Below are 56,130 nucleotides of genomic sequence, written 5' to 3' on the forward strand. Positions count from 1 at the left end.
TTCGCCCTTGACACCACACCCGTAAACCATTGTCGTGTTTGTCAAGAGCGATGGCGGTAAGATTTCCACCATCAAAAGTGTGGGTATTTTATTTTTATGGGCTTTTCATAGAACTTTTTACACTACCAATTAATACGGACCATCTTCGCCTTTTAATCTTTTAACTTCATTTTCTAGATAATCAAGTCGTTTATGAATTCTATAGAACATTGGAAGATATGCAATCATGATAATAAGAATTGCCCACCACATGGTACTTCCCCCTTTTCTATTTACAATTAGTTAATCCCAAGAATTAAAAACAACGTCCCCAATTCTTCTCGGTTTCCAATATTTTATGTTAGTGAGTTCGGCATCATTTAATTCATTTTCAATTTCTATCGATATTCTTCCGCTTTGTTCTTTTATCACTAACAGATTGTCTAGTTCTTCCGGGAGTAAAATCCGGTAATAAGGATTGAATTCAGCTGCAAGTTTATCATGTGTTACAAACCTAATAGCAGTAACATCCTCAATAGATGATGCAAATGTAAGAAATGGATATGTACCATTTAATAAAATATATAAGTCATCACCATTCATCGTGATTTTGACTTGATAATAATTTCGTGCATATTCTGGTTCGTTAAAAGAAATAATTTCCCCACCATGATTATGAATGACAGAGTAGCAGATTTTTTTAAAGAAAACTCCATCTACGCTAATATCGTTTGGCCTATTAAATCCAGTAACACCGTTACGAAGAATCATTTCAAATTCCTACCTTTAATTATTTGTTTTTAATTAACTTGACTGGTTCTATTATTATCTACAAGCTTTGCAAAACAGCCTTAGTTAAACTTAAACTCTTTTTCATTTCTCAAAAAATAATCCAACGTATCCTGATGTGTTAATACTTCATTCACTTTATCTAGATCTATAAATGCAACCTCACTAATCTCATTATCGTTCGGCTGTAGTAACTCTATATCACCGATAAACTCTACCAGGAACATCGTTGTTTCTTGACTACTATAACCAATTTGTTCCTGGACTGTAGCAGGGAAATTAAAGCAGATTTTATCGTCTAATTGTTTCACTATCCTAAAATCTCCCGAACCGGTTTCTTCCTTTAATTCTCTTAATATAGCATGCTGTACATCCTTATCTTCTTCTTCCACGCCACCTTTTATAAAATCCCATTCGCCATTAATGGGTTGTTTACCTTTTTTTGTATTCATTTTGATTTTATGTACGACTAATAATTTATCCATTTGGAAAACAATCGCACCTACTGCTTTTCTGATCATAAGTTAGAACTCCTTATTTTTGACAGGAAATACCACGAGAAATCAGTTTCTATTAATCAAGCAAATGGTGGCACACAATCTAATTATTATCCAATTCATATGAAACGATTATTTTGGTATGTGGTAAGTATTCAAACGTAATGTTTCTTCCCAGATGCCTTGGTTTTATTTTCGTAGAATAGTATAATCCTCCATCTACTTCTATCTCATTTTTATTATCCTTTCCGACATCTCGGACATGATTAATGGTCCCTTCTTCAAATAAATAATCGCCCTCCAAAACATATGGAAAGTCTTTTATATATGGTACTCCTGCATTTCCTAGAAAAATTGCAATTAAAATAGCAGCTAGCATTGCACCTACAAACTTCATCATGGCTTTATAATCTTCTTTTGTCTTTTTTATCCGAATTACGTTCTTTTTTCTATCACGAATTGTTTCAAGTAATAATGCAATCAGAATCCAAGGGATAACAATAGCAACTAACAACACAACAGCAACACAGAAAATAAGCATAAACCAATACAAACCCATTCATTCTATCTCCAATAACTTAGTTTTCCTATACCTCTACACTAACTTGATCCAAATCAAAACAGTAATACCTTAGATTTCTATCCTTCAGCCAATTTTCTAAAGGAATTACCCATGGTCGAAAAGATAAATAGTCCCGTATCTCATCTATTGCAACAAACCGAGTATCGACAATTTCTTCATCAAGTTCCTGTTTATTCTCCGCTATAATTTCTCCCCAATAATAAACATGTAAATATTGTCCATATTCTCTTGAGGTGTATTCGGAAATGAAAGCGACCTCTTTGACATTAATGTTAAATCCCGTTTCCTCTAACCCTTCCCTTGCTGCTGTTACATGGAAGGTTTCACCTGACTCGGTTCCTCCTTTTGGCAAACTCCAACCGCTATCGTCCTTAACTAATAAGACCTTCCCATCCTGGATGACTACAACTCCACCTGCTAACTTATGTGCCAAAGTACTCCCCATTTCAATTCGTGATCTCTCACAACTATGTTAGCATAATATTCCAAATACTTATACAAGATATTTCCAAGTGTACTAAGGTAAAGTAGTTGTCCTATGAAACCTTTTTGCCCTTTTTTACATACACTTCTTATAGAGGTGATAAAATTGGTGCGAGTAAAATATACAGACAGTGATATTGCGTTAATGGCAAGGATGATGAGGGCTGAAGCTGAAGGCGAAGGAAAACTAGGAATGCTTATGGTTGGCAATGTCATTGTCAATCGAGCAGTAGCAGATTGCCTGGACTTTGTTGATGTCAGGACAATACCGGATGTCATCTACCAAGTTCAGGGTGGTAATTATTCGTTTGAAGCAGTACAAAAAGGTAATGTATTTTATAATCGGGCAAGGAGTGTAGAAAAGAGATTGGCTAAACAAAACTTAGATTATTGGAGAGAGCATCCCTCTAAGTATTCACTTTGGTATTTTAATCCGTACGGTCCATGCCCACCTACATGGTACGATCAACCATTTGCAGGACAGTATAAACAACATTGCTATTATGAACCACAGGCAAACACCTGTGAAAGTGTTTATAGGTGATATTAAAAATCTCCACATATGGTGGGGATTTTTAATATGGTTGTATGAAACAGAAGTCAGAAGTGGTTGTCAGTTATTTTGTGTGGACAACTTATTTACTTGAAGGAATTCACATAGCCTACTATTTATTTCATGAGAAGATTTTCCGAGCCAAATTAAATGGCCCCACGAGTTAAGAATACAAAGTTCTGACGTAGGAATATTTTTATGTGCAAAATTGGGATGCTCTATTGGAACAGAACTATCATGTTTACTATGCATAATAAGTGTTGGACATTTGATTCCCTTTAAATCTTCTATTGTAATATCATTTACTTGTATCAAATCTATCATAAATCCATAACCGGATCGTTGGCGATTATTCATTTTCCGCACAGCTTCCACATCATCTTGTAATATTTTTTCTTTAGCATTAGCGTATGATAGGCTACTAAACGAAGAGAACATTTGCTTAAAGATAAACTTTGGGAAGACATTGTTTATGGAGGAAATTAAACCCCATGTAAAATTTTCTACTCTCGGATGAAATAATATCCTTGCAGCTTTATATTCTTTATCTTTCTTTGTTAGCCATGTTTTTGTTACTGCTGATTGTAATGTAAGTGTACGAACTCTTTCTGGATATTTGGAAGCGAAAAAGATTGCACTGGGACCGCCTGCAGAAATTCCAAGTAAATGGACCTTATTTATTTTCAGATAATCTATTAATCTCACGTAATAATCACAAGCTGTATTGAGACTCTCTCCAATTTCCTTAGATGTCCCACCATAACCAGGTCTTGATGGGGTGATAATGGAATAACCACTTTCTACTAAAGCTTCATATCCAAATTCCTCCAAACAATTGGAGTGACCACCGTGCATTACTAATATGGGTTCTCCTTTTCCTATAATTGAATATTCCATTGACAGGCCTTCGGTAGATAATATCTGGATTTTTCGCTCCATTTTCTGTCCCTCACTTTTATAGTTATAATTAATCTATTCACTTAATCTCTTTTACTAACTTATCAGCCAGTTTAACATTTTCCTTTAGAAAGTCAGGTAATTCACCATGTGCTAAGATTTCCGATGTCGTCATCCATATTACATCATCCACTTCTTCCCTACTTTTAGCAAAAGGTTCTCCTGATTTATGTTGACATAGAAATACTATATCAATAACATTCAAACCAGAATCCGATATAAAGGAAGAACTATTGACATACTTAAGAATGGATACCTCTATTCCTACTTCTTCATCTATTTCCCTATGTAACGTTCTTTCCAATATATCCCTAGAATTACCCTCTAGTTCACATTTCCCGCCAACAAGAGAAAGCCCTCCACCTGCATGTTCCTCTTTTTCACTTCGTTGGATTAATAGCCATTTATCATCACGATAAATTGCACCTTCCACATTCACAATAAACATGTTATAACCTCCTATCTATAAAATCTTTCCACGTTATGTATGCATGATTACGAAGGAAAATATTCCATTGGCTCTGTACTATGGACGTATCCATTTCTCTTATAATAGTCTATCGCTTCATCACTAGGCCACACGATTACAAACTCATATTTACGTTCCTTAATCCAACTATTAATCGAACGTAATAACTTACTCCCAACTCCCTTACTTCTATAATCTGGAACAGTATATACATTCGTCATGTAAGCAAAAGGACGTGTCACTCTACCAGGACGAGGCACCTTCTGAACCAGCTCTATGTATATATGGGATACAATTCTATCGTTCTCTTCTGCAACCCAAATGTACCAATCCGAACCACTAATCGCATTTTCTAAAAAAACTTGGCATTCTTCTCTGAAGTCTTCATAGGATTCATTTGATTTACTTTCATCGTATTCATTTGTAAAATCCCATCTCATTTTAATGAGTTGATCCATGTCCTTTGTTTCAGCTAATCTAAACTTCACTTTTTCTCTCCCCTCCCTTTACGGTCTCTTTTCCCAAGGTTCCAGTGTACCCACAACTATTTTTCTCTTCTTGCTTTGTATTCCTGCAATAACACCCTCTGATATCTCATGATGGTTTAACCATCTAGAAGTCCCTCCATTATAGATAAAACCTAATTGCACTTCTTTTACTGTACAATTAACTGGAATATCCTGCTCAATAGTTGTAATACTATTCAAATGGCTACTACTTCCCTTCACCAGTACCAATGTCCAATGATGGTGCCTTTGAAGCGCTGCTATTTGCCCTTTGATAGTCGGGATAGCATCTGGGGCAGTACTATGAATCCATGCAACTACAAGGTCAATCTCACCATTCTCCTCATATGCATGTATAATCTGTTGCTTTAAAGAATCTGTACTAGAATAATCTAGTTCCTGTACTTTAAGACCATGTTCTCCATATTGATTGCTCAAACGCTCTAATCGTTGTCTATTTCTACCAAAAACAACCGTATGATTGACATGTTCTGCAATCCAACCAGTAGCTTCAAGAAGCATACCTGTCCCACCAAAGACTAATGCATGGTTGCAATTCAACATACTTCCCCCTATCCAATTAGTTCACCGGTTTAACATAATCTATTAATCTTTAATACACGCCTGTGGAGAATCATCACCCTCTATAACAATGTAACCCTCCAAATCATATGGTGTGCACCGTCTCCCCATAAATCCGTTATTACATAATCTGGTTCCCCAAACTTTTTACGCCAGATTGTTTGGGATCGTTTGTAACCGGAGTCTAAACAAAATTCTTGGGCTCCCCGATTCTGGAGAGCAACATATATCTCATTTAATAATTGGTTACCTATTCCCTTACTTTGATAACTTGGATGAACGAACACCGTACCTACTTCATATAGGCTCCGGAATGCATCATTAGTCCATTTTTTAATCAAGTCACTTGCAGGACCAAATTCTATTGTTCCGATAATTTTCTCATCAACTTCTGCAATAAGGAAATATCTATCTGTACCACCAGTTCCTATATCTTGATTTAGATAGGTAATCTTCGTTTGTATCTCTTCTTCTATATCATCGAGTAGCTCCGCTATGCCTTCCTTCTGAAACGTATCTGTTACTACCAATCGGAATAATTCTTGGATTTTTATAATGTCCTTTTTTCTAGGTCTTCTAATTACAGTACTCTTCAATGTCCATCTCACCTTACCTAGTATAAATTTATTCCAAAAAAAAGAATACAACCAGCCCACCAATTCCAGCCAAAGTGCAACATACTCCACCAAAGCGTGTGGAAAAAATATAAAAATCAGAAGGCTCGGTGGCATCATTGGACTTCCAACTTTCGGTTAGTTGCCAAATGAATTCTGGTTTTATCGAAGCAATTAAACCAAAAACCGTTACAAATAAAGAAAGTAATAACAGCATATATTTCCCCCTTAGGTATAATTGTAAATATTTAATTGTTCCTATTGAACCACCGAAAAACCACACTGGAGCCCATTTATGTTCCTCCTGTTTTATCTACTTCTATTTTCTATTTCCACATCTTCTCTCCGCTTGAAATACCACTCTATAATCCCCATGGCAAAGCCTAGTGGAATGTCTTGAATAATCTCAACGTGTATGGGAGTAGAACGATTTATCGTTGACACAGATGCAACATTAAAATGACTTTGCAATCTCGACTGAGAATAACTCATTTCTACTACATTTTTCCTTTTCGTAATAAACATACGACTGGTCAAACCTCCATGCCACCATTGGATCTGATCATCTGTTACAACATACCTTGTATGAATATAATCTAGCACCCTGTTTAGTAAGATGATACATAATAGTATTAGACTCCACACCCACCAAGTAATGTGTAGAAAATCAGGCTTAATAAAAAATAATACAATTGTTGCAATAACAAAGAACCAACTTGGTCGCAATAATCTAAGCCATAAAGCGATACGTGGTAACCGTTCTAATCTACTATTTATCTGATAGATTGGTAATAATTCTTCTATTAACTGATAAGCCTTTTCTACTGGTAAAAATGGATATAATGAGTTTACATTTAAGGAACCATCCTCTATATTCGGCTTGGCTGAACTAATCAGTTTTACTTCTGCTAACCCAAATAAACGTTTTAAAAAAGTCTGTTCCATTTCCAATCCTTGAATCTTATTCTTTTCAATCGCAAAGTAGCTTTCATTTAAAACTCCTCTATCAATGTAAATATGGGTATCATCCGAAGATATTTCATATTTTCCGTAACGGATAAATGTTCTAGCAACTCCAAACGTTACCGCCACGATGACCAGAAATGCAATCAGAATACCAATCAACCATGAACTACTCAGCAACAGTTGAAACATTCCTTCGAACCGATCGATATCCTCTATTAGAGGTTCTGCATAATCTAACAATCCTGCACCAATAGGAATGATGGCTAGAAAGCTTAATGATGTAAAACTTGCCTTCCACAAGTCTTTACGTTCTGGAGTAAAATGAATTGTTCGGTCTGTTTCGGAAATGGAATCCTCTTCTTCAGGCTGGGCTTGTAATTCATTTTCATACTGACTTTCATTTGAAGTATGACTATCTTGCTTTGCTTTAACTAAATCAATTAAATCTTGAGCATGTTTTTTGGTAATCACTTCATAATGTATAGCATCTTCTACCCCATCCATTGCAGTTTCAAATGTTAAGGAGGTTAGACCAAACACTTTGTGAAAGACCGTTGTCTTCCTTGTCACATTCTGAATTCTTGAGAACGGTATGGTGCTAGATTGTTTCACAAAAATCCCTTTATGAATATGAAACACTCGGTCCTTCCATTCATACTTCTCTACAAACCATGCGGTAATAATGTAAATTAAGCGTAGGAGTATATAAAGTAAAAATACATACCTACCATACTTCACAAGCCAGAACTCTGACTCCCTATTAAATACAAATAATAAAATTGCAAAGAAAAAATTACTCTTCACTAATTGATAGATTCGAAAAGCAATAGTCAACGGATGAAATCGCATTATTCATCCACTTCCTTCAGTTTCGCTAGCTCTGCTATCTTTTCTCTTAGTGCGAGTGCGACATTTTCTTCTAGAGCGGGAATCACATGAGAAGATCCAACTGTCTCTACCTTAATGGAACGGACATGGTATCGTCTCATTATTGGACCCTGACTAGTGGTAACAGATTGAATCTTCGTCATTGGTACCGTAACCCACTCTCTATTAAAAATCCCATAGCTTAATTGGAGATATTCATCATCATACTGGTAACTCCAACTTCGATATAAATATGTAGGTTCAAAAATGGACCAAATTATTCCAATAACACTCAATATAACTAAGCCAACCAAAATCCAATAAACCCACATTGGCCATTCAAAGTAATGTTGTAACCAAAAGAATATCCCAATAACGATAAGCCCAATAATATTCCCTATCAACTCTGAAACCCTACGCATTTTAGGAAACATTGGAGATAACGAGTTTTCTAGTTTTATTTCTTTCATCAATAGCTGCCTCCAAAATTAAGTTAATTAATCTATCTCTATTCTATACGAAAAAGCAGCCAAAAAGTTTTCATTTTACCGGATTTTTCCTTTTAAAGTTTGAAGGACAACGTAATTTCCTATAACTTCCATCATAAAGATATCTGGTAGGCTTAAAAAATGATGGAGAGGACATTGATCATAAAGAGAAATGTATTAACTTGTTTAGCGGGTTTTAGTATGCAACTTTATTGGTAGAAGTTCTTTTTCTAGAAGGCTGTTTTCTTACAGTTTGTTGCAGTTGATAGAAACTGCGCGGCTAATAATCTAATTTGGGAGCAACATACCCGCTACGGAAATACACTCCGCTTTTACTGCCAGCACAGGGGCGACATCTGCTCGAAAAGACCCTCGCAGTGTCTACCTTGCCGCGGGCGGCTGGTGAGCCTCCTCAGAGCTAAAGCTCCCCGCGGGTCTCACCGATGCCTTTCCTCCCGCAGGAGTCTCCGTGTATTTCCTTCGCTAGTAATAAGTGATTAAGGGCAATAGAACCACATAAATCCAAAACATGATCAATAATTAACAATAATTAGAATACTAAACCAGCGCAGGCAGAATACGGAGACTCCTGCGGGAATAGCACGTGTCCGAAGACCCCTAGAGAGGTGAACTTTCCTCGAGGAGGCTGAGGCCGGGCCCGCGGAAAGCGGAGTATTCTGCCGGAGCGGTGGCATACCACTATACTCATATATTTTAGGAGTAGTTACCGCGCATTTTCTATTTACTAGTTACTAGTTTAAACTATCCAGAAAAACAACAATCTTTTAGAAAACAGCCTTTTGAGAAAAACTGTAATCTAAGGAATAAATAAATGTAGTATTTTTCTATTATTGCCCACATATGGTTATACCATGGGCACTAATACTTACTTCATAATGGGACAAAAGTTCAGTCCCTAAATAATGAGATTAGGAGGGAAAAGTATTGACTGATTCACAAAATGAAAACAATGAGCACTCAGAAATGAATGGGGAAGAAACGCAAGAAAAGAACAAAACATCATCCGGTTTAGAAGAAAATGTTGCTGGCCTACTTTGCTATGTGGTTGGATTTGTTACCGGAATAATTTTCTTACTTATTGAGAAAGAAAGCCACTTTGTGCGATTCCATGCTTTACAATCCATCATCGTTTTTGCTGCATTATTTGTTCTTAATATCGTACTGGGCTTTATCCCTTTCTTAGGATGGGCACTCACCATGTTATTAGCACCACTTTCATTAGCTTTATGGATTGTATTGATGATACAGGCTTATCAAGGGAAATTATTTAAGTTACCTATCATTGGAGATATTACAGAAGACCAACTGAAGAAGATGAAGAGCTAATGCAAAACGAGAACAATGCCCAGGAGTTAAACCTGGGCATTGTTCTAGCTACAGGGATAATCAATTTACCTTATTGATAGGATTTCCTGTAAGGAATGATTTTACATTATCTACTGCGATATCTAATAAGCGTTGTCTTGCTTCTTCAGTGGCCCATGCAATATGTGGTGTGATGATACAGTTTTCTGCATGTAATAATGGGTTATTTTCCCTTATTGGTTCCGACGATACAACATCCACAGCAGCTCCCCCGACTTTTCCGTTGTTTAGTGCCTCAGCTAAATCAGCTTCTTGAATTAAAGCCCCTCTTGCTGTGTTAATTATCAGAACACCATCTTTCATCTTTTGGATGGAATCCTTATTAATCATCCCTTTATTTTCTTCCGTAAGTGGACAGTGTAAAGATATGACATCTGATTTAGCATATAGTTCATCTAAAGAGGCGAACTTCACTTGGTTTGATTCTTGATCCTTATTTGGAGTTCGTTTCGATGCAATTACATTCATTCCAAACGCTTGAGCTATTTTACTTGTGGCTTGTCCAATCCGACCATAACCAATTATCCCAAGTGTTTTTCCTGTTAGTTCCAATAATGGTTTTCTAAAGAAACACCAATCCTGATTACTGGTCCACTCACCTTGTTTTACAGCTTGATGATGAAGCCCAACATGATTTGTCAGCTCTAGAAGTAAGGAAAAAGTCATTTGAGCTACTGTATTAGTCCCATAAGCCGGAATGTTCGTCACGACTATATTTCGCTCGTTTGCAGCGTGGATATCCACGACATCATATCCTGTTGCCAGTACACCGATGTACTTTAGCTTAGGTAGTTCTTTAATAACTTCTTTGGTTATGGGTGTTTTGTTTGTTAAGATTATTTCTGCTTCCTTTGATCGTTCGATGATTAATTGGATGTCGTTTGTTGAAAAGGATGTCCGTTCGTAGATAGTGAAATTTGCTAGTTCAGTTAATGGTCCCCAGTTAAGATCGCCTGGGTTCAAGGTGTAAGCATCTAGTATAATTGCTTTTTTCATAAAACATTATCTCCCCTAGTCTTCATTTCTATCATCTAACAGATGATGTAGCATTCGGTCTCGATTTTCAAAAAATTGCTTCATAATCTTATAATGACCTGTATCTTCCAATCTCTTTTCTTGTAATCCTTCTTCTGTTAGTTCAATAATTTTGGCATTTGGATAGGCCATAATAATTGGAGAATGAGTTGAAATAATAAATTGTGACCCCGCATTTGCTAGTTCATGAATCCTAGCTAGCATCGACATTTGCCTCAAGGGTGATAATGCAGCTTCCGGTTCATCCAATATGTACAAACCCTCTTCACTAAATCGGTGGATAAATGTTGCAAAAAATGACTCCCCATGAGAAAGCTCGTGAAGAGAGGTCCCACCAAATGAATCAACAATCCTACCACCAAAACCTTCTCGATCTAACTCCTCAATATTGGTTGCCAAATTATAATAAGATTCTGCTCGAAAGAAAAAACTATCCTTTGGACGATATGGTCCTTTTGCTAATCGGATATATTCATGCAGATCCGAATGCGAATCATAACTAGAGAAATTGAAATTCAGCGTACCACCTTCTGGATTGAAACCAAGCCCGATTGCAATTGCTTCTAGTAGCGTAGATTTTCCCATTCCATTCTCCCCAACTATATACGTCACATTAGGATGGAATACAATTTGCTGGAAATTCTTAATTACTGGTAGATTTAGTGGAAAACGATCATAAGAAGAAATATTTTCTTGTTTTAAATCAATCCGTTTCAAGTATTGTAAATCTTCGTTTAGTAGCATGATTAAGTTCCTCCTCCATTCTCACAATTACACTCATACTCTTTGAATTTATATTCTTTATATAGTTCAAGATGAGTGAATTTATTAGAATCTGATTCATACACTTTGACGATAGGTGCAATATCTTGTTTGGCTAATTCCTTCACTTTTTCCATAAGATTATCAGTTGACTTTATTGGGTATTCGTTCATATCTTGGTACAGGTTCTGATGTTCACATACATCGTAAGTTATTGCTAGGTAATATGTTGCCATTAAACCATCTCCTAAATTAGTCTTAGAATGTACAAGCTCAATCCGTGTATGTATATGCTCCTCCAGGAAGTGAGTTTATGTAGAATCCATTGGTACCATGTAACTGCCATCCCTCAAAATAATTACTATCATGAAAAAGCTCAAGCATGATATCCCCATCAAATTCCATAACTAAATCTGCCACATCCTCATATAAGCGGATATTCTTAATAGACCTTCCAATTAGAACTTTCTCAACGGTTCTGTAAGAAAACATATCTTGTGCATACTGATAATCTGAAAGACCCATTACGATTCCAGCAGAATCTCTTAAACGAAATGGGCACTCTATTATTAAATTTGCATTTTCAAAGATTATCCCTGTTGGTTTGCGGTTAATTTCTACAATTTCAGTTACTGTTTGATTGAGAAAAAATGTAAAATCTATTTTACTTAACCCTCTTGGCATAACTTACCTCCATTATCATGTAATCTCCTATAACTAGTTTACCTGTTTTGTACACATTCAGGAAGAATTCTATTCATTACCAATTTCTTTTTTCATCTTGTAACGACCTGCTTATACTTCTAATAAAATATATATCACGAAATCTTATTTATTAGGCATTATCCTAATTTCAAGGAGTGAGCATATGCCCGCCATTACTGGAGAAAAATATTTAGAACGAATTGATAACTTACATTCAAATGTATGGGTAGATGGTAAACCTGTACAAGAAAAAATCAGTGAGCATGCTGCGTTTAAAGGGGTTATGAAGAGCCAAGCCAAATTATTTGATATGCAGTACGATCCATCATTAATCGATATCATGACCTACACATCACCATTGTCGAAAGAGCGGGTAGGAATGTCCTATCTACAACCTAAAACGAAAGAAGATTTGGTGAAAAGAAGAACCATGACTCAACAATGGGCACTTTCGAGTAATGGAATGATGGGGAGAAGTCCCGACTATATGAATACTGTCATTATGGCACTCGCTTCCTCCGCACCATATTTAGAGGATAAAGACAACTGCTTTCCTGAACGATTGGTTGCTTTCTATGAATACGCTAGGGAGAATGACTTGTCCCTTACCCATTCCTTTGTCAATCCACAAGTAAATCGAGCACAATTCTACTTAGAAGATATGGATGAGGAGCCAATCGCTGCCAAAGTTATAAATAAAACTGAAGAAGGAATCATCGTAAGAGGTGCGCGTCTACTAGCAACTCGAGGTGGAATCACGGATGAGATCATTGTATTTTCAGCTGGTGGCATTCAAGATAAAGCAAATGGATTTGCATTTTCCATACCAAGTAACCAAAAGGGTTTAAAATTTATCTGTAGAGAATCGTTTGTTGGTGGCGACTCCACCTTTAACTATCCATTAAGTTCTCGATATGAAGAAATGGATAGCATTGTGATATTTGATGACGTACTTGTACCATGGGAACGTGTTTTTTATTATGATAATTTACTTGTTTCCAATACATTTGCAACTAAAAGCTCTTTCCTGCCCTTTTCCATACACCAAGCAATATCCAGACAAATTGTAAAAACAGAGTTTGTACTAGGGTTAGTTCAAGCTATAATCGATTCCATTAATATCGGTGAGTATCTTCATGTACAGGAGAAGACCTCGGAAATTATCATTGCTTTGGAGACATTAAAAGCGTTGGTCATCAAGGCTGAAGTGGAAGCAAAGTTGGATGAGTGGGGAATTATGCGACCAGACCTGAAGACATTACAGGTAGCGAGTACTATTTTCCCAAAGGTATATGCTAGATTTAGTGAAATCATCCAACAGATAAGTGGTAGTGGAATCATGACAATACCAACCGAAAAAACATTTCAATCGGAGTTGAGAGAAGATCTGGAACATTACTTACAATCAAAAGCAGATGATGGCAATTCACGGGTAAAACTATTTCGGTTAGCATGGGAGTTAACCATGAGTGCTTTTGGAACACGAGAAGTGCAGTATGAGCGATACTTCTTTGGTGACCCGGTAAAGTTGTCGAGTCAGTTGTATCATACGTATAAAAGAGAACCTTATGTTGAGAGGGTAAGAGATTTTTTATCTGAAGAATGAATAGAGGCAATCCCCATGTGAATGAGGATTGTCACCTTATTCCACCAAGTCATGCTTAAAAGCATAAATCACAGCTTGCGTCCGGTCCTGCACTTCAAGCTTTCCTAATATATTACTTACATGCACCTTCACTGTCTTAAGTGCAATAAATAATTCATCGGCAATCTCTTGATTAGTCTTACCTTGAGCAACTAAAAGAAGAATCTCCTTTTCACGTTCCGTCAATTGATCATGAAGATGAACAACAGGCTTTTCACGCATTTTAGTCATAATTTTCCCCGTTACCTCTGGTTCTAGGACAGATTCACCAGCATAGGTAGACCGAATGGCTTTAGCTATCTCCATAGCTTTCGAGGTTTTTAACATATAGCTTGTCGCGCCTGCTTCCAATGCGGGGTACACTTTTTCATCATCAAGGAAACTGGTTACGATAATGATCTTTGCTTCGGGCCATTGTTCTATAATCTGTTTTGTTGCTTCAATGCCGTCCATTTCTTTCATCACTAGATCCATTAGAATAATATCTGGCTTAAGTTCTAAGGCAAGGCTCACAGCTGGGGCACCATCACTCGCCTCAGCTATTACCTCGATATCTGGCTGTGCCGATAAATAAGCTGTTACACCAATCCGTACCATCTCATGATCATCTGCGAACAATACTCTTATCACGCTTCTTCACCTTCCTTTCGTAAAATGGGGACTTTCACTTCTATTTGAGTACCTTGATTTGGTAACGAAACAATCTTCATGGTACCGCCAACTTCCAGTGCACGTTCCTCCATATTCTGTAAACCGTATGATCCGGTTTTTGCTGTATGGATATCAAATCCTATTCCATTATCCTTTACCCTCAAGATAGCGATATCATCACGTTTTATTAGAGTAACATGAAGAGCTGTTGCCTTCGCGTGACGGAGCGTATTGGACACTGATTCTTGCAAGATTCGGAACAATTGATCCTCAACACCTTTATCAACTTTAAGATCTTCAACCTTCCATGAGATTTCCATAGGGACCTTCTGTTTAAGTTCTTCTAGTAATTCTTCCACACCTTCAAAGAGCGACTTTCCTTTCAGTGCTACTGGACGTAAATGGAGTAATAATGCTCGCATTTCAAGTTGGGATTGTTGAATCATATTTTCAACTAGTCCAAGTTGTTTTTTTACGGTTACATCCATCTCTTTTGACGTCTCATTGATAGCAGACATCATCATTGAAGCAGCAAATAATTCCTGACTAACAGAATCATGTAGTTCCCTTGCTAATCGATTCCGCTCCTGAACAACGATATCTTGTAAGCTTTGCTCCCTCTCTTCGGCCCGCTTTGTCGCGAGACTCTGGAAATGCTCGGCTTGTTTATTAATTTTTTCCTGTATCTGTATCATTTTTTGTTCTAGATTATTTAATTCTTTATAGGAAAAATGATCTGTATCGATACTCTGACCTTTTGTTAATCTATCTAATTGTTTATCTAAGTACCCTATCCGTTGTTTCCAATACCAACCGATTGAAATTCCTAAAATCGCACCAGAGATAGTTGCTATAGCTAGAACTGTGATGAGAAAGGAAATATCTCCAACTTTCATTTCCCAAAGCATGGACCAAGTAAATTCCTCATGTAAGAAGAAGGTTAACCCAACAGATAAAATGACTAAAACTAAACTATACATCATTCCAATCATCATATGGCGAAGAACTGTCATCATATCCGCTTCACCTCGATATCACCGGAGAATACAGAGGTTATGATTTTCACTCTTGGATAAGTCGTATCATAATTTTCCGTTTGGTATAATAGTGATTTATTGATTAAATTCATATCTTTTTCATCAAAGATATGTGCTCTGCCAAATACAGAGCTATGATGAATACTAACTTCCACATCATAAGGGACATAAATCTCGATATTTCCTACTAAATGGCGAATAGAAATTATGGCCGTGTCATTTGGTAGTACCGTGTTACTTAAATCTATTATTCGATCCCCAATTGCACCGTGAATATTTACATCTCGCCATTGATAGGCCATATCTTCTGTCTGTGCATCCTCGAACAATTTGTTTTCAAATAGTGGTTTCAATTTAATTAGCTTTTCAGCATTTATTATATTACTAGGCAGAATTGGCTCTAGGTCTTTAGTTTTCTTAGACTCCGAGTAATCCTTTAGCCATAGAACAATGACTACAACGATTAGAAAGCGAACTGCCCAAAGATTTAAGATGGAAAAGATAAAAAATACCAAGAAAATCCAAAACAACACTTTTCCCCATAGTTGTTGGAAATTTTTCCACCCGATATATGCAAATATGGCAGAAAATATTGCTGGAATTATTGCTCCACCAAAATGAAATATAACTTCGAAAATAAGAAGGATTACTCCTACGATCATAATCCAGTTGAGTGTATCTGTTTTTAGTTTATTGAACATAGCAGGAATCCCCCCCATTTATAAGAACTCATTCAGGCCCAATTTCTTGGGCCTGTGTCATGAGTATACCATTTTTAGGTAATATTTCGCATTTCAATTAATTGGCTTTTTCTTTTTCTGCCAATTCCTTTTCTAATTTAGCGATTTTGCTATCAAATGTGCTCTTATAGTATGCACTATTTACCTTATATTCTAAGTTGTCAATATAACGCTCCATCTCAGCAAACTTGGAGAAAGGCTTATCCGATACTTCATCCATCACACGATTAATTTGATGGTTAGCATGAAGGACATTCTCACGTCCCATCAATTCCATCCGACGAAGTCGCATATCTTTAATACGATGTTTCATCTCTTCATACTTCTGTTCTAATTCTTCTAATTGCTCAATTGATTCCTGACGAGAAGCTTTCATTCTTTCAGCACGTGCTTGATACTCATCATGTTCCTTTTGAGCAAAAGCATGCATTTGCTCTTCTCCAGCTTTTTCTGCAATAGCAGCTTGCTTTTGACGCTTCTCAGCCATTTCCGCTGCTCTTAAATATTCTTTAGAAAACTCATCCTTCAACTTGTATTGGCGCTCAATTAATTTGCGAACCTTCTCTACTTCTTGTTCCGCTTGGCGTAAGTATTGATTTAATGCACCAACTGGGTTCTTCTGTTCTTTCTTGTCTAGTAAATCATGTAAATCCGCTTCGATTGAATCTTTAATACGTGTGAATACGTTTGTCATTTGTGTTCTCTCCTTTTTATTGTTTTTGTTTTATTTAGCTTTTTGAGCTTGTGGTGGAGTGGGTGCATGGTTGCTGGGTTTGGGCACATGGTTGCTCGGCTTGGGTACATCTTCGCTACACTTGGGCACATACTCTCGTGGGACGGGTGCATGGTTGCCTGCATCGGGAGCATACTCGCTATACTTGGGCACATTCTCCCTCATACCGGGCACATGGCTGCCTGCACCGGGAGCATACTCGCTACACTTGGGCACATTCTCCCTCATACCGGGCACATGGTTACCAGCACCAGGAGCATACTCGCTACACTTGGGCACATACTCTCTCATACCGGGCATATGGTTGCCAGCACCGGGAGCATACTCGCTACACTTGGGCACATACTCTCGCCAAACGGGCACATGGTTGCCTGCATCGGGAGCATCCTTGCTTCCCTTGGGCACATACTCTCGCCAAACGAGCACATAGTTGCCAGCACCGGGAGCATACTCGCTACACTTGGGCACATACTCTCGCCAAACGGGCACATGGTTGCCAGCACCGGGAGCAGCCCCGCACCACTCAGACCAATATCTCCATTAATACAATGCCTAATTATTCAATTCCGCCCACTGGCGTTCAAAGTTAGTAAATGGATCATTGTCATCAGTAGGAATTACGGTTTCACGCTTTTCCTTTTTCCAGTTTTTCATTATCCAGAACAGTGCAAATGCAGCTGCGATTCCTAGAACTGCATAGATGTTTGATAACGCAATGCCTAATATAAATAATCCTAGAATGACCCAACCAATTTTCCCTGCAGCAGAATCACTCTTTACGAACTTCTTAAAGACGATGTAAAGTAGCCAGATGCTTAGACCTAGTAAAACCATTGGCCCTAGATTTGCAAGTAATACTAGTAGGGCAATTAGTCCTCCTATAAACAACATAAACTTTCTCATGTAATTGCCTCCTTTCTTGATCTTGACTTAATCTTACCGAAGAAATTAACTCTGGATAATGAGCCTAAGCTATATTTTGTGCTAGGTCTTAGGGCTTAGAAGGGGCTAGGGCTAGCCGAATAAGAAGTACTACTACATAAAAAAAGCTGTTGCAAGGGCTAGAATAATACATGCCTTTGCTACAGCTTTTTCTAAATTTTTTATGTTACTTTCCGTTTGTACCAACAACGTTAACCAAACTAATTTGACTCTGATTCCAGAATCTAATTGGTAACACACTAGTCCCCAAGCCACTATCTATATATAGATACCTTTTGCTGCTAATTTCAAATATCCCTTTATCCAATTCAGGGAAAAATCCTTGGTCAGGAGCGATTAGAGCCCCAATTAGTGGTACTCTCACTTGTCCACCATGTGTATGCCCACTCAATATTAAGTTAGCCTGAATATCCTGGTATTCTTCCACAACAGTAGGGGAATGGGAAAGTAGTACTGTATAGAATTCATGGCTCACACCGTCAAATGCTAGATTAATATTCTCATGGTTAGTTGATTGATTATCAATCCCGACTAGATTTATAGTAGTAGTTCCAATCGTGATTTGAGTGTTTTTATTATTTAGGATGGTTACACCTCTTTTTGAAAGACCCTCTAATATCTCTTCTGTATATTTGTTCTCCCACTCATGGTTTCCAGTTACAAAATAAATGTGTCGATTAATTTCTACAAGTTTCTCAACCAATGAGAATACATTGGAATAATTCGAAGTCTTCCTATCTACTAAGTCTCCAGTCAAAACAATAATATCGGCAGTGTTTCGATTAACCGCTTCAATTAATTTTTCATTCTGGTTACCAAATACTTTATTATGTACATCACTAATTTGCATAATAGAAATTTCTGTGCCCAATGGGATTTTATCCGTATCAAGCTGAACTTTATTTATCCGAAATATATTGGTGTCAATATAAGTTTTACTTGCTGTAAATACGATGAATATTATTGCAAGGTATACCATGATTCGTTTTTTGTTTCTCCTAAAGTAAGTATTATTTTGTTTGCTTAACATCTATCCATCCTCCGAATTAGTTCAATTATCACCACTATTTTCCTCATAAGTACTCTCCTTAATGAAACTGCAATTATTATAACAACAATAATCAATTTATAACATAACAAAGGTGCACTTTCACAAGTAGCATTTTAAGGAGTGACAGGTATCACAAATCCTTGTATAATTCTGTTAGGCTTGCTTGGAGGTGATAGAAATGGCGGGATTATTTACATATCAGCCAATAATTGTAGGAGCTCATGCAAAGCCAATTTATTAGAAAGGCGATACTTTGTATGAGGTAAATTATCTACTCGCCTAGTCTCATTTCTGATAATTGGCTTTAATCATTTGCTATAAAAAAATGAGGAGCTGATAGAAATGACAAAGAAAATCAATATCGTTTTGGAAAATATTCCATTCCTTAGACATGATCAATACAACTTTATTAAGTACCAACTGTCCAATATTGTTCATGCTCGTTTAACTTCAAAGGATGAAGAAGTTATAAATACCGTAAAGTTGATTGCAATGGATAAGATATTTTCTATATTGCCTAACTTAAATGAAAATCAACAGATGTTGTTATCCAGAATTGTAAATATAGAAGAGCAAAACCAGGTAGATTCTTTTTTAACGGAATTAAAAACCTATGTTATTCCTTTTAGAAGCACATCAGAAAAAGCGCTTTCTAAACTATTTCCGAAAGTAAAAAAGTTCAAAGGTCCGGATCTTAATACAATTGACTTTAGAGATATATCTTATATAGGTTGGTATGATATTCGCTCGGAAAGGAAGTTTCTAGTAACGGAACACAACGGGAAGTTGATAGGTTTCCAAGGAACTTTTATGAAGAGCATAAAAGGTATATGTTCGATATGCAATCGATATGAAGATGTTGGATTATTTATGGCTAATGTGAAAACGGGAAAAGAAACGTATACAAATCGCGGAAATTACATTTGCGCAGACAGTCATAAATGTAACCAAAACCTAACCACTTTAGATAAATTACACTACCTTATTGAATTATTAAGTAACTAATGGTTTTTTCTGTATCTATCACTCCCCGGTTTGGGGAGTGATAAACACTCTCTAGAATTACCACAATCCACAGGAAATAATTCAGTATCATTATGCATGTAACAGATCAGATGTATTGCCTTTTTTACTTATCCACTTACTAGTAGTATCCAATATTAACTTATTTGCTCTATTATTCTTTGATACTGCTTCTTTTGTCTCTTTTAAGTAATCATTTGTTGAATCTACAGGATACTCTCCACACACATCAAGGCTAATAACTTTTTTTGACTGAATAAGTGCCTTAACTATTTTTAACATTTGTTGTAGCTGTATTGTTCCGTGATCCCATCCTGTAACGGCTTCTTTTTTATCTAGAACATCTTTATCCATGCTTATGTATACTGAATCGGTTGGTATGTTTTTTAATATAGATTTTGTAATGGTAGTTGGATTTGATTGTAGTGAGTTTTTCGTGTAAAGTTCCACTCTGTCATGAATGGATGCAGGTATGTGTTGTATTCCTTCTTCGCTCACACCAATAATAAATACTTTCTTCAGCATGGGAAGTTGTTGGATAGATTCCAATACCCAAGACCCACAAGAAATAAGTTCGTCACTTGGACTTGGAATTGTGTCAGTATGATGGTCAAATAGAACCAGGGTATATGGCTTGTCTATTTGGGTTTGGAGGATATAAGACATATAATGGTAATTTCCACTTCCTAAATAATAGATTCCACTTAGTTCTTTTTCCGTGATTTTTTCTGTGAGGTACTTTAAGTTCTCTTTTTCACAGAAACGACTAATATTCGGGATAGATTCAAAATCAATCCATTTATATTTCTTGTTCAAGTAAAAACTTTGTCTTCTGTATGCCCCATCGAAATTCAATAAGGTTACATTGGTGTACATGTTGATTGCCCCCTATAAATTTTTACTTCTATACTACTAGTATATCATTCTAGTAAAAATATTCAGGAATTTAAGCCCCAACTTAATCTAGCTGTGCTCTTTTCTTCACAAAAAAACCTAGTCCATATTATGAGCTAGGTTTTCATTTCCACCATTTGTAACCATAAGGCAGCTTATAGCAATTCCTTATTCTTTTTATACGACCGCTTTAATGAAATAAAGCTAGTGAGATACCAAAGGAATCCAACGCTTATTAATAAGCCACCAATTTCGACCCATTCAGTTTTATTAGCGGGTACACCAGAAATGAATAAAAATAGTACGATAAATATTAGGACAAAACTAATCGTTTTAGTACGAATGTGTTTTAACTCTTTTTTATAGGAGCTTTCCGTTGCAACATCTGTATACTCAATACCAGATAATGTATACCTTGCCGTTACATAGAAGAGAAAAATTGTAACCAAGATTAATAATGCAGTATTAGTGTTCATAAGAAAGTATTGATTCCAAATCACCATCACAATTAGGGAAAGAAAGAGTAATATTCCCCCTTCTGCTAGTAAGTACAGTATTCTTTTCTCCTTATATTCATCATTTGGAATTAAAAATGTTATCCATGATTTCATTTCTACTATACCTCCCAGAATAAATCATTTAATGTTTTATTTAGAACTTTTGCGATGGATATACAAAGTTGTAAACTCGGGTTGTATTCACCCTTCTCTATAAGTCCGATTGTCTGTCTAGTCACACCAACCCTAACGGCTAACTGTTCCTGAGTCATGGATAGATTTAATCTTGAAGTTCTGACATTGTTTTTCATCGCTTCACCTTCAAAGGTAACATAGTATACTCCTTAATGTAATATATATGTGTCATTATGTAATTTATATATTACATAATACGTATGAAGTTGTCAATTAATTATTGGTGCTTATTGGAATAATTGGCACTATATGCTCTTTGGGTATACTGATTAGTTTTGAGGTATTAAATATCGGAATATAGAAAGCGTGTTTTCTTTATGCTCAAAACACGCTAATAAATTACCTGCAAGGACTTCTTTTATTTAGCAGTCTTCCTTTAATTCGTACACATTTGTTCAAGTGCAAGAAATTATGTCTTGTTGCTGGCATCAAGACTAATCCAGCAATTGTTTTTTTGCTCCAGTATTCAGCAAGCCATTTAGATTGCTGCATAACTGCATTTTCATCGAATAATCGTTTGATTCGACTAGCTTCCACTTTCATTTGAAATTGTCCTGGATTTAATGAAGAAATGATTCTTTGTGTTTGTTTACCAACTGTTGTTCTGTAATCTAATAATTGTTCAAGATTTATTTTTGAGCTCAAAAAAGTAATATCTTCCTCGCTCATGTCATTTCCCGAATGTACATATGGAATATTCAACTTTTCTTGCCAATTGGAACTTTCTAAAACCTGTTGCTCATCAGCCACCAAAATATTCATCGTCATATCCTCTACCCGAGCAATATGCCATAAATGCCATGCAATAGAATTCTTTGTATCCGGGTTTTTAACTGGGTATTGTCTAAAGGTCGCTTCATCTAAATCCCGTATTAAAGCATCTTCCAATGTCACTTGTTTTGTTTGGTTTAGTGGAGATGAGTATAATAACGAGTGCTGTGATAGAAATAATTGGATTGCCTGTTCATGTTTTTCCGTATTTAAGATAATCTCTTTTAGGTTCTTGTGGTTATCATTCCAGATCCTGCGTTGTTTCATGTCCATAGTAAAAGATCCACCTTTACTTAATAAATAACTAGTTAAATAGATGATATCACGAATGTACGTTTTGGTAATGTGTTTTTTAACTATTCGAATAATGAAATGTAAAAAAGCGAACATCCTTTTCTAAGAGGCTGTTCGCTTGAGTAAACAAAGTAATATATTACTGTATTTTCTTTAAAGCATCTTCAACTGGAGTCTCTCCGGACATCAAACCAATTGTTTTCTTATACGTCTTCTCCTCATCTAATGAAGCAACAACTGTTCTCGCTACGTCTTCACGTGGTATAGAGGTTTTTTCAAAGGTTTCTCCAACAGCAATTTTTCCCGTACCGGGTTCATTTAGTAATAGCCCTGGTCCAAAAATTGTATAGTTTAAGTTACTTTCCACTAGCATACGATCTGCATAGTGTTTGGCAATCATATATGGTTTGATTGGACTTTCTTTCCAAGATTCACGGTCGTACGCTTTAAATGCACTAACCATGACAAAACGATTTGCGCCAACCTTCTCAGCTGCTTCCATGGATTTTACCGCTCCATCTAAGTCAACAAGTAATGTTTTGTCTGGACCCGTTTTCCCGCCAGATCCCGCTGAGAAAATGACTGCATCTGACCCTTTCATAGCTTCGGAAATCTTATCCACACTACCCTCTAAATTAGCAACAACCGCATTTACACCGATTTGATTAAGGGATTCTGCCTGTTCCTTACTTCTCACCATTGCTGTTAACTCATACTGTTCACTTTCTTGAAGGAATTTCACAATATGTTTTCCTACCTGACCATTTGCTCCGATTAGAAATACGTTCATCTTGATTACTCCCTTCCTTGTTCGCTATATATATTGTTTCAAACGAGGTAGTTTTTATCAAAGATGTTGCTTATAGATGTTCAGTACTACAAAAATAAGGACCGCAATAACCAGTTTCATGTGTTACAACATAAGTCCAATTAAATTCTTTATCAATCACATAGATATCCATCTCTTCTTTTACATCATCACTGGTTAGCTTTTTTGCATTCATTAGGCTTATTACCTCATCTGAATGTTGGTAAAAAATAATGCAATTATCTTTCGCAATCCTATTAAATGCTTCTTCAGCATCGTTTCCTTCTAGGTACTCCGTTTTGTTATAGCTAAATAGATGCCATAAATAGCCACTAAATCCTTCATGGTCCGTAAGATAGATACTCTTCTGTTCATCCCGACTAAGATGCTTGGCAAATGTCTCTTTCCACTTTCCCCGATAATACGTACCCCACTTAGGTATTTCTTTTATGACCATGTTTTTCTTTTTGAGTATATCTATTAATTGCATATCTATATCCCCCATAATTTGCTTACCTAAATATTACCATAAAGTGGTGCCTGTCACTTCCCGATATTTGTCGACCGTCGACAATATTCGGGAAGTGACAGGCACTCATTAATTAACCTAGAAATGCTTGTAGCATCCAGATGGTTTGGTCTAGGTAATTTTTATAGTTGATTAACATATCTTCTGTTACAGGATCTTCTTCTTGGGTTGCTAGTTCTATCGATTTTACCGTGACATCACGAATGGTGCGGTAATCATTTACTAGATTTTCAACCATTTGTTCTGCTGGAATCTTGTTATAGTATGGTTCTTCATCAATTAACGAATGCTCTAGGTATTCTGCTAAGGTAGAATATGGTTTTTCTCCTTTTGCTATTAAACGCTCTGCGAATTCGTCAAATTTCAGATTTGCTTCATTATATAATTCTTCAAACTTTTCATGAAGGGTAAAGAATTGTGGACCTTGTACATACCAATGATACTGATGAAGTTTTACATGTAAGACACCTAGATTTGCCACTAACTGATTAACCATAGTAGATGTTGTTGCCTGTTGTTCTGTGTGTGATGCTGTCATACCTATCTCTCCCTTTTCTGTTTATATTTTGAATCTAGTAAACTTGTACCCTTATTTCCTTATTTTTAATCATTTTTGTTCAGGAATGCTTTCATAGATGATCCGGAGTTCATTGAATTCTGCCACCTTTCTAGTACTATAATCGAATGTAAAGATAGAAACGTGGCAAAGAGAAAAGGGAAAATACCCTTGCATTACAAGGTATTACATGTTATCTTATTTCTATACCTTGCAATACAAGGTATTTTCTTTGTACCTAACCCTTGCAATGCAAGGTAGTGAAGAGGTGATAATTTGTCAACGACACAAATGTTAAAAGGTATTCTCGATGGTTGTATTTTAGCTATCATCAAGAATAAAGAAGTTTATGGCTATGAGCTTACAGAGAAACTGGAAAGCTATGGATTTCATTCTTTCAGTGAAGGTACGATCTATCCATTGCTTATGCGAATGCAAAAAGAAGAGCTAGTAACCTCAACATTAAAAAAATCAACAGCAGGACCAAGAAGAAAATATTACTCCCTTACTAAAAAGGGGGAGGAAGAATTGAATAAATTTAAGTTGCAATGGGACCATCTACAGACCAATGTTAACCGTGTATTGAGTAATGAAGTAGAAGAAAATTAAAGGGGGATGAACAAATGCAATATGAACTTTCAAACAAAAGTAAGCGTTTTTTAGAGGATCTTCGTGTATATCTGTTTTCAAGCGGGAAAAAATCAGAAGAAATTGATGAAATCGTAGAAGAACTTGAAAGTCATTTAGTTGAGGCGGAACAACATGGAAAACCAATTGAAAAAATAATTGGGAAATCACCGAAGGATTACATGGAGACAGTTGCCGATGAAATGGCAATAGATTTTAGGACATGGTTTAAATACATATTAATCATTATATTCGGGGCATTTTCTTTCACTATTTTTAGGGATGTTCTTGCCGGTAACTTGTCCTATTCATTATTGGAAATTGTCGGTCATTTAGCAATAACATTGATCTTTACTTTTTTGACTTTCATTGCCTTCAAGTATATATCAAGTAATAATTTTTCAAATACTGTTCAACTAGTGATCTTATATTTAATTGGCATGATACCTCTTGGGTTATTTATCGGAATGTATTTTCTGAATGAATCTATTAGAACCCCTGTTATCCAATTCGGGGAAACAGGTTCCATGATTGTTGCAGCAATAACATTACTCTTTGTTCTGGCCATTTCCATTTGGACAAAGACAGGTATTCTCATCGCTATTGTAACCTTATTAACTTTACCGGAATATCTACTTAGTAAAACAACCTTAAATCTAGAAACTCAGTTAATTTTAAGTTCAGTAATATCCTTTGGCGGGATTGGAATTTATCTATTCATTTCGAGTCAACTAAATAAAGATAAATAGTGATGGATTCATTTTCCAAACCAACATGTATCTAAAAAGCCTACCCAATAATTTTGGAGTAGGCTTGTTAAATTTAAAAGTTATTGAGGGTTATTTCCCAATAAATTCTTGGCCATTTCTTCATATTCTTCTAGACCAGAAATGATGGCAAATTCAGCAATTGCAACTGGGTATGCTGAAATGGATTCCATAATATGCTCTTTCATTCCGTCCCAATATATGCCACCTGCTTCTCGATAATAATGGATTAATTTATCCAGAGCTTCTTCCCCAAAGGCTTGGAAGTGAAAGACAAAGTCATGCGATACATCGGTCACTTTTGCCTCTGTCCAATCTATTAATCCAGTGACATTCGTGTCCTCCTCTATCATCGTATGTCCCGCATGAAGATCACCATGAATTAAACCGGTTGCCTGTGGCCAGATGGCCTTATTATTTATCCAAGTCTGCCAGCGCGACCACAAATCATCCGCCACGCCAAACTTAGCTTTCACTTTTTCCATGCGTTCTTTCATAGAAGATTTTGCTTCTTCTGCGGTATGAACTACTAATCCAACCTCCCGAGCTTCCTCTCCTGGAATATTATGTAGTGAAGCCAATGTTTTAGCTAAGGTTTGATGGAACTGTTCTGGTACATTCTCATAATCCATTTCCCAAACATAGTTTTGTATTTCAGGGTCAATGGTTCCAGCTGGCACTCCGCTTAACTTTTTGTAAGCAATCAAATCATTTTCATAAATGGTCCAAACAGGAACTTCAAATGCTACATGTTTATTGATTAGATCTAGGACGTTCTTCTCCACAATGGTTCGTTTCATCACGTCTTCTCGCCTTGGAATTCTAAGAACCCAATCATTTCCACTTTCATCTGTTGCAAACACCGCTAAAAAATCTAATCCAGACTCATTGAATATAAGAGTGTCTTCTTTTACTTGGAGCCCGTACTTTCCTGCTAATTGGACTACTTGATGTTTTTCCATATAAAAACCTCCTTCTATTCATTTTATTACTTCTTTGCCTTTTTACTCGTATACCAATCAACTATTATTACTCCTAAAGAAATACCTGTTGCAATGGAAAGTGCTGTGCGTATTTCTAGCTCTTGCTTTAACAGCACATCTAAAGTTAGTAATACAATCAATACAATGAGGAAGTGAAAAGCAAACTTGTAACATCTCTTCATGAAATTCCCTTCTTTACTCATCACTTGGCCTTGTAACATCCTTTGATATGTCGACATCCCAAGCTATAATGGTAGTACTGTCTCGAACATTATTTTCTTGGATAGTTTGAAGCAGAGTCTTCACACCAGGATTTAGCTCATGATTCATCATGACATGATAAATATCATTCGGAGAGAAAAAAGGTTCATTCGGACATTCCACAAGCCCATCTGTGGTTAGTAGTATTCGGTTCAAACCCTTCCTCAGTTCCCTAACACCACTACTGTAGCAAGGGACTACCTGTTCAAATGTATTGACCTGACCAACCCACTCAAAGAATTGTCGTTGATTTAATTGATATTGTCCAAGTTGGGAAAGTTCAGGGTGAAAAATATAGGATATGCAGTCCCCTATGGATAACCACCAAATATATTTGTCTATTCTTAACACTAGTAAACAAGCAGTCTCCCCTTTTACTTCTCGACACTTAGAAAGGAAATCTTCTTCTTGAAATAGTTGTAATACAGTTTGTTCCATTTCTAACAAAGCCTGATTATACGGCTTAGATAATAGATTATGGATAGTGGATTTATAGGCTAAGAATTGGGTTATAACTAGTTCAGCACTTTCCGCTGAATGATGTGCATCTAAGATAATAGCAAACTCCCAATTCTGTTCTTGGTCAGCCCATACCAAACAGCCATCTTCATTTTTATATTGACCTGCTGATGAATTTCCCCCGAAGCGTCCGATTGAAATATGGTTAACGTTCTGTATGCTAATGGTATCTACACAATGTTCTTGGCTTCCTACCCAACTAAATTCACTAATGGAATTCACCATATTAGGTACTCTCCAAATATTCTCTTAGCCTGTTACATAGATTAATAACCTCATCATTGTTTCCCATTGGAGCATGTTCCCAGTCATAAACCGCCATAGGTCCCCAGTACTCTTCTGGTGTATTCGGGTAACGAGCTACCAAATGCATGTGTAGATGAGGAACTGAGTTACCTGATACAAGGGAATAGACATGTTCTGCCCCTTCTGATTCCATCAGAGCTTTGCTTACTCTAGCCATTACAACACCAAAAGTTTTTGCTTCATCATCTGTCATGTCTCCAAGAGTAGGAGCATGCCTCTTCAAATCAATCATAATATGACCTAAATAGTTCGGATTCCCATTTTTATCAATATGACCAACGTATACAAATTCATCTTCATAGATCGTAACCCCAGCTGTATCTACAAATCCAGCATGCTTATTACAAATGAAACAATCTTCCTCCCTGTATTCCATCCCCATTCTCCCCTTCTTTTTTTGAGGTGCCTGTTTTGAGGTGCCTGTCACTTCCCGAATTTTGTCGATGTTAGACATGACAGGCACCTTCAGAACCTTACACTAATGAACTAAAGATGCTCTCAAATCTTTGATATCATGTTCTAAGTAACTTTTTAGGCAGGATAGCATGTATATCCATCCTTCTTTTTGTCCTAACATTTTAGTTACTATATCTGGATCTTCTGCCTTAAATCCCGATTCGCTCACTTTTACAATGGTGCTATTCTCGTCGAGTACGTCTAATGTGATTGTTACTACTGTTTCATCGTTTTGTTCTCCCCATGAGAAATTTATCTGTTTGTTTTCTTGAAGTTCTATTATATTTATAAAACCTTCCGCACCATACTCATCATACCTTAGTAAAATTTTCTTTCCCTTTTCCCATCTTTCAGAACTAGACGAAAACCAATAATTTCCGATTTTTGCTGGGTCAACAAATGCTTCAAAGACCTCATTAGCAGGTTTGTTTATTTTCATTTTTGAAGTTACTTGTGTAATCAAAATTGCATCAACACCTTTTCTTTTTCCTAATTATATAGTTTCTTTAGCCTAAAAGTAATCCTTACTTAATATTACTTAAGTAAAATAATAAATATCTGCCAACCTAATAAATAACAACTATTTCAATAGAGGATTTTTTCTACTAAATAACGAATTTCTAGTTAGTGTGTTAAAAAAGGAGTGAAAAGTCTATGATAAACAAAGTTGGTCAGATTATGTTGTACGTCAACAATCAAGATGAAGCTGTTGATTTTTGGACAAATAAAGTTGGTTTCAGCGTTATTGCTGAGGAGAACGATGGAATGAGATGGATTGAAATCGCACCAACAAAAGATGCTGCAACAAGCATTATTCTTCATGATAAGAGTTGGGTTGCTAAAATGTCACCTGAATTAAATCTTGGCACCCCCTCTTTAATGTTTTTCACAGAGGACCTAGAAAAATTGTACAGCAATTTAACAAGTAAGAATATTACAGTTGGCGAAATAATGAATATGCCATCGGGCAAAGTATTTAACTTCTCAGACAATGAAGAGAACTATTTTGCTGTAATGGAGAAGAAGTAAAAGTGGCGTCAACTCCCAAGATTAATTTTTTCATTCGACAAAATTAGTGTTATTTCGGGGAGTGACAGGCACCTAAAAGAACAAAGGTGCCTTTTTCTTTCTATTTTGGTTTGAAAGGAGTATATTTAGTTTATACATATTCAAATATTTGAATATATTAATTTGTTGTGGGGAGGTGTGTCGTTTGTGGTCTGATATGCAGCAGTTTAAGGCTGATTTTTTTAAGGCTTTAGCCCATCCTATTAGAATACGGATTTTAGAGTTGTTGGCACATGGTGATAAGAGTGTTAATGAGATTCAAACTCTCTTAAATAGTGAGGGGTCTGCGGTCTCCCAACAATTAAGTGTGTTACGCTCTAAAAATATTGTAAGTGGCACCAAAGAGGGTAAGTTAGTAATCTATTCTCTTCGTGATCCCGCTATTATTAAATTATTAGAAGTAGCACGTGAGATCTTTGAGAATCATCGAATCGATACCATTTCGATGCTAAAAGATTTAGATAAAAATAGTTAGCCTGTTCATATTTATGAAAGAAACTAAAAGGAGAAATGATACAGAATGAAGGGGCTTCTGTCTGGAAGTTTGCAAGATTATTCATGGGAAAGCTTCAGGAAGGACTTAATTGCAGGGGTCATAGTTGGGGTTATTGCAATTCCACTCGCTATGGCCTTTGCTATCGCTTCGGGAGTGAAGCCGGAGTACGGGATCTATACATCATGTATTGCTGGAATTATTATTTCAGTATTTGGTGGGTCTAAATTTCAAATTGGCGGGCCTACAGGCGCTTTTGTCCCTATTTTATTAGGAATCGTAATCGCTTATGGCTATGAAGATTTACTCCTTGCCGGATTAATGGCAGGAATTCTTTTGTGTTTAATGAGTTTTTTCAAGATTGGTTCGCTCATTAAATTCATACCAAGACCAGTTACAATTGGATTTACTGCCGGGATAGCTGTGATCATTTTCAGTGGTCAGATTGCAAACTTCTTAGGGCTTACTGGGATTGAGAAACACGAAAAGTTCCTAGACAATATGAAAGAGATTGTCCTACATCTCGATACTACAAGTCTTTATAGTGTATTGACAGCTCTTATTTGTTTCATTGTCATTTTAATCACACCGAAAGTTTTTCCGAGGGTTCCTGGTTCAATTATTGGTCTAACCGTATCAACAATGATTGCGGTACTATTTTTCCAAGGACAGATTGCAACAATTGGTTCTACTTACGGAAATATTCCTAGTAATCTACCAGAATTCCAATTTCCTGAGATTACCTGGGAAAGAATTGTCCGATTAATCGGGCCTGCCATTGCGATAGCGGCATTAGGTGGGATTGAATCATTGTTATCTGCGGTTGTTGCTGATGGAATGACGGGAACGAAACACAATAGTAATAAAGAGTTGTTTGGCCAAGGGCTGGCTAATATAGTCACACCATTTTTTGGTGGTATTCCTGCTACAGGTGCAATCGCTCGAACAGCTACCAATATAAAATCAGGTGCGGTATCAAGGTTCTCAGGAGTTATTCACGGTGTGTTCGTGTTGGTGACGGTTCTAGCATTCGCGCCTTTCGCATCTCATATACCACTTGCTAGTATGGCACCGGTATTAATGATTGTTGCATGGAATATGGCGGAAAGAAGACAATTCTCCCATTTATTAAAAATGAAAACAGGAGATTCATTAGTGTTACTGGTGACATTCTTGTTGACTGTATTTACTAGTATTACCACTGCGGTATTAGTTGGGTTAGTACTGGCATTAGTTTTATTTGCTAAACGAATGAGTACTATTTCTGTTGTGGAAGAGGTTCTTCCAGATCATTCTACCGTGTCTGAGAAAGTTCATGCCAATGCAGTGAGTGCATCACATCATTGCCCACAAATTAGTATCTTCACTATTGAAGGTCCGTTATTCTTCGGAGTCGCACAGCTATTTGAACAACGTGTTATGGAGAGTATTCATTATAAACCAGAGGTGTTAATTCTTCGTATGGGGAAAGTCCCATTTATGGATTCTACCGGAGAAGCAAATTTCCTCCATATCATTCAACACTTTAAGAAAAACGGTGGGATTGTACTTCTATCAGGCATGGTGCCGAGGTTAGAAGAACAGATGAAATTATCCGGATTATATGATGAAATAGGAAAAGACAATATTTTTGAACATACTGGTGAAGCGATTGACTTTGCTCTTACTAACATTAACTACAATCGTTGCATAGGTTGTAGACATGCTGCATTTCATGAATGTGCACAATTATCTAGTGGTGTTACCTACCAAAAAGAGAAATTACTTTCACAACATTAATGGGAGGGATAAGTCCCTCCCACTTCTCTTCTTTAATTCACTCCAACAGCTTCCCATTCTTCCATAAATTCAGCGATTGATTTGTCCACTTCCTCTTCACTCGGAATATGGCTAAGGATTTCTTCTTGGCTATAGACTTTTCCACCTTTAACGATAGTGTCGATAGTCTGTGTGTGTGTAATATTTTCTAATGGATTCTCCTTTAAGATAACGAGGTCAGCAATACTTCCTTCTTTAATTATACCGATATTATCAAGATTTATAGATTTTGCTGCATTTATAGTTGCTGCCTGTAATGCTTCTAGTTCTGAAAAGCCAATCTCTACAAATATTTCTAGCTCCCGATGAAGTGCCATACCTGGATACATATGAAGCAATGCTGGTGTGTCTGTCCCAGCAACCACCGTTCCACCCAAATCAAAGTATGTTTTTGCAATAGCTTTTGTCAAATTATTTATGACCGCAGTTCTATCTTTGACTACATCGATATATTCTATATTTTTTTCCCACTCTTGTATTAGAGATTTCATATTTAATATTGATTCAATCACCTTATTCTTAGGAGACCAGATGGTTGGATAGCTCATTGCTTGATCAAATAGAACCATTGTAGGGCATAGCTTTACATTGTAATCTAGCATTCTCTTACAAAGATCCATAACTTCTTCTTGATCTGGTTCTTCCCAGTTAATATGACTCCACTCTGCTTGGTCAACTAGAGGACTCCATCCTTTATATAACTCTTGTGCAAATCCAGATGCATGTTCAAACCAATTAACACCAGCTTTAGCTGCTTCTAATGCTGTTACTTCCTTTGAATTAATTAAATCAATTGCCACTTCCAAGTCATATTTCTTCGCTTCATCCACTGCTGCTTCCATTACCTCTTTTTTAATCCAACCATATAGTTTAATAAACTTCGCCCCAACTTCTACTTGCCTACGAACCTCTTTCCTAGCCTCATCTGGTTCATCTGTTACAAAGTTACCATAGCTTGTTGGTCCCCATTGGCCAGGAGTTCCGTCAATCATTCTATCTGAAGCATATACTCTTGGTGTTGGTGCGGAATCAGGCTTCTGGATTAATTTATTAAGTAATAGAACGTTTCCAGCCGTGTTACGTACAGTCGTTACTCCTGACGCAACAAAATGAGGTGCGTATTTCTCACTAATATGACAATGCATATCGATTAGACCTGGGATAATGTATTTACCTTCTACATCAACTGTCTCCACTCCAGTTGGTAACTCTTCACCTTGCTGATAAACTCTTTTTACCTTGTTATCCGCTACTTCAATCGCCCCTACAAAAGAACCTCCATTTTCCACATCAATAATAGTTCCATTTTTAATAATAAATTCTCTCATTACTATTACCTCCTAATGTATTCCGTTTTAATTTTTCTGATTTTATTGTATATTGTATCTTACAGTAGCTTTTTAAAATTGTCATATAGTGGAATATTGATTCGGTTTGGAGGATTGATAAGGGTGGAATACGGTGTAACACTCCGGAAAATCAGGAAACAAAAGGGAATAACATTAAAAGAGCTTGCAGATGGAATCTGTTCTATATCTTTTCTATCAAAGTTTGAACGTGGTGATTCAGATATTACGTTGGGCCTTATGACTCGAATATTAGAAAAGTTAATGCTAAGTTTTGATGAGTTTTTATATGTTCATCATGATTATCAACCTAGTAAACTTGAGATTTTTTTTAAATCGGTAAATACAGCATATATGAGCCGGGATACTGTACAGCTTGAAAAGTTGAAAAACGAAGAAATTAAAAAATGGAAACGATTTGGAGTGGAAACCTATCATTGGAATGCCATGATGATTCAGGTGTTAGGACAAATTCTGGATACTCAATTTACACATGAGGAATTGAAGGAAAATAATATTAGACTATTGTCCGACTATTTATTTCGAGTAGAAGTTTGGGGTTACTATGAGTTGGCACTTTATAATGGGACCCTATTGCTTCTTGAACCTGATATGGTCATCATGCTCTCCAGAACTGCTTTCCAAAAAAGTGACCGTTTTAAAGAGTATACTAAGGTTAAAGATGCGATTACTGCTGTTCTTTTTAATACCATCATTTATCTACTTGGTCCTGTTAACCGATTTCATGAGAAATTTATTTATCAAAAGGAAATAGGTGAGTTTATTTCTTATCTTGAAAATCTTGCACTTTCTGAGGACAATTTATTAGAACGAGTGCATTTATTACAACTCAATGGTGTTTATGAATTAAGAATTGGGGATAAAGAAGAAGGTATTGTTAAAGTTGAACATGCTATTAATATCTTAAAAGAATTAAATTCAACTAAGCTAGCTAATAATATGGAGCAATATCTCCAACAAATATTATATTATCAAGAAAATCCCCAACTCTGATAAAGAGTTGGGGATAGAAGATTCATCTGTATTATGTCGCCTTTCTCGCTGCCTTCATAATTAGACTAATTACAAAGATTAAGATAATAGCACCTATAAGAGCAGGAATAATTGAATAGCCACCTACTTCTGGCCCCCATTCTCCTAACAACGCTGAACCAATCCATGCTCCAATAATACCTGCAATGATGTTTCCAATTACACCACCTGGAATATCTTTACCAACGATTAAGCTACCGATCCAACCAAGAATACCTCCAACAATAAGGCTCCAAATAAATCCCATAATGTATTTCCTCCTAATGGTGATATATTTTTTTATAGCTATTATATATGTAACCAAAAGTTGGACAACTTAAACATTTAAGTTACTTATCTTATCAACATTATGAAATTTTTGATTGAATTCCATTTAATCGTATGATTCTTCTTTTTCCTTTCCCGTCATCATTACTGCAAGTAATACGGCACAAATTCCACCAACCAATTTCCCAACAATCATCGCAAACACAATTTCTTTATTAATTCCCGCAACAAAACCTAAATGGCCACCTAAAACAAATGCACCACTTACTGCAAAAGCGACATTAATTATTTTCCCTCTAGAATCCATATCTTTAAGCAATGATAAAGTTGGTATAACATGAGCCAAACTCGCTACTAACCCAGCTGATGAAATATCGCTAATGCCTACTATTCCACCAAGTTTTTTCAGTGGTCTCTTTAGAATGGTGGAGATAAACGATACAAACGGAAATGCCCCAGCAAGAAAAACGGCTATCATCGCGACAATCTTTATCCCTTCGTCAATGGGTGTCATACCAGGGATGATGACCATATCCGTAAATGTTTCCACACAAATTGCAGCAAGACCAACGATTGCTATAATTTCAATTCCTTTTGCAAAAATAGAGAAACCGGTAATCATCTTACTCGTATATTTAATTAAACCAATTGAAATTAGAATCGATAGTATGATCGTAGGTATAAGATTTTTAATAATCATCCATATATCAAATCCAGCGACTAGCCCTCCAACTAAACAACCAATTGGAACGGTTATTAATCCAAGCAAGATTCCTTTTGCGAAGTACGGATGATCCTCTTTATTAATGATTCCAAGTGCCACTGGAATTGTAAATGCAATCGTTGGTCCCATCATCGTTCCTAAAAAGACCCACGAAAAGACTTCCGCTTCTTCACTTTGAGACATTTCGGTTGCCAATGAATAACCTCCCATGTCGAGTGCCAATATAGTATTCGCAAAGGAAGCAGGATCTGCACCAACTAATGCATAAATAGGGGCAATTACTGGTGTTAGAATCGAAGCTATTACAGGGGCAAGTGATATAATCCCAACCATTGCCAGTGTAAGAGACCCCATCGTCATAAAACCTTCTGTAAAACGATTCCCTAATCCCCATCTGTTGCCGATCATTTTATCAATTGCACCTAAACATAAAAAACCGATGACAATATAAACTATTAAGTCGTTAATACCCATTTTTTTCTCCATTAGTATCCATATTTTTTATATAGATTTAATTTATCATCAACTCCATGCTTCCGTAAACAATATGATTTAGATTATGGGTAACACTTCTTACCTTTTAGTCATAAAAAAACTCACAAGTATATAACTTATGAGTTACTTGATTTATTTTGCCGCTTGTCTTAATGATGCGCGGATGATTCTTGCTTCTTCTGGTGTGATTGTTTTTATTTTCTTAATAAAGTAATAGTGCTTAATCAGACATAAAACAATCATCATGACTTTCACTAATATAATATCGATATATAAAACTGAAAATAGGATAAAGGCATCTGCGATTAGGTTAATTCGAATCTTTTCTTTTCTAGTCATACCTTTGTTTTCGCGGAGTCTAACCACATATTCTTTATAGAACGATGTACCCTTGAACCAGTTCTCCACTCGTTTCGAACTTTTGCCGAAACAAAATGCTGCAAATAAGAAAAACGGTCCACCTGGAAGTACAGGAAGTACCACACCAGCCACACCGATACCAAACGAAATAAAACCGAGAACAACAAATATAAAACTTTTAATGTTCTTCATTATAATCACCTTACCTTTCAGATGATTTCATAACTAATGTCTAATTTTACACCGAAAGCAGATTTAAATCAAAAAAAGGTCTTCATCATGATAATATATTCTGGTACTTCGTTTCTTATGTTGATTCCTTTAGGTTGTTTTCTAAAAGATTGTTGTTTTTTGGATAGTTTTATCTAACAAATAGTAGATAGAACCTGTGCGGTAATTTAACCAATAGTTAATGAGTATAGCGGAACGATACCGCTCCGGCAGAATACTCCGCTTTCCGCGGGCCCGGCCTCAGCCTCCTCGAGGAAAGTTCGCCTCTGCGGGGTCTTCGGACACGTGCTTTTCCCGCAGGAGTCTCCGTATTCTGCCTACGCTGGTTTTGATCTTCTATTCCTAGGTAGTATTAGATTCTGTTTATTATTGATATGATAATAAGCCTTATTCACTCTACACTAGCGAAGGAAATACACGGAGACTCCTTGAAAAAGAAAATCACTTTTTCTGCGTGCGATGTATCGCTTTCGTAGCGTTCCTTGTCCTGCGGGAGGATAGGCTTCGGTGAGACCCCGCAAGAGCTTTAGCTCTGAGGAGGCTCACCAGCCGCCCGCGGCAAGGTAGACACTGTGAGGTACTTTCGAACAGATGTCGCCCCTGTGCTGACAGTAAAAGCGGAGTGTATTTCCGTAGCGGGTATGATGCTCTATTCAAAATGCTTAGTTACCGCACAGTCTCTGTAAAATCGCCTATACAATAAACACATTCCTATTAAATCAGAAAAAAAGCAGCACCTATCATCTAGATAGATACTGCCCTCTCTGTATTAGTTTATGCAGTTTTTCTAAATCTCTCATACAAATTCTGAACACCATAAAGTAAATATGCCTTAAAGTGTAAATAAATGAAAAATTGTATGTGGTTGATATTATTAAGACTTATTATTTTAAATCGTTTTAAGATGTCAATTAATACAAATGCAAATAGGCCATCTGAAATTAGATTAAGTATAATAAACTTTTTAAAATTACCGTAAGAGATTTTTAGAAGCCACATGGATAGTGGCATGTATGGACCAATGCTAAAAGGTAACTCATCTTTAAAAAACGACTTTTTCTTATCGTAAAATTTCCACCAGTTCCGTTTGTGACCATAAATATGATTCATAATTTCAAATACCACAATAACAATTCCTGCTAGAGAATAGCGTTTAAAATTACGTTTTCCAATAAATAGTAGCGTCATCCACGGAATGAAAATGATAGCTAGATTAAATACTAAATGTCTTTTCGTAATCATGAATAAATCACCTCGGGGCGTTTCTTTTTCTCCTGTTTAACTTATCCATTATTGTATATTTAATCCTTGTTACTTGGATATTTCACATATATTTTCAATCTAAAAAATCCTATCAAAACTGATAGGATTTTTCATTTATATTTAATTTTCCCTTAACTTTTCTAGTATCGCTTGTGCTTTATAACCAATTTCAAAATCATAAATCTCTGCTGCTTCTCCTTTAATAGCTTTTACCAATTCATCCAATAAACTTTTCTCGGGAACAGCGGTAAATGGGATATCTTGAAGCTCTTCTCCATTTTTCCCACCTTTTAAAATTCCCCAATTATCAAGCGTGAGAACTCCTTCTGTTCCGTAAGCGGTAAAACCAATATATTCATTACCTGCAATTTGACTTAGCCCTTCAATTAACACTGGTGTTCCGTCTTCCAGCTCTGCTGTTCCAATAATTCCTGTTTCACATTTTGAAGGATCCTCTGGTAATTCTAGACGAGTTTCAATATTCTTTATATCACCGAAAATTTTCAATATCTGTTGGATAAAATGAACTCCTACTTCAAGAACAAAGCCACCTTGCTCACGTCCACCTACCCATTCATTCTTTTGCCATTGACGTGGCCATTCTGGAAATTGCATCGTAAGCTTTAGTCTACGCAGTTTGCCAACATATTGCTGCTTGATTAAATCTGCGAATTTAGTTGCGGCTTGTTCGTAATTAAGTGGAAAGTTCATCGCGTGAATGATGTTAGCTTCTTGAGCAGCTTTAAGCATTTCCTCTGCTTCATCTAATGAGTTCGCGAGTGGCTTTTCACAAAGAACATGTTTACCAGAGCCAATTACATCCAGCACTATTGTATGATGAAACTTTGGTGGTACTGCCACATAAACCATGTCGATTTTTTCATCTTCTAATAACTGTTTATAATCGGTATAAGCTTGAACGTCACCGATTTCCTCTGCTGTTTTAATCGCAAGTGACTCTACATGGTCACATACAGCAATAATCTTTACTTCTTTATGCTCCGTAAATCGATTAATTAAACGTTGACCAATAGCACCAAGGCCAATAATTCCGATCTGAATCATAGACTTCTCCCCCTAGTTTAATAGTGCTTGATATTTTTTAATGATATTCTCTTTTAAAATGCCTTCTTGATTGAATGCATTTACGAAGACCGATAGTAACATTTCGTTTTCATCTGTCAGTATAATCTTTGATAGCACTAAATTAATACTATCTGCTAATTCTATTGGATACTCATACATCGTATTCCATGCTCGGACTTGTAATTCTAAATTATCACCTAGGACTGCTCTTTCTATCGCCTCTTTATCCTCCACAGGTAATAGTTCCCTAGAATTCGCATAAGGATCCTCATATGTATCTGTGTAAATGAAATCAATTGGATTATATTCGTCTCGATTATAAGTAAACATTTGGTTGTTAACATGGAGAATAAATTCATTTAACCGAAACTCTATTGTAGCATCTTCTAATTCGATACCATCATGCAATGATTTGATAGAGCAAAATAATTCTGGAATAATGAACCAATAGCGATAGTTCAAATTCAACTGGCTGATATATTCCGTTAATGAGGTTTTTTCCAATTTATCCTCATCACGCAATATAGTATACATGCTCGGACGGTAAAAATATTCCCCATCCATATCCTTCATGGTAATGGTCCACTCTGCATCAGGAACATCAAAGAGCACACGGAAAGCAAAACCCTCTTCTGTCTTTTGCAATTCATAATAAATCAGCCATTGACCCGTTTGTAAGGGTACATTGGTTTCTTCCGTAATAATATTTTTAAATTGTAGATGTATTATGGATTTCGTTGTGAAGCCACCATCCGTATTGATATATAGATGTAGCGTCTGACCATCTCGTTCGATTCTCTCAATAGTTGCATCATGTAAGCTTTCCTTGAAAATCTCTTGAATGTTTATAGGCAAGTATGTAACGGCATATTGTGTATTGCCATGAGCTGCATCTAATTTTTGTTCGAATTCAAGGCTAGCTTGATTGATCCACTCTAAATAATCTTCCCGAATTTCTTTAGGTAATGTGAATTGATTCAGGGTACCATTTTCAAGATAGGGTATGAAACGCTTTGGCAAGACTTGGAGCAGTTCTTCCTTCACTTCTTCCAGCTCGTCTCTCAAACGTGCTGAGAGGTCTTCTCCGTCTAATTCGGCATCCCTTACTACCATTTCCCATTCTTCATCTGTTTCATGTATTGGCAAGAGATTGCATTTTTCAAATTTGGTTCTTGCTTCTTTAGTTACGTTCCACATAAACTTCCCCCTAACATCACACAGTTTTCTTGTATTGTACCATGTACAATACAATTTAGGCTTAGTCTAAACATGATGAATTAGCCAATAAATTAATCCCAATAGTATCTCTTATCACTATTGGGATTAGTCATTGTACTGTTATGATTCAGTTTCCTCTTGTTCTACCAAGATAAGTTCGACTAGATCTTGATGTATAGATTTGAAATAACAAATAAGCAAGTACAGACAAGAACATACCAGAAATATACGGAAAGCCTATATTAATCGAATATAAATATCCTCCAAGTACCGGTCCAATGATTCTCCCCAGTGAATCAGATGAGGACAAATAACCTGTTGCAACGCCATACCCTGACTTAGATTTCTTAGTTAATAGTGAGGAGACGCTTGGCCGGATAACTCCATTCCCAATACCAAAAATGGCCAAGAAAATAGCTGCTGTTGTAAAATCTTGAATAAACAGCATTAAGCCAAAACCAATGGCTGATATGGAAATCCCTGCTTGAATAAAGAATGATTCCCCGTATTTCTTAGTCAATCTTCCCATCGACCCCTGAACCATAGCACTTGCAAGGCCCATAATCATGAAAGCATAACCTAGTGTTACAGCATCCATTTCCGCTTTCCTAGCAGCAAAATAAGCAAACGTTGCTTCTAACCCTGCAAGTGAAAGTGACACAAAAAAGTTTAGGAAATACAACATTGCTAAAGGTCCACCGATAACCTCTTTTCGAGAAATCCTTTCTTTTCTTTGTTTATTCCCACTTACATGAAGAGATTCTCGTAGTATCAATGCAACCAAGATTAGTGTAAGGAAAGAAACAATACCCGATATATAAAAAGGCATATGTATATTTATATTTGTAAATACTCCACCAATTGCTGGACCGCAAATAAACCCAAGACCTGTTGCAGCTCCTATAATGCCCATACCTTTTGCACGGTCTTCTTCAGATGTAATATCGGCAACATAAGCTTGCACTGTTGGCATATTCGCTGCTGATAAAATGCCACCTACGATTCGTGCCGCAAATAACATCCATAACTCTGTGGATAGAGCTAACATAAAGAAAGACAAAGATAAACCTAATATTCCAATCATAATAACCGGCTTTCGACCAATACGATCGGAAACGCGTCCCCACATCGGAGCAAAAATGAATTGCATCAATGAATAAACAGCCATTAATAATCCAAGTTCAGTAGGAGAGGCACCCATGTCCTCTGCGTAGAATGGAAGTACTGGAATTATAATTCCAAATCCAACCATAACAAGGAACATGATGAGAAAGAGAATTGGTAGTACTTTTTTTAGTTGCATCGTAATTCCACCCTTGGTTAGTCTATGCAGTAGCATCTTAATTTCAATTTGCCCTACCGATATTTTCTGTATCTATATCGTTATTGTAAACCTTGCCTTTATATCATAACAAGGTTTGAAAGAAAAACTAGTGTTTTGTGAAGGTTTTCAATAATTGTACATAGAACTTGAGATAATAATTAGATTAAGATATATCAACTACATATAAAAAGAGACCCTATAGGGGTCTCAAATATCAATTTCTATTGCACAGTTTCTATTCAATTTGTTATTCCTTAGCTAACCTTAAGCTCCCATTCTTTTCTTAACGTTACCAGCTGAAAGTACGTTTTCTATTTTAAACGTACGTATTTTTTTACGCCAATAACAATATGCTACGATTTGTTCCTCATTCATTTTAATCACACGTATGATTCGCTCGGTTAGATTATTACTGGAATCTATATAATAAATGACAATCTTTTGTTTAGTATTAATGGAATGTTGGAAGATACTTTTCATCTACACATCTCCTCATGTAAGAACATTTGTTCTTATTATATCCATATACTAACCAAATTACAACCGTTTATTTATAAGTAGGGTTGTTTTTTATATTAATCCAATTCTCGGATCCTTCTAATTCACCTGCAAGTTGGAACAAAAGGTCCTCTCTTCCTCGTCTTGCCATTACTTGAACTCCACATGGAAGACCTTCTTTAGTCAAATGTATAGGAAGTGTCATAGCAGGTTGACCAGTTAAATTAGCAAGTTGGGTAAAAGGAGTCCTCATCAGACTCTTATTAGCCACTTCTTCAACAAATCCTGATTTTTTAAGAACTCCTCCTAATCTTAGACCGCCAACGACTCGAATTAGTGCCTTCTCGAAATTTGTTTGGTCAAGCTCTCCTATTTTAGATGGAGGATATGCTGTTGTTGGTGTGATGTATAAATCATATTCATCATGGAAGGTTTCCATTTGAATGGCGACCTCATCCCAGAATTTCAAGCTAGTTAAGAACTCTTCTGCCGTCACCGCTTTACCTAGTAATCTTAGAATCCAAGTTGTTGGTTCCACATCCTTGAAGGTAACTTTTCTACCAACTACACCCTCAAGTTCCCGTAATGTTGAACCAACCTCAGCAAAATACATCATCATATAACTTTCTGCTAATCGTTTGCCGTCAACTGGGGCCTCTTTTTCTTCCACAGAATGCCCCATGCTTTCAAGTAACTTTACTGTTTTATGAACTGCTTGTTTGCATTCGTCATCTACCGAAGTGCCTAACGGAGATTGGGTAGTAAATGCAATTCTTAATGGTCGAGTAATAGGAGTCTCTATTACTCTTAAGTAGGAACCATCGAATGCTGGTGCAATGAAGGCATTAGCACGGTCATATTGGTATTGATCTAACATAGCAGCACTATCCCGAACCGTACGACTTAAAATATGATCAACAGAAGCCCCCTGCCAACCACGTCCCCTAACAGGACCAACAGGTGTCCGACCGCGGGTTGGTTTTATGCCGAATAATCCACAAAAAGCACCTGGAATTCGAATTGATCCACCACCATCATTGGCACCAGCAAAAGGAACCATTCCTGAAGCAACAGCCGCCGCAGAACCTCCACTAGAACCACCAGGTGTGTATTCCGTATTCCAAGGATTACGAGTTGGCCCATACAATGCTGGCTCCGTAATTCCCATCAATGCAAATTCTGGAACATTAGTTATGCCAATAATGGATACCCCTGTGTTCTTTATTTGCCGAACGAATTCACTATCATGATTGGCTTTATATTCAGCAAGTGCTTTTGAACCAGCAGACATTGGATGACCTTTTGTTTCTTGAGAGATGTTCTTTATTAATGTTGGAACACCAGCAAAAATTCCGGTTGAATTTCTGCTATCCTTAAAATCATAGATCTTATGTATTACCGCATTTAGAGCTGGATTCTTCTTCTCAATTTCTTGTACGGCCATTTCTAAAACTTCTTCAGGATTTACTTCTTTCTTTTGTATTAACTCAGCCAAGCCTAGACCATCATATTGCTTGTAATCAAAAACCAATTAATTTGCCCCCTACCTCGATAAAAATTTAGTTAAAATTCAAAAAACTTTTCATCTTATTTTAGCACAACTGAAGTCTGTAAATGACAAGGAATCCCTAAATGGTTTGGTTTAGAGTACAATAATTAGATTAATAGCGTCAAAATAAAAAAGGATCCTCTCCATAAATAATTAAATTATGAGGAGGATCCTGAATTACAGCATTATTTCTTCACTGCATGGATAAAGTTAATGGTTTCGAATGCAGATAAATAATCCGTTCTATTTCTAAAATATTGCTTATCAATTACCGTTGGTGATAAATGTTCAAAAATTAATAAACCTGATTTTTCTAGCATATACTCAAGTTCATTGTATGCAAAACTTGATTTCATTGGTTCTCCACTTGCTAAAGCCATTTTCACCATATTCTCTACTCGATTAGACAGACCTTTTACTTCAAAGAGAGTTTCATCTGCATAATCAAAAACAATAGAACTTCCCGATGGAACATTAGCAAGTATATGGTTTATCAAGCTTGCATTTTCCTCTTTAGTTAAATAATACGAAACACCCAAAAGGCTGAAGAACGTTTTTTTGTTCTCATTAAACCCATTATTTATTAGAGTTTGAATGGACTCTCTTGTGAAATCCATTGGTACGAGTTTTAAATTATTTGGAATTTTTAAGCCTGCATTATTCAATCTTTCTATTTTGGATTTCTGTGTAGTCGGATGGTCCAGTTCAAATACCTCTAATTTATTCTCTAGCTCAGGATGTCTAAAGCAAAAAGTGTCCAATCCAGCTCCTAAAATGACATATTGCTCTACTCCTAACACCAATTCATTAAGCAAGACATTTTCACAATAGGCTGCACGGGAAAGCGGTGTGGGTGAGAGTTGCACCTGTGTAATCCACTTCAATATTTCTTCTGGATCGTCCTTAAACTTTTCTGCGATATCTTGGTTGAAGAATGGTACACCATTAATCATATTCACCTTGATTTCTGAAAACTCTTCTTGCGAAAGGAGATCTATTGCAAGATAATCATCAAAGATTTTTGGAACATCATTCTGACTGTGATAAGCACGAGAAAAAGCCGAAACCAAAGCGGTCATACTGGATTCATTTTGCTTCACATCAATACCCTCCAAATAAAAAAATAGGATTCCCCTGGCCAGGAGAATCCTATTTTACACCGAACTTAAATATTTGTAAATTATAGCATATTTAGATTTTTTTGTCAAATATTTTACTTCTTGGTTACCTCTTTAATTACAGTTCATACTTCCAATTTAATTACATGTTTTTTTTGATAGTAAAACTTACTGTTGAAGTTATTTGATACTAACTTTTAGCTATTTTCCAAGTATCCCTTGTCAACTTCATATTAATAGAATCAATCCATTCCCCTTCATATTCCAAATCATTTTCATCAACACTATCAAATTCAAATCCAACTTTTTCATAAACTGTCTTCGCTCGTGGATTAAATGCAAATACACTTAAGGTCAGTTGTTCTAAATCAGTATGTGTAAAAAGATAATCTACCGTTAGCTGAGTAGCCTCTGTTCCCAAACCACGATTTCTTCCTCCTGGTCCGATTAAAATTCTAAAGTTCATGCTACTCTTCTTTTCTTCATATAAATTGGCCACGACTTCCCCTACTAATCTGTTCGTTGCTTTATCAACAATAGCAAGGTCTAAACGATCCGATTGCTCGTTTCTAGTATTATACCAATCCCACACTTCTTCCCGATTATAGCCAGGGGTACTTCCCGTTAATTTAATAATCTCTGGGTCTTGTAAACACTCTTCTAAACTAGGAAAATCTTCTTCTATTTTAAAGGGTCTCAAAATGATTTTTTCGCCAAGAATAGTAGGTTTTTTTCTCAAGTTAATCATTCCATTCTCCCCCCATTGCCAGAACGATTACGCCCTAGCTTCATTTATTGCCTTCAATAGTTTTTCAGGATCAAAACCCGATATCCACTTTCCATTTACTTCTGTTTGTGGAACGGATAATTTTCTAGTCTTACCTATGAGTTTTAATAAAACCAATGGGTTCATATCTACATTTACTTCGTTATAAGATATGTCAAAGGTGTCCAAAAACTGCTTTACCATTCCACAAACTGGACAAAGCGTGGATGTATAGACTGTTATGTATGGATTCATATTCATTACCTCAGGTCATTTTCTGTTTTATACATTGTACTGTGTTATTATTGTATCAAAATGGTTCTTTTCTCGATATATCTTTTAACTAAAAAAAGAAAAGGACGGGTTCCTGTCCGCCCTTTCCTGAAGTTTCTACTTACTCTTATTAATACATGTTATTAGTCTTTCTTCTATATCTGAGGCAACATTCTGTAAGGAATCATCTTCTACCATTTGAATTAAAGCACTTGGCTTTGGCATCCCAATCTTTGTAATTCCATTGCTATCCTCATATACTACAATTTTGCAAGGTAAGAAATAACCAATTAGTTGATTGGCTGATAAGACATTTTGTGCTTCTAGAGGATTGCAGACCTCTAGTATGGTAAATGGTTTTTCTAATTCAAAACCTTTACTTTCCAATGTTTCTTTTACATTAAACTGCCACTGTACACCGAATTTTTCTTCTTTTAGGTTTGCTTCTAATGATTGTATAGCTTCATCTATTGACTTTGACGTCTCAACCGTATAGTGAAACATGTTTTCCAACTCCTTAGAGCTACAGTATTCATTCGGTTTTATCGTTCCAGTTATTCATACCACCAATCATATCTTCCACCTTATATCCTAATGCTTCTAGGATACCACAAGCAGCCTTACTTCTATTACCAGATTGGCAAGTGATGATATAACGTATATCCTTATTCAATTCATTCTTTCGTATTGCAAGTTGACCTAAAGGGATATGCTTCGCACCAGGAATTTTACCAGTGGCTACTTCACTACTTTCTCGAACATCAATCACGGTTACTTCTTCCCCGTTCTGAATGCGTTTAGCGACTTCTTCAGGTGTTACTTGTACTGCCATAATTTTCTTCCTTTCTTAAAACCACTCACTCATGCCGCCTTTAACATTGTATATCTTTTGGAATCCTTGTTTCTTTAGCATTTTTGCTGCACTTCTACTTCTCATTCCACTTTGACAAATGACAACGACTTCTTTGTCCTTATCTAGAGACTCCAATTTGTTAGGTAGATTGGAAAGCGGAATATTTTTAAATGGTTTACGGTGGTTTGCATTATATTCACCAGGTGTTCGGACATCAACAAATTGTACATGGTTATCCTTGAATTTATCTTTAGCTTCTTGAACACTAATATTCGTGATACCTTTTACAGGCATAAATTTATTAACGAAAAATGCGATAACAATAATTAATAAAATCCATTCGATCATATTCATGTTAACTACTCCTTTTTATTTAATAGGAGAATTTACTCCATTTCGCCTTCCCAATCCAGCATGCCGCCTAGCATGTTTGTAACATTGTATCCGTTTTGGATTAAGAATTGACATGCATTACCACTTCTACCGCCTGAGCGACATACCATATAATAATGCTCATTTTTATCTAGTTCGTCTAGTCGGTCTGGGATTTGACCTAATGGAATATGCTTTGCCCCTGGAATGATACCTGTTGCAACTTCTACATCTTCTCTTACGTCAACGATATTTAACTTTTCACCTGCAGTTAGTTTTTGTTCTAATTCCTTTGCTGTAATTTCTTTCATAATCATTACCTCCAATTATTTTTATACCTATACGGGTATATATTTTTTCGAAAAAGAAAAGTTCATCAACTCTTCTTCACCATCTGAATTGCTGAACTTATCTACTTTTTACTAATAGATTTACTGCTTCCTTCACTAGTTGCTCCGTACTTTCACCATTTGCAATATTATCCCGTACACATTGTTCTAAATTCATACTGACAATCAAACCAATGGTACGGTCAATAGCACTTCGTGAAGCAGATAACTGAGTTATGACATCTTTACAATCTTGTTTTTTCTCAATCATACTTAAAACGCCTTTAATCTGTCCTTCAATTCGCTTTAGCCGATTGACAACCGATTTATCATATTCCATTTATTATCGCTCCTTATCTCTGCACGGGCAGTTGCTAATTTGATAACTTGCAACTTGATATCCCTTTGCTAATAAATATCTTACCCCTAAATTAAGCTCAAGGCGATCATTTGCAATCACATGGATGTGGTTCTTTGGGATTTCTTGAATGAATCGTTTCAAATAGGCATAGGGAATACGTAAGTCACTTTGCTCTTGATTTACATCAATATTATAGTCCCTAATATCTAGTACAACAGTGCTTGTCTTATCATGACCGGTTTTTTTACAAGGGATACCTCGTACAGGAAAATATCTTTTGTACACTATTATACATAAAAATGAACCAATCACTACACTCAGATAAGTACTCATACCCCACCACCTATTATTTTAAGAAGATACACTCATATTATACCCCTTTGGGTATATTGTCAAGTTACGTTTATCAAAGTTTCTAATTAGTTGTTGCTATATAATAGATTTGCATTTTGAACCTCAGGAGAACTGTATGGATTACAATAAAATATCAAACCATATCTTAATAGCCGTACCTGCTATCATAATGGCTAAAATCACTTGTAAAATTCTTGTATTCATTTTCTTACCAGCTTTTGCTCCGAGTGGTGCTGCTATTAAGCTTGCTACAATCATAATTAGTGCTGGCCAATAATCAACTTGACCCGTTACAAGTTTACCCACACTCCCACCAACTGAGGAAATAAAGGTTACCGCTAAGCTTGTTGCAATTGTCATACGGGTTGGTATGTGAAGAACTGTTAGCATGATTGGTACAAGTAAAAATCCTCCAGCTGCACCAACAATACCTGATCCGACACCAACTATTAAAGCTAATATTACTGCCAGTGGCTTATTAAAAGTCACTTCAATTAATGGCATATCATCCACTTGTTTTTTGGGGACAAACATCATAACAGCAGCAATCACAGCAAGAATACCATACACGACATTCACAGCCTGTTCCGATAAGAAACTAGATCCATAACTACCAATTAAGCTACCAATTAGGATTGCTCCACCCATATAAATAATAAGTTGTCTGTTTAGGTATCCACCTTTACGATAAGCCCATACTCCAGCAATGGAAGCAAACAGTACTTGTACAGCACTTATTCCCGATACTTCATGGGCAGAAAAGGCTACTAGACCAAATAGAGGTGGAATATATAATAGCATTGGATATTTAATAATCGATCCACCGACACCTAACATTCCGGATAAATAGGAACCAATAAATCCTATTGCAAATATGACGATGATAAATGATAAATCCATTAATAGACCTTCTTTCTAAAGTTAGAAAAGCGAGTAGATAATGCTACTCGCTATTTAGTTTTCCTTATGCTTTTTGAATATAGAAGTATAGAACATCGTCTTCTGTTTTTTGTTCTAGTACGGTATGGCCGCCTGATTTCGCCCATGCTGGGATATCATTTATTGCGCCTTTGTCGGTAACAAGTACCTCTAATACTTCACCAGAATTAATCGTGTCCATTGATTTTTTAGTTTTAACGATTGGCATTGGACATGCTAGTCCTTTTGCATCTAATGTTTTTGTAATGTTCATGCTGAACGCTCCTTTTTGTTTTGGCTGTATACTCTATGATTGATATTTACATACTTGATAGAAACTGTGTGGTAACCACTGTCAGTTAATGAGGGTAGTATTAATATACCGCTCCGGCAGAATACTCCGCTTTCCGCGGGCCCGGCCTCAGCCTCCTCGAGGAAAGTTCGCCTCTGCGGGGTCTTCGGACACGTGCTATTCCCGCAGGAGTCTCCGTATTCTGCCTGCGCTAGTTTAGGTTTCCTAATTCAAAATAACGAGTAGTTTTTTATATTGGTTTTAAGTGCCGTCATAATTAATCATTATATTCTAGCGAAGGAAATACACGGAGACTCCTGCGGGAGGATAGGCATCGGTGAGACCCCTAAAGAAGATAGCACGAGGAGGCTCACCAGCCGCCCGCGGAAAGCGGAGTATTCTGCCGAAGCGGTATTCTAACACTATTTTCTTAAGGGAATTACCGCACAGTTTTCTATCCACTATTTGTTACGTTATTTCTAATATGAAATCTATTATCTAACCGCACAGCGGTTAGGACCAATTTCCATTTCCGTTTGTTCGTCATGATCTGGAGTGATTTTACCCATGTTTACTTGACGAATTTGCTCGTACGCATTTGGTTGTGGTGGTAAATTATCCGTAACAGTGCTACGGAATTCAGCCTCGTCTTCAATGTTCAGACCATGGTTTTCTTTGAAAAGATCACCAAGTCGTCTTGCTACTGTACCATCTTCATTTAACTCATCAATGATCATGAAGTGTGCAGGTAGAACGACTAGGTCTTCTGCTAATTCACGGTAACGCGTATATAACGTTTCTCGTAAATCTCCTACCCAATCTTCTGCAAGTCCTGCTAAGTCTGGACGACCGATAGAATTAATAAATAAGATATCACCTGTTAATAGAAATTTATTATCAATAACAAATGAAGTTGAACCAATGGTATGGCCAGGTGAGTAAAGTGCATTTACATCAATTTGAGATGCACCGATTTTCACGTTTAAGCCATCTGTAAGAGCTGTGTAATAAAATACTACTTCTGTTGCGTCCTTTGGTGGTAGATAGTACGTTGCACCTGTTGCATCTGCAATGTGACGTCCACCTGAAATATGGTCCGCGTGTAAATGTGTATCAAATACGTGCTTGATTTCTACACCTTTTTCTTTTGCAAAACTAGTAAATACATCTGTGAAACGTACTGCGTCAATAATTGCCGCTTCCCCTTCAGAGATAACCATATATGATAGACACCCTTTACCTAGACGAACAAATTGATATAACTCGCCACCGTTATCTAAGTCAGCAACTTTAATTGGCTCTAGGTAACTGCTCCAAGATTTCATACCACCTTCTAGGTATGCTACTTCACGGCCTTCTTCTGATAGCATTTCAGCAACCATGATTGAAGATCCTTCTTTTGCACAAACTACTAATACTTCTTTATCCGTTGGAATCTTAGGTAGAATCTCTTCTACACCATCTAAGAGTTCAAAGTAAGGGATATTTAAATACTCAAACTTGTGTCCTTCAATTTTCCAATCTGCAAAGGCGTCTGCGTTTCGTACGTCTAAAATAAATAATTCTTCATTATCGATTACTCTTCTAGCAACATTTGCTGCTGTCCATTTGTTTACCGTCATCTCAACAATTACCCCCCTAGGTATAATTATATTTATTTTTTTGCAGTGGAGAATTTCCCCACTGCATGAAGTTTTTTAATCAAATTAGAAAGTTAATGTTGGTGCTGCATCTTTTGCATATTCTAGGAATGTTACTGCTCCACCAACTTCGATTCCATCAACGAAATCTTCTTTTGTAAGACCCATAACGTCCATTGTCATTTGACAAGCAATAAATTTAACGCCAAGCTCTTGCGCCATTTCTACAAGTTGTGGAATGGAAGGTACGTTTGCTTTTTCAAAACCTTCAGCGAAGTGTTCTTTTCCTGCTGGCATTTCTAAAGCATGCATTCCTTGCTTGTGGATTAAGTTAAGACCTTCGAACGTAAAGAAGATTTCAACCTCTTTCTCTGAAGCCGCTGCTGCTGTTGCGATATTGAATACTTTGTATGCATCAAACATACTACCGTTTGCTGCAATAATAGCTACCTTATTTGACATAATAAAATTCCTCCTAAATATCTTTTGTTATTTTTCCGTCCCACTCAGTCATACCTGGTAGAACGTTATAAACCTTTGTAAAGCCTTTACTTGCTAATAATTGCGCTGCTAAGTTTGAGCGCTTACCTGTACGGCAAACTACGTAAATATCATCTTCTTTGTTTAGTTCCTCCAGGCGTGTTTCTAGTTCTCCCATTGGAATCGATTTTGCACCTTCTATATGCCCAAAAGCATATTCAGCTGCTTCACGTACGTCTAAGATTAATCCAGCACGTGATTCGATTTCCTCAAGTGGAACAGTTTGTTCGAATGATTTTTCCACTTCTGGCTCATTAGAACCTTTGCGAATATAATGATAAAGTACATCGCCCTCTTCTACTGTCCCTAAATATTGATGGCCCACTGTACTTGCCCAGGCAGCTAAATCTGCCTTCGATCCTTTGTCTGTTGCTTGCACTTCCAACACTTGACCTTCAACAAGTTCGGTGATTGCTTTTTTCGTTTTCACAATTGGCATTGGACAAGCTAAGCCTTTTGCATCTAGTTGATGATTTGCTTGTATCATCTAATTACCCCCCAAGGTATTATTTTCATCAAAAATGTTTACATCCAACTTATACCTGCACGGGTATAAATTTTAGCAATAAAATAGTCGTTATATAAACGAAAATTATGTGATGCCTTTTTGATGTTCCCACTGATTTCGCTCGTGGGAAATTAATTACATGACCTATAATATACCCCATAGGGTAAAATGTCAACCCGTTCATTTATCTTTTTTGGTAGATTGTGCTTGAGTACATATATAACAGGATTGGGACCATCTCACTCTATTTTGGGTTCAACTGATTTAGGAACGGGAGCATCCGCCTAAAGCATAGACGCATCTCACTCCACAATACCCGCATTTACAGGTAATTGAAACCAAAAACTATGCACGTTGCCATCTGTATTTACACCAATCGTACCACCGTGGTGCTCGATGATTTCTTTTGATATGGCTAGCCCTAATCCAGAGCCACCTAATTCACGAGACCTTGAATGGTCAATACGATAAAATCGTTCAAATATCTTTTCTTGCTCCTCATAAGGAATTGGTTTTCCAGGTCCTGTTACAGTCAGCTTATACGCTGAATGAATATTTTGACCTTTGATTGTTATTGGCCCTATTCCCTCATAATAGCAAATCGCGTTATCTATAAAATTACTAATGACTTGTGTTATGGCATCACTATTGACCAGTACATCACTATTTTCAACATCCGTTTGCACTTTAACTTTTGATTGCTCCAAGGCCAAACGAAACATTTCAACAGATTGACCCACTAGTTTCTTTATATTAACGAAGGATTTCTCTGTAAAATTCTGAGTTGATACATGATCCCATTCTTTCAATTGCTCTATCTGCTCTACCAAATGAATAAGACGTTTCGATTCCTCATATAGCGATTGGTAGAGCTTTTCATTTCCCTCAACCACTCCAGTTTGTAATGCACGGAGATAACCATTTAGGTTTGATAATGGTGTACGAAATTCATGAGATAAATCGGAGACTAGCTTTTGACGTTGCCGCTCATTTTCCTTCAATTGTTTAACTAAATCATTAAAGTGACTAACCAATTCCCCAATTTCTCCCTCGGGTTTCCCTACAATAGGTTTAGGGTACTCACCCTGCTTCATCTTTTTAGTGGAATAAATAAGCTCTCTCAATGGATGAATTAGCTTTTTGGTTAAATAGAAATGTGTGAGACTACCGATAATAATCGTAGAAACACTAAAAATCCATAAATATTGGAAAAGTGTAGCTTCAAACTGGTCTTGTTTTTGACTACTCATGGATACTAATCCATCAGCTAATATGCAGGCGGTATTATATATCGCCCAGCTACTAAGACCTACAAATGCTGTAATGACAACTATATTAATAAAAGTTAGGCGAAAAAGAAATTGTTTGGGAACAAATGCATTTCTAATTCTATTCCGTAACAAATTTATACCCCATTCCTCGAACCGTTACAATCCGCTTTGGTACAGCAGGATTTTCTTCGATTTTTTTTCGTAGCTTTTTTATATGAGCATCTATGGTTCGATCGAGCACTAATTTATCCGCATAAGGGTACAATTGGTCCATTAGATTTTCCCTAGAGATTACTGTATTCGGGTTTTCCATAAAATAAAAAAGTAGATTGAACTCATGTTTTGTTAATGGTATTTCTTTATCAAATAGTAATACTTCACCTTTTCGAGGTTTAATACAGAGTCCATCATGAGTAATCTTTTGGCAAAATTGTCCTGTACGACGTAGCACGGCCTCTATATGGGCAAGAAGTTCCTCTGGCTCAAATGGCTTGACTAAATAGTCATCTGCCCCAATTTTTAACCCCTTCACTTTATCTTCAGTACGGGATTTGGCGGATAGCATTATAATAGAAACTTCATTTCGTTCTTGTGCTCGAACCCACGTACAAAACTCTTCACCACTAAGTTTTGGGAGCATTAAGTCCAGTATTATAAGGCATGGATGTTTTGTGAGAAAGACTTCTTTAGCGGCCTCTCCATCAGCAGCTTCTACCACATCATAGCCTGCTTTTATTAGATAAATCCTAATTAACTCCCGAATCATCTTATCGTCTTCTACAACTAATATCGTTTGTTTCATTCACTCACCTCTTGCCACATTATACTACACGCTCTATTCCATCTTCTCAAGCACTTCTAACTGTTATCATATTCCTTCCATGTGAAAATTTAATGAAAGTTAATCAACTTTTATTTATAGCCGCTCTTTTTTATCATTCTTTCACCTAATACTATTAATTGAGACAAAAAAAATTAGATCTAACATGTGATTGTTCACTTTAAATAATAAGTATAAGGTGCATCAAATCCAAAATTAAAAAGGAGTTCATCAGTATGACAAACCCCTTATATCGTCTAGTTAAACTACTATACTTTTGTAGAGAATGTTCTCGGCCACATCTTGTAAAAACTCTTCATTTAAAAAAACTACATATTTTTACTTTGCTGTAGAAGTTTTGATTCCCCAGTACGCTCCCATTCTTCAACTGTTTCATAAGCATCCTCAGGTGAGTATCCCTTTCCTACGAGAACACCCATCAAGATAAATTCTTGTAGAATATGTGTAGCATTAATACCTCTCTTCACATCCTCAAGCCCCTCATTCACCAAAAACTCCGTATATTGAACCCATTCATCAGGTGTTTTACCAAAAACAACTGTATTTCCTTGATTACCGCCTTCTTCTGCAGCCATTGCATCTGCTTTAGTTTGGTGAACTGTTCCATGCGGGTGGTGAGGTGGTGCATAAATAGTATAAAGCTTTAACGGAGTGTTACCTGTATTCGTTAGATTATGCCATGTTCCAGCCGGTACCATAATTGCTGAATCATCATTCACTCTTCTTTCAAAGTCAAGTCTATCCTTACTCTTTCCCATCTGCACAATTCCTTGCCCTTGTTCAACACGCAGGAATTGATCCGTGTCAGGATGTATTTCCAAACCAATATCTTCCCCTGGGTTAAGGCTCATTAACGTAACTTGTAAGTACGTTCCAGTCCAGATAGCGGTACGATAGGTATTGTTTTGTTTAGCAGCCTGATTAATATTGACAACAAATGGGTTCGGTCCATTATCTACTATCCGAACATTTGTAGGTTGGTTAAATGAATTAAAGTTAGTTGTATTTTTCACGGCTTGGTAATCCCAATTAGACTGTCTCACATCATTATTCATTGGAGCATTCACATAATAAGGGTAGGGAATTTGATGTAAATAGTTATATGGAACAAAGTACATGTTCTTCATCCTTTCTAAGATTAATATTTAAGTAGTTAAATCACCTAATAACCATACTATGCAATAGGTAATAGCCCGAATGGGTATTAACCTATTAATTCATATTTTGTAATCTAGAACGACTACCCATTAAAGAACATAAGATGAGAGTCTAATAGTAGGAGGAAAACCTTCAATATCCCCACCGATGTCCGACTCGTTTTCACACAACTGCGTAATGCATCATAAACCATCTAGCAGCATTTGAAAGGGGACTTGCAAGAATATAATATGTTGTTAGCTAAAAATAAAAAGCCGTTCTCCATTAAGATGAGTACGGCTCTAAGCTTTTTTCGAAAAATACTGGATTTGTTCTTCAAACCATATAACAACTTATTTATCTCTAACTTCAATCGTCTCAACAATATCGATAGCCTCTTTAACAGACTGTACCATAGCACAATTTTTCACTGCTAATTCCAGGGATTTTTGTACTTTAGACAAGTTTAAATTATTGCCATAAACAATGTAATGAAGCGCAATTTTCGTAACTCTATTAGCTTCTTCTTCATTTCGTTCAATATCCGATTCTATCTCTATTGAATCAAACGAAATACGTTTCTTCTCTAAAACCTTCTTTAGCACCCCACCACTTCAACCTGCAAGTGAAGATAAGTAATTGGACTGGTCGAAAGCCCATTTCAGGATTACTTGAAATATCTAATTTGCCATATTCGAAATCCCCTTGGACTTCACCATTCTCTCCCACATGAAACTTCACATTTTCTCCTCCTTTAATATAGAATCAGAAGATTAATCCATCTTCTCAAATTCTTGAACCATTAAATCATAATTCATTGCTCCAAACGCTCTATAGCTAATAATACCATTGGAATCAACCATATATGTGGTTGGAATCGGTTGGATTGCATAGAGATTCGCGACATCTAAATTTGTATCCATTAATATCGGAAATGTTAATTTGAAATCATCAGTAAACTTCTCTACGTCCTCCACACTTTTTTCGGTATCGGATAAATTCACTGCTAATATAACAATATCCTTGTCTTGATGAAACTCTTCCATATCTGGCATTTCAGCTCGACAAGGTGGACACCATGTTGACCAAAAGTTGATCATCACGCGACTACCACGGAAATCTGATAGTTTCACCGTATCTCCAGTTAACGTATCCAACTGAAAGTCTGGAGCCTTGTTACCAACTTCCAATCCAATAACAGGCTCTTCTGTTCCTGTTTCAATAGCCTCTTCATTTTGCGAATCATCTTCTACTTCTT

At 36.5% G+C, this 56,130-nt stretch carries 75 protein-coding genes (1 of these 75 only partly in view); 10 read left to right on the forward strand and 65 right to left on the reverse strand.

The window, feature by feature from the left end; translation table 11 throughout:
* Positions 1-129: 129 nt before the first annotated feature.
* The 5 genes from BN999_RS21135 to BN999_RS19840 form a co-directional block, all read right to left on the reverse strand.
* Complete coding sequence (locus tag BN999_RS21135; RefSeq protein ID WP_255247539.1) at positions 130-252, reverse strand: hypothetical protein; 123 nt, start codon at positions 250-252, stop codon at positions 130-132.
* A 30-nt stretch (positions 253-282) separates the two neighbouring features.
* Positions 283-750, reverse strand: a complete 468-nt coding sequence (locus BN999_RS19825) for a hypothetical protein (RefSeq protein WP_096274445.1) — start codon at positions 748-750, stop codon at positions 283-285.
* 80 nt (positions 751-830) lie between these two features.
* Entirely contained in the window at positions 831-1,289 is a 459-nt protein-coding gene (locus BN999_RS19830) for an NUDIX hydrolase (protein WP_096274447.1), read from the reverse strand.
* Positions 1,290-1,368: 79 nt separating this feature from the next.
* A complete protein-coding gene (locus tag BN999_RS19835; RefSeq protein ID WP_096274449.1) occupies positions 1,369-1,824 on the reverse strand; it encodes a hypothetical protein in 456 nt (151 codons plus the stop codon).
* Positions 1,825-1,852: 28 nt separating this feature from the next.
* Entirely contained in the window at positions 1,853-2,281 is a 429-nt protein-coding gene (locus tag BN999_RS19840; protein ID WP_176482056.1) for an NUDIX hydrolase, read from the reverse strand.
* Positions 2,282-2,437: 156 nt separating this feature from the next.
* On the opposite strand from BN999_RS19840, the gene BN999_RS19845 reads away from it, so the two are divergent.
* Positions 2,438-2,875: a cell wall hydrolase gene (locus BN999_RS19845; protein ID WP_096274453.1), complete on the forward strand. Its 438-nt coding sequence runs from the start codon at positions 2,438-2,440 to the stop codon at positions 2,873-2,875.
* Positions 2,876-2,944: 69 nt separating this feature from the next.
* On the opposite strand, the gene BN999_RS19850 is transcribed toward BN999_RS19845, so the two are convergent.
* The 8 genes from BN999_RS19850 to BN999_RS19885 all read right to left on the reverse strand — a co-directional run bounded on the left by BN999_RS19850 (position 2,945) and on the right by BN999_RS19885 (position 8,315).
* On the reverse strand, positions 2,945-3,823 hold the full coding sequence (locus BN999_RS19850; RefSeq protein WP_096274455.1) for an alpha/beta fold hydrolase: 879 nt from the start codon (positions 3,821-3,823) through the stop codon (positions 2,945-2,947).
* Between the two features lie 37 nt (positions 3,824-3,860).
* Positions 3,861-4,289, reverse strand: coding sequence for an NUDIX hydrolase (locus BN999_RS19855; protein ID WP_096274457.1), 429 nt, complete (start codon positions 4,287-4,289; stop codon positions 3,861-3,863).
* Between the two features lie 47 nt (positions 4,290-4,336).
* Complete coding sequence (locus BN999_RS19860; RefSeq protein ID WP_096274459.1) at positions 4,337-4,798, reverse strand: GNAT family N-acetyltransferase; 462 nt, start codon at positions 4,796-4,798, stop codon at positions 4,337-4,339.
* 18 nt (positions 4,799-4,816) lie between these two features.
* Complete coding sequence (locus BN999_RS19865) at positions 4,817-5,377, reverse strand: short-chain dehydrogenase (protein WP_096274461.1); 561 nt, start codon at positions 5,375-5,377, stop codon at positions 4,817-4,819.
* An 83-nt stretch (positions 5,378-5,460) separates the two neighbouring features.
* Positions 5,461-5,994 (reverse strand): GNAT family N-acetyltransferase, encoded by a 534-nt coding sequence (locus BN999_RS19870; protein ID WP_176482055.1) that lies wholly within the window; start codon positions 5,992-5,994, stop codon positions 5,461-5,463.
* Between the two features lie 28 nt (positions 5,995-6,022).
* Positions 6,023-6,229, reverse strand: a complete 207-nt coding sequence (locus BN999_RS19875) for a DUF6199 family natural product biosynthesis protein (RefSeq protein ID WP_096274595.1) — start codon at positions 6,227-6,229, stop codon at positions 6,023-6,025.
* A gap of 92 nt (positions 6,230-6,321) precedes the next feature.
* Positions 6,322-7,827: a PH domain-containing protein gene (locus tag BN999_RS19880; RefSeq protein ID WP_096274465.1), complete on the reverse strand. Its 1,506-nt coding sequence runs from the start codon at positions 7,825-7,827 to the stop codon at positions 6,322-6,324.
* Complete coding sequence (locus BN999_RS19885) at positions 7,827-8,315, reverse strand: PH domain-containing protein (protein ID WP_096274467.1); 489 nt, start codon at positions 8,313-8,315, stop codon at positions 7,827-7,829. Before BN999_RS19885 ends, BN999_RS19880 begins: the two co-directional genes overlap by 1 nt.
* 963 nt (positions 8,316-9,278) lie before the next feature.
* On the opposite strand from BN999_RS19885, the gene BN999_RS19890 reads away from it, so the two are divergent.
* Positions 9,279-9,680 (forward strand): DUF4870 domain-containing protein, encoded by a 402-nt coding sequence (locus BN999_RS19890; RefSeq protein ID WP_306419021.1) that lies wholly within the window; start codon positions 9,279-9,281, stop codon positions 9,678-9,680.
* Between the two features lie 60 nt (positions 9,681-9,740).
* On the opposite strand, the gene BN999_RS19895 is transcribed toward BN999_RS19890, so the two are convergent.
* Genes BN999_RS19895 through BN999_RS19910 form a run of 4 tightly spaced genes read right to left on the reverse strand, consistent with a single transcriptional unit; the run spans position 9,741 to position 12,200 of the window.
* Positions 9,741-10,715: a D-2-hydroxyacid dehydrogenase gene (locus tag BN999_RS19895; RefSeq protein WP_096274468.1), complete on the reverse strand. Its 975-nt coding sequence runs from the start codon at positions 10,713-10,715 to the stop codon at positions 9,741-9,743.
* Positions 10,716-10,730: 15 nt separating this feature from the next.
* Positions 10,731-11,498: an AAA family ATPase gene (locus BN999_RS19900; protein ID WP_096274470.1), complete on the reverse strand. Its 768-nt coding sequence runs from the start codon at positions 11,496-11,498 to the stop codon at positions 10,731-10,733.
* 2 nt (positions 11,499-11,500) lie between these two features.
* On the reverse strand, positions 11,501-11,752 hold the full coding sequence (locus tag BN999_RS19905; RefSeq protein ID WP_096274472.1) for a hypothetical protein: 252 nt from the start codon (positions 11,750-11,752) through the stop codon (positions 11,501-11,503).
* Positions 11,753-11,789: 37 nt separating this feature from the next.
* Positions 11,790-12,200, reverse strand: a complete 411-nt coding sequence (locus tag BN999_RS19910) for a DUF6188 family protein (protein ID WP_096274474.1) — start codon at positions 12,198-12,200, stop codon at positions 11,790-11,792.
* Between the two features lie 184 nt (positions 12,201-12,384).
* Between BN999_RS19910 and hpaB the strand changes: the two genes are divergently transcribed.
* Positions 12,385-13,827 (forward strand): 4-hydroxyphenylacetate 3-monooxygenase, oxygenase component, encoded by a 1,443-nt coding sequence (gene hpaB / locus BN999_RS19915; RefSeq protein WP_096274476.1) that lies wholly within the window; start codon positions 12,385-12,387, stop codon positions 13,825-13,827.
* Between the two features lie 36 nt (positions 13,828-13,863).
* Here hpaB and BN999_RS19920 read toward each other — a convergent pair whose 3' ends face one another.
* The 6 genes from BN999_RS19920 to BN999_RS19950 form a co-directional block, all read right to left on the reverse strand.
* Complete coding sequence (locus tag BN999_RS19920; RefSeq protein WP_096274478.1) at positions 13,864-14,496, reverse strand: response regulator; 633 nt, start codon at positions 14,494-14,496, stop codon at positions 13,864-13,866.
* Positions 14,493-15,533 (reverse strand): sensor histidine kinase, encoded by a 1,041-nt coding sequence (locus BN999_RS19925; RefSeq protein ID WP_096274481.1) that lies wholly within the window; start codon positions 15,531-15,533, stop codon positions 14,493-14,495. The genes BN999_RS19920 and BN999_RS19925 overlap by 4 nt, the downstream gene beginning before the upstream one ends.
* On the reverse strand, positions 15,530-16,255 hold the full coding sequence (liaF, locus tag BN999_RS19930) for a cell wall-active antibiotics response protein LiaF (protein WP_096274483.1): 726 nt from the start codon (positions 16,253-16,255) through the stop codon (positions 15,530-15,532). The genes BN999_RS19925 and liaF overlap by 4 nt, the downstream gene beginning before the upstream one ends.
* Positions 16,256-16,352: 97 nt before the next feature.
* Positions 16,353-16,988, reverse strand: coding sequence for a PspA/IM30 family protein (locus tag BN999_RS19935; protein ID WP_096274485.1), 636 nt, complete (start codon positions 16,986-16,988; stop codon positions 16,353-16,355).
* 591 nt (positions 16,989-17,579) lie between these two features.
* Positions 17,580-17,930 (reverse strand): lmo0954 family membrane protein, encoded by a 351-nt coding sequence (locus BN999_RS19945; RefSeq protein ID WP_096274489.1) that lies wholly within the window; start codon positions 17,928-17,930, stop codon positions 17,580-17,582.
* A 205-nt stretch (positions 17,931-18,135) separates the two neighbouring features.
* Positions 18,136-18,999: a metallophosphoesterase gene (locus BN999_RS19950; protein WP_096274491.1), complete on the reverse strand. Its 864-nt coding sequence runs from the start codon at positions 18,997-18,999 to the stop codon at positions 18,136-18,138.
* A 363-nt stretch (positions 19,000-19,362) separates the two neighbouring features.
* Here BN999_RS19950 and BN999_RS19955 point away from each other — a divergent pair, with 363 nt between their 5' ends.
* Positions 19,363-20,025 (forward strand): FusB/FusC family EF-G-binding protein, encoded by a 663-nt coding sequence (locus BN999_RS19955; RefSeq protein WP_096274493.1) that lies wholly within the window; start codon positions 19,363-19,365, stop codon positions 20,023-20,025.
* 90 nt (positions 20,026-20,115) lie between these two features.
* Here BN999_RS19955 and BN999_RS19960 read toward each other — a convergent pair whose 3' ends face one another.
* From BN999_RS19960 to BN999_RS19990, 7 genes are all read right to left on the reverse strand, one after another.
* Positions 20,116-20,919, reverse strand: coding sequence for an arginase family protein (locus tag BN999_RS19960; RefSeq protein WP_096274495.1), 804 nt, complete (start codon positions 20,917-20,919; stop codon positions 20,116-20,118).
* A 173-nt stretch (positions 20,920-21,092) separates the two neighbouring features.
* The gene (locus tag BN999_RS19965; RefSeq protein ID WP_096274497.1) at positions 21,093-21,548 is read right to left on the reverse strand and encodes a hypothetical protein; all 456 of its coding nucleotides are present in this window, start codon (positions 21,546-21,548) and stop codon (positions 21,093-21,095) included.
* Between the two features lie 5 nt (positions 21,549-21,553).
* Positions 21,554-21,745 (reverse strand): helix-turn-helix transcriptional regulator, encoded by a 192-nt coding sequence (locus BN999_RS19970; protein WP_096274499.1) that lies wholly within the window; start codon positions 21,743-21,745, stop codon positions 21,554-21,556.
* Positions 21,746-21,968: 223 nt separating this feature from the next.
* Entirely contained in the window at positions 21,969-22,673 is a 705-nt protein-coding gene (locus BN999_RS19975; protein WP_096274501.1) for a DinB family protein, read from the reverse strand.
* 160 nt (positions 22,674-22,833) lie between these two features.
* Complete coding sequence (locus tag BN999_RS19980; RefSeq protein ID WP_096274503.1) at positions 22,834-23,484, reverse strand: SDR family oxidoreductase; 651 nt, start codon at positions 23,482-23,484, stop codon at positions 22,834-22,836.
* A 70-nt stretch (positions 23,485-23,554) separates the two neighbouring features.
* Entirely contained in the window at positions 23,555-23,992 is a 438-nt protein-coding gene (locus tag BN999_RS19985) for a DUF4275 family protein (RefSeq protein ID WP_096274505.1), read from the reverse strand.
* Between the two features lie 112 nt (positions 23,993-24,104).
* Entirely contained in the window at positions 24,105-24,569 is a 465-nt protein-coding gene (locus BN999_RS19990; RefSeq protein ID WP_176482058.1) for a Dps family protein, read from the reverse strand.
* A gap of 309 nt (positions 24,570-24,878) precedes the next feature.
* On the opposite strand from BN999_RS19990, the gene BN999_RS19995 reads away from it, so the two are divergent.
* Together BN999_RS19995 and BN999_RS20000 are read left to right on the forward strand one after the other, a co-directional pair.
* Positions 24,879-25,196 (forward strand): PadR family transcriptional regulator, encoded by a 318-nt coding sequence (locus tag BN999_RS19995; RefSeq protein WP_096274601.1) that lies wholly within the window; start codon positions 24,879-24,881, stop codon positions 25,194-25,196.
* 14 nt (positions 25,197-25,210) lie between these two features.
* Positions 25,211-25,963, forward strand: coding sequence for an HAAS domain-containing protein (locus tag BN999_RS20000; RefSeq protein ID WP_096274507.1), 753 nt, complete (start codon positions 25,211-25,213; stop codon positions 25,961-25,963).
* Between the two features lie 80 nt (positions 25,964-26,043).
* On the opposite strand, the gene BN999_RS20005 is transcribed toward BN999_RS20000, so the two are convergent.
* The 5 genes from BN999_RS20005 to BN999_RS20025 all read right to left on the reverse strand — a co-directional run bounded on the left by BN999_RS20005 (position 26,044) and on the right by BN999_RS20025 (position 28,945).
* The gene (locus tag BN999_RS20005; RefSeq protein ID WP_096274509.1) at positions 26,044-26,943 is read right to left on the reverse strand and encodes a macrolide 2'-phosphotransferase; all 900 of its coding nucleotides are present in this window, start codon (positions 26,941-26,943) and stop codon (positions 26,044-26,046) included.
* Positions 26,944-26,969: 26 nt separating this feature from the next.
* A complete protein-coding gene (locus tag BN999_RS20830) occupies positions 26,970-27,146 on the reverse strand; it encodes a hypothetical protein (RefSeq protein ID WP_176482059.1) in 177 nt (58 codons plus the stop codon).
* Between the two features lie 13 nt (positions 27,147-27,159).
* A complete protein-coding gene (locus BN999_RS20015) occupies positions 27,160-27,969 on the reverse strand; it encodes a protein phosphatase 2C domain-containing protein (protein WP_096274512.1) in 810 nt (269 codons plus the stop codon).
* A 1-nt stretch (position 27,970) separates the two neighbouring features.
* A complete protein-coding gene (locus BN999_RS20020) occupies positions 27,971-28,426 on the reverse strand; it encodes an HIT family protein (protein WP_373453648.1) in 456 nt (151 codons plus the stop codon).
* 102 nt (positions 28,427-28,528) lie between these two features.
* Positions 28,529-28,945 carry an SRPBCC family protein gene (locus BN999_RS20025; RefSeq protein ID WP_176482060.1) on the reverse strand — a complete coding sequence of 139 codons (417 nt, stop codon included), beginning with the start codon at positions 28,943-28,945 and terminating at the stop codon, positions 28,529-28,531.
* Positions 28,946-29,160: 215 nt separating this feature from the next.
* Here BN999_RS20025 and BN999_RS20030 point away from each other — a divergent pair, with 215 nt between their 5' ends.
* From BN999_RS20030 to BN999_RS20040, 3 genes are all read left to right on the forward strand, one after another.
* On the forward strand, positions 29,161-29,535 hold the full coding sequence (locus BN999_RS20030; RefSeq protein ID WP_096274516.1) for a VOC family protein: 375 nt from the start codon (positions 29,161-29,163) through the stop codon (positions 29,533-29,535).
* 184 nt (positions 29,536-29,719) lie between these two features.
* Positions 29,720-30,049 carry an ArsR/SmtB family transcription factor gene (locus BN999_RS20035; RefSeq protein ID WP_096274518.1) on the forward strand — a complete coding sequence of 110 codons (330 nt, stop codon included), beginning with the start codon at positions 29,720-29,722 and terminating at the stop codon, positions 30,047-30,049.
* Positions 30,050-30,094: 45 nt separating this feature from the next.
* Positions 30,095-31,846 (forward strand): SulP family inorganic anion transporter, encoded by a 1,752-nt coding sequence (locus tag BN999_RS20040; protein WP_096274520.1) that lies wholly within the window; start codon positions 30,095-30,097, stop codon positions 31,844-31,846.
* A gap of 32 nt (positions 31,847-31,878) precedes the next feature.
* On the opposite strand, the gene BN999_RS20045 is transcribed toward BN999_RS20040, so the two are convergent.
* Positions 31,879-33,213, reverse strand: coding sequence for an amidohydrolase family protein (locus BN999_RS20045; RefSeq protein ID WP_096274522.1), 1,335 nt, complete (start codon positions 33,211-33,213; stop codon positions 31,879-31,881).
* A 123-nt stretch (positions 33,214-33,336) separates the two neighbouring features.
* On the opposite strand from BN999_RS20045, the gene BN999_RS20050 reads away from it, so the two are divergent.
* Positions 33,337-34,245, forward strand: a complete 909-nt coding sequence (locus BN999_RS20050; RefSeq protein ID WP_176482061.1) for a helix-turn-helix domain-containing protein — start codon at positions 33,337-33,339, stop codon at positions 34,243-34,245.
* Between the two features lie 31 nt (positions 34,246-34,276).
* Here the strand turns inward: BN999_RS20050 and BN999_RS20055 are convergent, their stop codons facing one another.
* The 29 genes from BN999_RS20055 to BN999_RS20190 all read right to left on the reverse strand — a co-directional run.
* Complete coding sequence (locus BN999_RS20055) at positions 34,277-34,531, reverse strand: GlsB/YeaQ/YmgE family stress response membrane protein (protein WP_096274525.1); 255 nt, start codon at positions 34,529-34,531, stop codon at positions 34,277-34,279.
* A 126-nt stretch (positions 34,532-34,657) separates the two neighbouring features.
* Positions 34,658-35,749, reverse strand: a complete 1,092-nt coding sequence (gene eutH, locus BN999_RS20060; protein ID WP_096274527.1) for an ethanolamine utilization protein EutH — start codon at positions 35,747-35,749, stop codon at positions 34,658-34,660.
* 153 nt (positions 35,750-35,902) lie between these two features.
* Complete coding sequence (locus BN999_RS20065) at positions 35,903-36,322, reverse strand: YbaN family protein (protein WP_096274529.1); 420 nt, start codon at positions 36,320-36,322, stop codon at positions 35,903-35,905.
* Positions 36,323-37,135: 813 nt separating this feature from the next.
* Positions 37,136-37,603: a hypothetical protein gene (locus BN999_RS20070; RefSeq protein ID WP_096274530.1), complete on the reverse strand. Its 468-nt coding sequence runs from the start codon at positions 37,601-37,603 to the stop codon at positions 37,136-37,138.
* 141 nt (positions 37,604-37,744) lie between these two features.
* Positions 37,745-38,689, reverse strand: coding sequence for a Gfo/Idh/MocA family protein (locus tag BN999_RS20075; protein WP_096274532.1), 945 nt, complete (start codon positions 38,687-38,689; stop codon positions 37,745-37,747).
* A 12-nt stretch (positions 38,690-38,701) separates the two neighbouring features.
* Positions 38,702-39,907: a DUF4085 family protein gene (locus BN999_RS20080; protein WP_096274534.1), complete on the reverse strand. Its 1,206-nt coding sequence runs from the start codon at positions 39,905-39,907 to the stop codon at positions 38,702-38,704.
* 148 nt (positions 39,908-40,055) lie between these two features.
* Entirely contained in the window at positions 40,056-41,231 is a 1,176-nt protein-coding gene (locus BN999_RS20085) for an MFS transporter (protein WP_096274536.1), read from the reverse strand.
* A 285-nt stretch (positions 41,232-41,516) separates the two neighbouring features.
* Positions 41,517-41,732 carry a hypothetical protein gene (locus BN999_RS20090; protein ID WP_096274538.1) on the reverse strand — a complete coding sequence of 72 codons (216 nt, stop codon included), beginning with the start codon at positions 41,730-41,732 and terminating at the stop codon, positions 41,517-41,519.
* Positions 41,733-41,799: 67 nt separating this feature from the next.
* A complete protein-coding gene (locus BN999_RS20095) occupies positions 41,800-43,281 on the reverse strand; it encodes an amidase (protein WP_096274539.1) in 1,482 nt (493 codons plus the stop codon).
* Between the two features lie 203 nt (positions 43,282-43,484).
* Positions 43,485-44,399: a class I SAM-dependent methyltransferase gene (locus tag BN999_RS20100; RefSeq protein ID WP_096274541.1), complete on the reverse strand. Its 915-nt coding sequence runs from the start codon at positions 44,397-44,399 to the stop codon at positions 43,485-43,487.
* Positions 44,400-44,607: 208 nt separating this feature from the next.
* Positions 44,608-45,165 (reverse strand): GNAT family N-acetyltransferase, encoded by a 558-nt coding sequence (locus BN999_RS20105; protein WP_096274543.1) that lies wholly within the window; start codon positions 45,163-45,165, stop codon positions 44,608-44,610.
* 27 nt (positions 45,166-45,192) lie between these two features.
* Positions 45,193-45,438: a glutaredoxin family protein gene (locus BN999_RS20110; protein ID WP_096274545.1), complete on the reverse strand. Its 246-nt coding sequence runs from the start codon at positions 45,436-45,438 to the stop codon at positions 45,193-45,195.
* Between the two features lie 135 nt (positions 45,439-45,573).
* A complete protein-coding gene (locus BN999_RS20115) occupies positions 45,574-45,960 on the reverse strand; it encodes a DUF302 domain-containing protein (protein WP_096274547.1) in 387 nt (128 codons plus the stop codon).
* Positions 45,961-45,988: 28 nt separating this feature from the next.
* On the reverse strand, positions 45,989-46,288 hold the full coding sequence (locus tag BN999_RS20120; protein ID WP_096274549.1) for a rhodanese-like domain-containing protein: 300 nt from the start codon (positions 46,286-46,288) through the stop codon (positions 45,989-45,991).
* 15 nt (positions 46,289-46,303) lie between these two features.
* A complete protein-coding gene (locus tag BN999_RS20125; protein ID WP_096274551.1) occupies positions 46,304-46,663 on the reverse strand; it encodes a rhodanese-like domain-containing protein in 360 nt (119 codons plus the stop codon).
* Positions 46,664-46,695: 32 nt separating this feature from the next.
* The gene (locus BN999_RS20130; protein ID WP_096274553.1) at positions 46,696-46,992 is read right to left on the reverse strand and encodes a rhodanese-like domain-containing protein; all 297 of its coding nucleotides are present in this window, start codon (positions 46,990-46,992) and stop codon (positions 46,696-46,698) included.
* A 97-nt stretch (positions 46,993-47,089) separates the two neighbouring features.
* Entirely contained in the window at positions 47,090-47,350 is a 261-nt protein-coding gene (locus tag BN999_RS20135; protein ID WP_096274555.1) for a metal-sensitive transcriptional regulator, read from the reverse strand.
* Between the two features lie 3 nt (positions 47,351-47,353).
* The gene (locus BN999_RS20140; RefSeq protein ID WP_096274556.1) at positions 47,354-47,704 is read right to left on the reverse strand and encodes a sulfurtransferase; all 351 of its coding nucleotides are present in this window, start codon (positions 47,702-47,704) and stop codon (positions 47,354-47,356) included.
* A gap of 141 nt (positions 47,705-47,845) precedes the next feature.
* Positions 47,846-48,625 (reverse strand): sulfite exporter TauE/SafE family protein, encoded by a 780-nt coding sequence (locus tag BN999_RS20145; RefSeq protein ID WP_096274558.1) that lies wholly within the window; start codon positions 48,623-48,625, stop codon positions 47,846-47,848.
* Positions 48,626-48,689: 64 nt separating this feature from the next.
* Entirely contained in the window at positions 48,690-48,917 is a 228-nt protein-coding gene (locus BN999_RS20150; RefSeq protein WP_096274560.1) for a sulfurtransferase TusA family protein, read from the reverse strand.
* 512 nt (positions 48,918-49,429) lie between these two features.
* The gene (locus BN999_RS20155) at positions 49,430-50,557 is read right to left on the reverse strand and encodes an MBL fold metallo-hydrolase (RefSeq protein WP_096274562.1); all 1,128 of its coding nucleotides are present in this window, start codon (positions 50,555-50,557) and stop codon (positions 49,430-49,432) included.
* An 84-nt stretch (positions 50,558-50,641) separates the two neighbouring features.
* Complete coding sequence (locus BN999_RS20160; RefSeq protein WP_096274563.1) at positions 50,642-51,037, reverse strand: DsrE/DsrF/DrsH-like family protein; 396 nt, start codon at positions 51,035-51,037, stop codon at positions 50,642-50,644.
* Positions 51,038-51,050: 13 nt separating this feature from the next.
* Entirely contained in the window at positions 51,051-51,602 is a 552-nt protein-coding gene (locus tag BN999_RS20165; protein ID WP_096274565.1) for a sulfurtransferase TusA family protein, read from the reverse strand.
* A 323-nt stretch (positions 51,603-51,925) separates the two neighbouring features.
* Positions 51,926-53,026, reverse strand: coding sequence for a sensor histidine kinase (locus BN999_RS20170; RefSeq protein WP_096274567.1), 1,101 nt, complete (start codon positions 53,024-53,026; stop codon positions 51,926-51,928).
* The gene (locus BN999_RS20175; RefSeq protein WP_096274569.1) at positions 53,013-53,696 is read right to left on the reverse strand and encodes a response regulator transcription factor; all 684 of its coding nucleotides are present in this window, start codon (positions 53,694-53,696) and stop codon (positions 53,013-53,015) included. Before BN999_RS20175 ends, BN999_RS20170 begins: the two co-directional genes overlap by 14 nt.
* A gap of 347 nt (positions 53,697-54,043) precedes the next feature.
* Positions 54,044-54,853, reverse strand: coding sequence for a cupin domain-containing protein (locus BN999_RS20180; RefSeq protein WP_096274570.1), 810 nt, complete (start codon positions 54,851-54,853; stop codon positions 54,044-54,046).
* Between the two features lie 372 nt (positions 54,854-55,225).
* A complete protein-coding gene (locus BN999_RS21290; RefSeq protein ID WP_373453646.1) occupies positions 55,226-55,477 on the reverse strand; it encodes an OsmC family protein in 252 nt (83 codons plus the stop codon).
* Positions 55,437-55,613, reverse strand: a complete 177-nt coding sequence (locus BN999_RS21295) for a hypothetical protein (RefSeq protein ID WP_373453647.1) — start codon at positions 55,611-55,613, stop codon at positions 55,437-55,439. The genes BN999_RS21290 and BN999_RS21295 overlap by 41 nt, the downstream gene beginning before the upstream one ends.
* A gap of 32 nt (positions 55,614-55,645) precedes the next feature.
* A protein-coding gene (locus BN999_RS20190) for a peroxiredoxin family protein (RefSeq protein WP_096274572.1) crosses the window boundary here: on the reverse strand, positions 55,646-56,130 show its 3' portion. The gene runs 115 nt beyond the window's last position; only the last 485 of its 600 coding nucleotides appear in the window; its start codon lies off the right edge, out of view; it ends in the stop codon at positions 55,646-55,648.

The sequence above is a fragment of the Paucisalibacillus globulus genome (assembly GCF_900184735.1).
Lineage (GTDB): Bacteria > Bacillota > Bacilli > Bacillales > Amphibacillaceae > Ornithinibacillus > Ornithinibacillus globulus_B.

What these genes read in the sequence shown, in the direction of transcription:
- BN999_RS19990 (WP_176482058.1), bottom strand. Translation starts at nt 24,569, where the DNA reads ATGACAGCATCACACACAGAACAACAGGCAACAACATCTACTATGGTT.
- BN999_RS19885 (WP_096274467.1), bottom strand. Translation starts at nt 8,315, where the DNA reads ATGAAAGAAATAAAACTAGAAAACTCGTTATCTCCAATGTTTCCTAAA.
- BN999_RS19955 (WP_096274493.1), top strand. Translation starts at nt 19,363, where the DNA reads ATGACAAAGAAAATCAATATCGTTTTGGAAAATATTCCATTCCTTAGA.
- BN999_RS19980 (WP_096274503.1), bottom strand. Translation starts at nt 23,484, where the DNA reads ATGAACGTATTTCTAATCGGAGCAAATGGTCAGGTAGGAAAACATATT.
- BN999_RS19830 (WP_096274447.1), bottom strand. Translation starts at nt 1,289, where the DNA reads ATGATCAGAAAAGCAGTAGGTGCGATTGTTTTCCAAATGGATAAATTA.
- BN999_RS20145 (WP_096274558.1), bottom strand. Translation starts at nt 48,625, where the DNA reads ATGGATTTATCATTTATCATCGTCATATTTGCAATAGGATTTATTGGT.
- BN999_RS20135 (WP_096274555.1), bottom strand. Translation starts at nt 47,350, where the DNA reads ATGGAATATGATAAATCGGTTGTCAATCGGCTAAAGCGAATTGAAGGA.
- BN999_RS20180 (WP_096274570.1), bottom strand. Translation starts at nt 54,853, where the DNA reads ATGTACTTTGTTCCATATAACTATTTACATCAAATTCCCTACCCTTAT.
- BN999_RS19825 (WP_096274445.1), bottom strand. Translation starts at nt 750, where the DNA reads ATGATTCTTCGTAACGGTGTTACTGGATTTAATAGGCCAAACGATATT.
- BN999_RS19960 (WP_096274495.1), bottom strand. Translation starts at nt 20,919, where the DNA reads ATGTACACCAATGTAACCTTATTGAATTTCGATGGGGCATACAGAAGA.
- BN999_RS20115 (WP_096274547.1), bottom strand. Translation starts at nt 45,960, where the DNA reads ATGTTTCACTATACGGTTGAGACGTCAAAGTCAATAGATGAAGCTATA.
- BN999_RS20105 (WP_096274543.1), bottom strand. Translation starts at nt 45,165, where the DNA reads ATGATTAACTTGAGAAAAAAACCTACTATTCTTGGCGAAAAAATCATT.
- BN999_RS19965 (WP_096274497.1), bottom strand. Translation starts at nt 21,548, where the DNA reads ATGAAATCATGGATAACATTTTTAATTCCAAATGATGAATATAAGGAG.
- BN999_RS20150 (WP_096274560.1), bottom strand. Translation starts at nt 48,917, where the DNA reads ATGAACATTACAAAAACATTAGATGCAAAAGGACTAGCATGTCCAATG.
- BN999_RS20085 (WP_096274536.1), bottom strand. Translation starts at nt 41,231, where the DNA reads ATGCAACTAAAAAAAGTACTACCAATTCTCTTTCTCATCATGTTCCTT.
- liaF (WP_096274483.1), bottom strand. Translation starts at nt 16,255, where the DNA reads ATGTTCAATAAACTAAAAACAGATACACTCAACTGGATTATGATCGTA.
- BN999_RS20070 (WP_096274530.1), bottom strand. Translation starts at nt 37,603, where the DNA reads ATGATTACGAAAAGACATTTAGTATTTAATCTAGCTATCATTTTCATT.
- BN999_RS19970 (WP_096274499.1), bottom strand. Translation starts at nt 21,745, where the DNA reads ATGAAAAACAATGTCAGAACTTCAAGATTAAATCTATCCATGACTCAG.
- BN999_RS19880 (WP_096274465.1), bottom strand. Translation starts at nt 7,827, where the DNA reads ATGCGATTTCATCCGTTGACTATTGCTTTTCGAATCTATCAATTAGTG.
- BN999_RS19945 (WP_096274489.1), bottom strand. Translation starts at nt 17,930, where the DNA reads ATGAGAAAGTTTATGTTGTTTATAGGAGGACTAATTGCCCTACTAGTA.
- BN999_RS20090 (WP_096274538.1), bottom strand. Translation starts at nt 41,732, where the DNA reads ATGAAAAGTATCTTCCAACATTCCATTAATACTAAACAAAAGATTGTC.
- eutH (WP_096274527.1), bottom strand. Translation starts at nt 35,749, where the DNA reads ATGGGTATTAACGACTTAATAGTTTATATTGTCATCGGTTTTTTATGT.
- BN999_RS20025 (WP_176482060.1), bottom strand. Translation starts at nt 28,945, where the DNA reads ATGAAAATAAACAAACCTGCTAATGAGGTCTTTGAAGCATTTGTTGAC.
- BN999_RS20165 (WP_096274565.1), bottom strand. Translation starts at nt 51,602, where the DNA reads ATGATACAAGCAAATCATCAACTAGATGCAAAAGGCTTAGCTTGTCCA.
- BN999_RS20160 (WP_096274563.1), bottom strand. Translation starts at nt 51,037, where the DNA reads ATGTCAAATAAGGTAGCTATTATTGCAGCAAACGGTAGTATGTTTGAT.
- hpaB (WP_096274476.1), top strand. Translation starts at nt 12,385, where the DNA reads ATGCCCGCCATTACTGGAGAAAAATATTTAGAACGAATTGATAACTTA.
- BN999_RS19995 (WP_096274601.1), top strand. Translation starts at nt 24,879, where the DNA reads ATGTTAAAAGGTATTCTCGATGGTTGTATTTTAGCTATCATCAAGAAT.
- BN999_RS19910 (WP_096274474.1), bottom strand. Translation starts at nt 12,200, where the DNA reads ATGCCAAGAGGGTTAAGTAAAATAGATTTTACATTTTTTCTCAATCAA.
- BN999_RS20130 (WP_096274553.1), bottom strand. Translation starts at nt 46,992, where the DNA reads ATGAAAGAAATTACAGCAAAGGAATTAGAACAAAAACTAACTGCAGGT.
- BN999_RS19850 (WP_096274455.1), bottom strand. Translation starts at nt 3,823, where the DNA reads ATGGAGCGAAAAATCCAGATATTATCTACCGAAGGCCTGTCAATGGAA.
- BN999_RS21135 (WP_255247539.1), bottom strand. Translation starts at nt 252, where the DNA reads ATGTGGTGGGCAATTCTTATTATCATGATTGCATATCTTCCAATGTTC.
- BN999_RS20175 (WP_096274569.1), bottom strand. Translation starts at nt 53,696, where the DNA reads ATGAAACAAACGATATTAGTTGTAGAAGACGATAAGATGATTCGGGAG.
- BN999_RS20045 (WP_096274522.1), bottom strand. Translation starts at nt 33,213, where the DNA reads ATGAGAGAATTTATTATTAAAAATGGAACTATTATTGATGTGGAAAAT.
- BN999_RS19855 (WP_096274457.1), bottom strand. Translation starts at nt 4,289, where the DNA reads ATGTTTATTGTGAATGTGGAAGGTGCAATTTATCGTGATGATAAATGG.
- BN999_RS20075 (WP_096274532.1), bottom strand. Translation starts at nt 38,689, where the DNA reads ATGATTCAGATCGGAATTATTGGCCTTGGTGCTATTGGTCAACGTTTA.
- BN999_RS19895 (WP_096274468.1), bottom strand. Translation starts at nt 10,715, where the DNA reads ATGAAAAAAGCAATTATACTAGATGCTTACACCTTGAACCCAGGCGAT.
- BN999_RS19925 (WP_096274481.1), bottom strand. Translation starts at nt 15,533, where the DNA reads ATGATGACAGTTCTTCGCCATATGATGATTGGAATGATGTATAGTTTA.
- BN999_RS20080 (WP_096274534.1), bottom strand. Translation starts at nt 39,907, where the DNA reads ATGTGGAACGTAACTAAAGAAGCAAGAACCAAATTTGAAAAATGCAAT.
- BN999_RS20140 (WP_096274556.1), bottom strand. Translation starts at nt 47,704, where the DNA reads ATGAGTACTTATCTGAGTGTAGTGATTGGTTCATTTTTATGTATAATA.
- BN999_RS20110 (WP_096274545.1), bottom strand. Translation starts at nt 45,438, where the DNA reads ATGAATCCATACATAACAGTCTATACATCCACGCTTTGTCCAGTTTGT.
- BN999_RS20830 (WP_176482059.1), bottom strand. Translation starts at nt 27,146, where the DNA reads ATGAAGAGATGTTACAAGTTTGCTTTTCACTTCCTCATTGTATTGATT.
- BN999_RS20055 (WP_096274525.1), bottom strand. Translation starts at nt 34,531, where the DNA reads ATGGGATTTATTTGGAGCCTTATTGTTGGAGGTATTCTTGGTTGGATC.
- BN999_RS20120 (WP_096274549.1), bottom strand. Translation starts at nt 46,288, where the DNA reads ATGGCAGTACAAGTAACACCTGAAGAAGTCGCTAAACGCATTCAGAAC.
- BN999_RS20030 (WP_096274516.1), top strand. Translation starts at nt 29,161, where the DNA reads ATGATAAACAAAGTTGGTCAGATTATGTTGTACGTCAACAATCAAGAT.
- BN999_RS20125 (WP_096274551.1), bottom strand. Translation starts at nt 46,663, where the DNA reads ATGAATATGATCGAATGGATTTTATTAATTATTGTTATCGCATTTTTC.
- BN999_RS19905 (WP_096274472.1), bottom strand. Translation starts at nt 11,752, where the DNA reads ATGGCAACATATTACCTAGCAATAACTTACGATGTATGTGAACATCAG.
- BN999_RS19985 (WP_096274505.1), bottom strand. Translation starts at nt 23,992, where the DNA reads ATGCAATTAATAGATATACTCAAAAAGAAAAACATGGTCATAAAAGAA.
- BN999_RS19975 (WP_096274501.1), bottom strand. Translation starts at nt 22,673, where the DNA reads ATGGACATGAAACAACGCAGGATCTGGAATGATAACCACAAGAACCTA.
- BN999_RS20155 (WP_096274562.1), bottom strand. Translation starts at nt 50,557, where the DNA reads ATGACGGTAAACAAATGGACAGCAGCAAATGTTGCTAGAAGAGTAATC.
- BN999_RS20065 (WP_096274529.1), bottom strand. Translation starts at nt 36,322, where the DNA reads ATGAAGAACATTAAAAGTTTTATATTTGTTGTTCTCGGTTTTATTTCG.
- BN999_RS20005 (WP_096274509.1), bottom strand. Translation starts at nt 26,943, where the DNA reads ATGGAAAAACATCAAGTAGTCCAATTAGCAGGAAAGTACGGGCTCCAA.
- BN999_RS20020 (WP_373453648.1), bottom strand. Translation starts at nt 28,426, where the DNA reads ATGGAATACAGGGAGGAAGATTGTTTCATTTGTAATAAGCATGCTGGA.
- BN999_RS19875 (WP_096274595.1), bottom strand. Translation starts at nt 6,229, where the DNA reads ATGCTGTTATTACTTTCTTTATTTGTAACGGTTTTTGGTTTAATTGCT.
- BN999_RS19835 (WP_096274449.1), bottom strand. Translation starts at nt 1,824, where the DNA reads ATGGGTTTGTATTGGTTTATGCTTATTTTCTGTGTTGCTGTTGTGTTG.
- BN999_RS19935 (WP_096274485.1), bottom strand. Translation starts at nt 16,988, where the DNA reads ATGACAAACGTATTCACACGTATTAAAGATTCAATCGAAGCGGATTTA.
- BN999_RS20040 (WP_096274520.1), top strand. Translation starts at nt 30,095, where the DNA reads ATGAAGGGGCTTCTGTCTGGAAGTTTGCAAGATTATTCATGGGAAAGC.
- BN999_RS19950 (WP_096274491.1), bottom strand. Translation starts at nt 18,999, where the DNA reads ATGTTAAGCAAACAAAATAATACTTACTTTAGGAGAAACAAAAAACGA.
- BN999_RS20015 (WP_096274512.1), bottom strand. Translation starts at nt 27,969, where the DNA reads ATGGTGAATTCCATTAGTGAATTTAGTTGGGTAGGAAGCCAAGAACAT.
- BN999_RS20000 (WP_096274507.1), top strand. Translation starts at nt 25,211, where the DNA reads ATGCAATATGAACTTTCAAACAAAAGTAAGCGTTTTTTAGAGGATCTT.
- BN999_RS19900 (WP_096274470.1), bottom strand. Translation starts at nt 11,498, where the DNA reads ATGCTACTAAACGAAGATTTACAATACTTGAAACGGATTGATTTAAAA.